Origin of the sequence: uncultured Campylobacter sp. (genome assembly GCF_938039205.1) — a bacterium.
Taxonomy (GTDB): domain Bacteria; phylum Campylobacterota; class Campylobacteria; order Campylobacterales; family Campylobacteraceae; genus Campylobacter_A.
Genome location: NZ_CALHVM010000023.1, coordinates 1 through 57,671, shown reverse-complemented (window position 1 = coordinate 57,671; position 57,671 = coordinate 1). Strand labels below are relative to the sequence as shown.

Annotated in this window: 54 protein-coding genes and 1 pseudogene (1 of these 55 running past the window's edge); 16 read left to right on the top strand and 39 right to left on the bottom strand. The window is 46.7% G+C overall.

Going from position 1 to position 57,671, the window contains the following annotated elements; genetic code table 11:
• Positions 1-741: the 3' portion of an MBOAT family O-acyltransferase gene (locus Q0394_RS03035; protein WP_298945510.1), read on the top strand. Its footprint begins 594 nt before the window's first position; the window shows 741 of its 1,335 coding nt (coding positions 595-1,335); the start codon falls outside the window, past its left edge; its stop codon occupies positions 739-741.
• A complete protein-coding gene (locus Q0394_RS03030) occupies positions 741-1,850 on the top strand; it encodes a DUF459 domain-containing protein (RefSeq protein ID WP_298945509.1) in 1,110 nt (369 codons plus the stop codon). Before Q0394_RS03035 ends, Q0394_RS03030 begins: the two co-directional genes overlap by 1 nt.
• Positions 1,851-2,440: 590 nt before the next feature.
• Here Q0394_RS03030 and Q0394_RS03025 read toward each other — a convergent pair.
• From Q0394_RS03025 to nspC, 7 genes are all read right to left on the bottom strand, one after another.
• On the bottom strand, positions 2,441-3,040 hold the full coding sequence (locus Q0394_RS03025) for an NAD(P)H-dependent oxidoreductase (protein WP_298945508.1): 600 nt from the start codon (positions 3,038-3,040) through the stop codon (positions 2,441-2,443).
• Between the two features lie 132 nt (positions 3,041-3,172).
• Positions 3,173-4,789 (bottom strand): disulfide bond formation protein B, encoded by a 1,617-nt coding sequence (locus Q0394_RS03020; RefSeq protein ID WP_298945507.1) that lies wholly within the window; start codon positions 4,787-4,789, stop codon positions 3,173-3,175.
• On the bottom strand, positions 4,729-4,896 hold the full coding sequence (locus tag Q0394_RS03015) for a hypothetical protein (RefSeq protein ID WP_298945506.1): 168 nt from the start codon (positions 4,894-4,896) through the stop codon (positions 4,729-4,731). Before Q0394_RS03015 ends, Q0394_RS03020 begins: the two co-directional genes overlap by 61 nt.
• Positions 4,897-5,334: 438 nt before the next feature.
• Positions 5,335-6,357, bottom strand: coding sequence for a selenide, water dikinase SelD (gene selD, locus Q0394_RS03010; RefSeq protein ID WP_298945505.1), 1,023 nt, complete (start codon positions 6,355-6,357; stop codon positions 5,335-5,337).
• Positions 6,354-6,953: a sulfurtransferase-like selenium metabolism protein YedF gene (yedF, locus tag Q0394_RS03005; RefSeq protein ID WP_298945504.1), complete on the bottom strand. Its 600-nt coding sequence runs from the start codon at positions 6,951-6,953 to the stop codon at positions 6,354-6,356. The genes selD and yedF overlap by 4 nt, the downstream gene beginning before the upstream one ends.
• A 140-nt stretch (positions 6,954-7,093) precedes the next feature.
• Positions 7,094-8,041 carry a formate dehydrogenase subunit gamma gene (locus tag Q0394_RS03000; RefSeq protein ID WP_004322079.1) on the bottom strand — a complete coding sequence of 316 codons (948 nt, stop codon included), beginning with the start codon at positions 8,039-8,041 and terminating at the stop codon, positions 7,094-7,096.
• A 443-nt stretch (positions 8,042-8,484) separates the two neighbouring features.
• Complete coding sequence (nspC, locus tag Q0394_RS02995; protein WP_298945503.1) at positions 8,485-9,624, bottom strand: carboxynorspermidine decarboxylase; 1,140 nt, start codon at positions 9,622-9,624, stop codon at positions 8,485-8,487.
• 91 nt (positions 9,625-9,715) lie between these two features.
• On the opposite strand from nspC, the gene Q0394_RS02990 reads away from it, so the two are divergent.
• Entirely contained in the window at positions 9,716-9,937 is a 222-nt protein-coding gene (locus Q0394_RS02990) for a MoaD/ThiS family protein (protein WP_298945502.1), read from the top strand.
• A 1-nt stretch (position 9,938) separates the two neighbouring features.
• Positions 9,939-10,373 (top strand): molybdenum cofactor biosynthesis protein MoaE, encoded by a 435-nt coding sequence (locus tag Q0394_RS02985; RefSeq protein ID WP_298945501.1) that lies wholly within the window; start codon positions 9,939-9,941, stop codon positions 10,371-10,373.
• A gap of 360 nt (positions 10,374-10,733) precedes the next feature.
• Here Q0394_RS02985 and yedE read toward each other — a convergent pair whose 3' ends face one another.
• The 4 genes from yedE to Q0394_RS02965 form a co-directional block, all read right to left on the bottom strand.
• A complete protein-coding gene (gene yedE / locus Q0394_RS02980) occupies positions 10,734-11,801 on the bottom strand; it encodes a YedE family putative selenium transporter (protein ID WP_298791286.1) in 1,068 nt (355 codons plus the stop codon).
• 335 nt (positions 11,802-12,136) lie between these two features.
• Entirely contained in the window at positions 12,137-14,092 is a 1,956-nt protein-coding gene (locus Q0394_RS02975; protein WP_298057615.1) for a flotillin domain-containing protein, read from the bottom strand.
• 21 nt (positions 14,093-14,113) lie between these two features.
• Entirely contained in the window at positions 14,114-14,734 is a 621-nt protein-coding gene (locus tag Q0394_RS02970) for an OB-fold-containig protein (RefSeq protein WP_298945500.1), read from the bottom strand.
• A 61-nt stretch (positions 14,735-14,795) separates the two neighbouring features.
• The gene (locus tag Q0394_RS02965) at positions 14,796-15,863 is read right to left on the bottom strand and encodes a toxic anion resistance protein (protein WP_298945499.1); all 1,068 of its coding nucleotides are present in this window, start codon (positions 15,861-15,863) and stop codon (positions 14,796-14,798) included.
• Between the two features lie 264 nt (positions 15,864-16,127).
• Between Q0394_RS02965 and Q0394_RS02960 the strand changes: the two genes are divergently transcribed.
• The gene (locus tag Q0394_RS02960; protein WP_298945498.1) at positions 16,128-17,324 is read left to right on the top strand and encodes a molybdopterin molybdotransferase MoeA; all 1,197 of its coding nucleotides are present in this window, start codon (positions 16,128-16,130) and stop codon (positions 17,322-17,324) included.
• A gap of 428 nt (positions 17,325-17,752) precedes the next feature.
• Here the strand turns inward: Q0394_RS02960 and Q0394_RS02955 are convergent, their stop codons facing one another.
• From Q0394_RS02955 to Q0394_RS02940, 4 genes are all read right to left on the bottom strand, one after another.
• On the bottom strand, positions 17,753-18,340 hold the full coding sequence (locus tag Q0394_RS02955; protein ID WP_298945497.1) for an HAD-IB family hydrolase: 588 nt from the start codon (positions 18,338-18,340) through the stop codon (positions 17,753-17,755).
• An 83-nt stretch (positions 18,341-18,423) separates the two neighbouring features.
• The gene (locus Q0394_RS02950; protein ID WP_298945496.1) at positions 18,424-18,828 is read right to left on the bottom strand and encodes a hypothetical protein; all 405 of its coding nucleotides are present in this window, start codon (positions 18,826-18,828) and stop codon (positions 18,424-18,426) included.
• Between the two features lie 44 nt (positions 18,829-18,872).
• On the bottom strand, positions 18,873-19,025 hold the full coding sequence (locus Q0394_RS02945) for a hypothetical protein (RefSeq protein ID WP_298945495.1): 153 nt from the start codon (positions 19,023-19,025) through the stop codon (positions 18,873-18,875).
• Positions 19,026-19,114: 89 nt separating this feature from the next.
• Positions 19,115-19,768, bottom strand: coding sequence for a non-canonical purine NTP pyrophosphatase (locus tag Q0394_RS02940; RefSeq protein WP_298945494.1), 654 nt, complete (start codon positions 19,766-19,768; stop codon positions 19,115-19,117).
• Between the two features lie 233 nt (positions 19,769-20,001).
• On the opposite strand from Q0394_RS02940, the gene Q0394_RS02935 reads away from it, so the two are divergent.
• From Q0394_RS02935 to Q0394_RS02925, 3 genes are all read left to right on the top strand, one after another.
• Positions 20,002-21,306, top strand: a complete 1,305-nt coding sequence (locus tag Q0394_RS02935; protein WP_298945537.1) for an MFS transporter — start codon at positions 20,002-20,004, stop codon at positions 21,304-21,306.
• 166 nt (positions 21,307-21,472) lie between these two features.
• Complete coding sequence (gene hutX, locus Q0394_RS02930; RefSeq protein ID WP_298945493.1) at positions 21,473-21,967, top strand: heme utilization cystosolic carrier protein HutX; 495 nt, start codon at positions 21,473-21,475, stop codon at positions 21,965-21,967.
• 41 nt (positions 21,968-22,008) lie between these two features.
• Positions 22,009-23,307: an NAD(P)/FAD-dependent oxidoreductase gene (locus Q0394_RS02925; RefSeq protein WP_298945492.1), complete on the top strand. Its 1,299-nt coding sequence runs from the start codon at positions 22,009-22,011 to the stop codon at positions 23,305-23,307.
• A gap of 60 nt (positions 23,308-23,367) precedes the next feature.
• Here the strand turns inward: Q0394_RS02925 and Q0394_RS02920 are convergent, their stop codons facing one another.
• Both Q0394_RS02920 and Q0394_RS02915 read right to left on the bottom strand, forming a co-directional pair.
• Complete coding sequence (locus Q0394_RS02920) at positions 23,368-23,550, bottom strand: hypothetical protein (protein WP_298945491.1); 183 nt, start codon at positions 23,548-23,550, stop codon at positions 23,368-23,370.
• 24 nt (positions 23,551-23,574) lie between these two features.
• Positions 23,575-24,108, bottom strand: a complete 534-nt coding sequence (locus Q0394_RS02915) for a tetratricopeptide repeat protein (RefSeq protein WP_298945490.1) — start codon at positions 24,106-24,108, stop codon at positions 23,575-23,577.
• A gap of 92 nt (positions 24,109-24,200) precedes the next feature.
• Here Q0394_RS02915 and Q0394_RS02910 point away from each other — a divergent pair, with 92 nt between their 5' ends.
• Together Q0394_RS02910 and Q0394_RS02905 are read left to right on the top strand one after the other, a co-directional pair.
• Positions 24,201-25,412, top strand: a complete 1,212-nt coding sequence (locus Q0394_RS02910; RefSeq protein ID WP_298945489.1) for a saccharopine dehydrogenase family protein — start codon at positions 24,201-24,203, stop codon at positions 25,410-25,412.
• Between the two features lie 676 nt (positions 25,413-26,088).
• Complete coding sequence (locus tag Q0394_RS02905) at positions 26,089-26,904, top strand: MFS transporter (protein WP_298945488.1); 816 nt, start codon at positions 26,089-26,091, stop codon at positions 26,902-26,904.
• Positions 26,905-26,985: 81 nt separating this feature from the next.
• Here Q0394_RS02905 and Q0394_RS02900 read toward each other — a convergent pair whose 3' ends face one another.
• Together Q0394_RS02900 and Q0394_RS02895 are read right to left on the bottom strand one after the other, a co-directional pair.
• Positions 26,986-27,471, bottom strand: a complete 486-nt coding sequence (locus Q0394_RS02900; protein ID WP_298945487.1) for a molybdate transport repressor — start codon at positions 27,469-27,471, stop codon at positions 26,986-26,988.
• 130 nt (positions 27,472-27,601) lie between these two features.
• The gene (locus Q0394_RS02895) at positions 27,602-28,147 is read right to left on the bottom strand and encodes a hypothetical protein (protein WP_298945486.1); all 546 of its coding nucleotides are present in this window, start codon (positions 28,145-28,147) and stop codon (positions 27,602-27,604) included.
• 371 nt (positions 28,148-28,518) lie between these two features.
• Here Q0394_RS02895 and Q0394_RS02890 point away from each other — a divergent pair, with 371 nt between their 5' ends.
• The 3 genes from Q0394_RS02890 to Q0394_RS02880 are packed head-to-tail and all read left to right on the top strand — an operon-like array spanning position 28,519 to position 31,810.
• The gene (locus Q0394_RS02890; RefSeq protein WP_298945485.1) at positions 28,519-29,481 is read left to right on the top strand and encodes an HlyD family secretion protein; all 963 of its coding nucleotides are present in this window, start codon (positions 28,519-28,521) and stop codon (positions 29,479-29,481) included.
• Complete coding sequence (locus Q0394_RS02885; protein WP_298945484.1) at positions 29,478-30,677, top strand: ABC transporter ATP-binding protein; 1,200 nt, start codon at positions 29,478-29,480, stop codon at positions 30,675-30,677. Before Q0394_RS02890 ends, Q0394_RS02885 begins: the two co-directional genes overlap by 4 nt.
• 8 nt (positions 30,678-30,685) lie before the next feature.
• Positions 30,686-31,810: an ABC transporter permease gene (locus Q0394_RS02880; protein ID WP_298945483.1), complete on the top strand. Its 1,125-nt coding sequence runs from the start codon at positions 30,686-30,688 to the stop codon at positions 31,808-31,810.
• A 1-nt stretch (position 31,811) separates the two neighbouring features.
• Here Q0394_RS02880 and Q0394_RS02875 read toward each other — a convergent pair whose 3' ends face one another.
• The 5 genes from Q0394_RS02875 to Q0394_RS02855 form a co-directional block, all read right to left on the bottom strand.
• Positions 31,812-32,918, bottom strand: coding sequence for an NnrS family protein (locus Q0394_RS02875; RefSeq protein ID WP_298945482.1), 1,107 nt, complete (start codon positions 32,916-32,918; stop codon positions 31,812-31,814).
• Complete coding sequence (locus tag Q0394_RS02870) at positions 32,911-33,600, bottom strand: ATP-binding cassette domain-containing protein (RefSeq protein ID WP_298945481.1); 690 nt, start codon at positions 33,598-33,600, stop codon at positions 32,911-32,913. Before Q0394_RS02870 ends, Q0394_RS02875 begins: the two co-directional genes overlap by 8 nt.
• Positions 33,601-33,606: 6 nt before the next feature.
• The gene (locus Q0394_RS02865) at positions 33,607-34,404 is read right to left on the bottom strand and encodes an ABC transporter permease subunit (protein WP_298945480.1); all 798 of its coding nucleotides are present in this window, start codon (positions 34,402-34,404) and stop codon (positions 33,607-33,609) included.
• Complete coding sequence (locus Q0394_RS02860) at positions 34,401-35,363, bottom strand: ABC transporter substrate-binding protein (RefSeq protein WP_298945479.1); 963 nt, start codon at positions 35,361-35,363, stop codon at positions 34,401-34,403. The genes Q0394_RS02865 and Q0394_RS02860 overlap by 4 nt, the downstream gene beginning before the upstream one ends.
• A gap of 726 nt (positions 35,364-36,089) precedes the next feature.
• Complete coding sequence (locus tag Q0394_RS02855) at positions 36,090-37,943, bottom strand: TonB-dependent receptor (protein ID WP_298945478.1); 1,854 nt, start codon at positions 37,941-37,943, stop codon at positions 36,090-36,092.
• A 258-nt stretch (positions 37,944-38,201) separates the two neighbouring features.
• Here Q0394_RS02855 and Q0394_RS02850 point away from each other — a divergent pair, with 258 nt between their 5' ends.
• Positions 38,202-38,333, top strand: a complete 132-nt coding sequence (locus tag Q0394_RS02850) for a hypothetical protein (RefSeq protein WP_002948977.1) — start codon at positions 38,202-38,204, stop codon at positions 38,331-38,333.
• A gap of 18 nt (positions 38,334-38,351) precedes the next feature.
• Here the strand turns inward: Q0394_RS02850 and Q0394_RS02845 are convergent, their stop codons facing one another.
• The 15 genes and pseudogenes from Q0394_RS02845 to selA form a co-directional block, all read right to left on the bottom strand.
• Entirely contained in the window at positions 38,352-38,945 is a 594-nt protein-coding gene (locus Q0394_RS02845; protein WP_298945477.1) for a hypothetical protein, read from the bottom strand.
• Between the two features lie 109 nt (positions 38,946-39,054).
• A complete protein-coding gene (locus Q0394_RS02840) occupies positions 39,055-39,552 on the bottom strand; it encodes a TlpA disulfide reductase family protein (protein WP_298945476.1) in 498 nt (165 codons plus the stop codon).
• Between the two features lie 13 nt (positions 39,553-39,565).
• Entirely contained in the window at positions 39,566-40,303 is a 738-nt protein-coding gene (locus Q0394_RS02835) for an ABC transporter ATP-binding protein (RefSeq protein ID WP_298945475.1), read from the bottom strand.
• 1 nt (position 40,304) lies between these two features.
• The gene (locus Q0394_RS02830; RefSeq protein ID WP_002948972.1) at positions 40,305-41,444 is read right to left on the bottom strand and encodes an FtsX-like permease family protein; all 1,140 of its coding nucleotides are present in this window, start codon (positions 41,442-41,444) and stop codon (positions 40,305-40,307) included.
• Positions 41,431-42,711 (bottom strand): ABC transporter permease, encoded by a 1,281-nt coding sequence (locus Q0394_RS02825; protein ID WP_298945474.1) that lies wholly within the window; start codon positions 42,709-42,711, stop codon positions 41,431-41,433. The genes Q0394_RS02830 and Q0394_RS02825 overlap by 14 nt, the downstream gene beginning before the upstream one ends.
• A complete protein-coding gene (locus Q0394_RS02820; protein WP_298945473.1) occupies positions 42,708-44,075 on the bottom strand; it encodes a Fe-S-containing protein in 1,368 nt (455 codons plus the stop codon). Before Q0394_RS02820 ends, Q0394_RS02825 begins: the two co-directional genes overlap by 4 nt.
• Positions 44,076-44,140: 65 nt before the next feature.
• Positions 44,141-44,662, bottom strand: coding sequence for an iron transporter (locus Q0394_RS02815; RefSeq protein WP_122873224.1), 522 nt, complete (start codon positions 44,660-44,662; stop codon positions 44,141-44,143).
• A gap of 74 nt (positions 44,663-44,736) precedes the next feature.
• Entirely contained in the window at positions 44,737-46,701 is a 1,965-nt protein-coding gene (locus tag Q0394_RS02810; RefSeq protein WP_298945472.1) for an FTR1 family protein, read from the bottom strand.
• Between the two features lie 200 nt (positions 46,702-46,901).
• Entirely contained in the window at positions 46,902-47,462 is a 561-nt protein-coding gene (gene fdh3B, locus Q0394_RS02805; RefSeq protein WP_298945471.1) for a formate dehydrogenase FDH3 subunit beta, read from the bottom strand.
• Positions 47,463-47,472: 10 nt separating this feature from the next.
• Positions 47,473-50,139 carry a formate dehydrogenase subunit alpha gene (locus Q0394_RS02800; protein WP_298945536.1) on the bottom strand — a complete coding sequence of 889 codons (2,667 nt, stop codon included), beginning with the start codon at positions 50,137-50,139 and terminating at the stop codon, positions 47,473-47,475.
• A gap of 48 nt (positions 50,140-50,187) precedes the next feature.
• Positions 50,188-50,382 (bottom strand): annotated as a pseudogene (locus tag Q0394_RS02795) (hypothetical protein); the annotation flags it as partial.
• A gap of 77 nt (positions 50,383-50,459) precedes the next feature.
• Positions 50,460-50,669 carry a twin-arginine translocation signal domain-containing protein gene (locus Q0394_RS02790; RefSeq protein ID WP_002948952.1) on the bottom strand — a complete coding sequence of 70 codons (210 nt, stop codon included), beginning with the start codon at positions 50,667-50,669 and terminating at the stop codon, positions 50,460-50,462.
• A 334-nt stretch (positions 50,670-51,003) separates the two neighbouring features.
• Positions 51,004-51,711 carry a thioredoxin domain-containing protein gene (locus Q0394_RS02785; RefSeq protein WP_298792457.1) on the bottom strand — a complete coding sequence of 236 codons (708 nt, stop codon included), beginning with the start codon at positions 51,709-51,711 and terminating at the stop codon, positions 51,004-51,006.
• Between the two features lie 59 nt (positions 51,712-51,770).
• Entirely contained in the window at positions 51,771-53,591 is a 1,821-nt protein-coding gene (gene selB, locus Q0394_RS02780; protein ID WP_298945470.1) for a selenocysteine-specific translation elongation factor, read from the bottom strand.
• Positions 53,588-54,913 carry an L-seryl-tRNA(Sec) selenium transferase gene (selA, locus tag Q0394_RS02775; protein ID WP_298945469.1) on the bottom strand — a complete coding sequence of 442 codons (1,326 nt, stop codon included), beginning with the start codon at positions 54,911-54,913 and terminating at the stop codon, positions 53,588-53,590. Before selA ends, selB begins: the two co-directional genes overlap by 4 nt.
• 161 nt (positions 54,914-55,074) lie before the next feature.
• Between selA and Q0394_RS02770 the strand changes: the two genes are divergently transcribed.
• Both Q0394_RS02770 and Q0394_RS02765 read left to right on the top strand, forming a co-directional pair.
• Positions 55,075-56,745, top strand: a complete 1,671-nt coding sequence (locus Q0394_RS02770) for a 4Fe-4S binding protein (protein WP_298945468.1) — start codon at positions 55,075-55,077, stop codon at positions 56,743-56,745.
• Complete coding sequence (locus tag Q0394_RS02765) at positions 56,738-57,457, top strand: formate dehydrogenase-specific chaperone (protein WP_298945467.1); 720 nt, start codon at positions 56,738-56,740, stop codon at positions 57,455-57,457. Before Q0394_RS02770 ends, Q0394_RS02765 begins: the two co-directional genes overlap by 8 nt.
• The last annotated feature ends 214 nt before the right edge of the window (positions 57,458-57,671 follow it).

The following is a 57,671-nucleotide window of genomic DNA, read 5'->3' as shown; positions in this document are numbered from 1 at the left end:
GTTAATCCCGTTTTTGCCGCGCCCACCCTACCCACCTCGCAGCTTTTAGGCGCACTTTTTGGCTACAGCGTGCTGCTTTACGCCGATTTTAGCGGCTACGTGGACTTCGTGACGGCGCTAGGACTCATGTGCGGCTTTGTTTTGCCGCAAAACTTCAACCGCCCTTTTACGGCGCGAAATTTAAAAATTTTCTGGCAAAATTGGCACATCAGTCTAATGAATTTTTTTAAAGAGTGCGTCTATTTTCCGCTCGGAGGCAGTCGCGGCACGGCGGCACAGACGCAGCTAAACGTGATGCTAGTTTTTGCGATCTCAGGCATCTGGCACGGCGCTGGGCTCAGCTTTTTACTATGGGGGCTTATCCACGGCCTTGGCGTCGTGTTTTTAAATTTAACCGGCGAGCGCAAATGGCTAAACTCGGCGATGCTGGGGCGATATTTTACGTTTATTTTCGTGAGTATGGTTTGGGTATTTTTCACGATGGATTTTGAGGGAGCGGTGCGCTACATCGGAGCTATTTTTAGAAACTCGGGCGGCGAGCTTCTTGCGATTTGCGCGCTATTTGCGGGCGTTCTCGTATTCGTATTTTTATACGCCGTGCTTGATGTTTATCCGCTTTTGGTTAAATTTTTTGAAAATATAAACGCCCTTTTTTCAGCCGTTTTTTTGGCGATTTTTGGGATAATTATTTACTTTTTGATGCCGTCAGGCATGCCTAACTTTATATATCAAGGATTTTAATGAGAGCGTTTTTTGGGGTATTTCTCGCGTTTTTTACGCTGATTGCGCTATTTTTGCGACCGCTGTCAAACTATTACGAAGCCAAATATCAAAAGGATTTTTTCATCACGGACGAGCGCGCGATGGCGCTGAGCGATAAATTTATAAATGCGGCCGAGGATGGCTTGCAGAGCGCAAAATCGGCCATCGATAAACTTACTAGCACTTTTTCGGACGATAAAAAACAGGTCGCAACTAGCGCTAAAACGGAGCAAAATTTAACCGTATCGCAAGCCGAACCGGCAAATTTAAACGCTCAAAATACGCAAAATTTAGCGCCTAGTATCGGCACGGTAAAAGAGGCAAATTTGACGGCGCAAACCGTTCAAATTTCTCCCGCTAAAACCGTTTCAAATTTAGATAAAAACGGCTCGATAGCGTCAAATTTAACGCCGAGCGCTCCAAATAAAACAAACAAATCCGCGACTTTTGATATAGAGCTAAATGAAAATTTAGGCATCATTTTGATAGGCGACTCCATAATGCAAGGCTTTGGCTGGGGCTTTGAAAATGCGCTAAAAACGAGCAAAATCTCAATCAAAAATATGGCAAAAGCAAGCACGGGGCTAACAAATAAGAAATTTTACGACTGGAGCGAGGAGCTAAAAGCGGCGCTAGCCAGCCTCGAGAATCGCCCACAAAATCTGCTGATATTCGCGCTTTTTGGCGCAAACGACGCTTATAGCTATACATTTAACGAGCAGGCGCTGGACTTTGGCACTGACGCGTGGCGCAAGGCGTATGAAGGCAGGATCGCCGAGATCTACGAGATCGCCACAGAGCACGGCGCGCAGGTCGTGTGGCTGGGAGTACCGTGCATGAAGAGCGAGAAATTCGACAAAAAAATGAAGGCGCTAAACCTGATCTATAAGGACTCGGCGCAAAAATACGGCGCGCGCTACATCGATATCAGCGGCGCGATCTGCGATAACGGCAAGTATCTAAAAGAGGGCGCGGACAAAAAGCCGCTGCGCAAGGACGACGGCATGCACATCAGCATGAACGGCGCTAAAAAGATCGCCGTCTACGTCGTGGATAAGCTGCTAAACGGGCAGGGCGATAATTTTTAGCCAAATTTGAATTTGGCTAAATTTGCAGTCTCGGCAAATTGGAGTTTATAAAATCGGCAAATTTGAAGTTGTTCTAAATTTTGCCTCTTAAATTTGAGCAGATCTGCCAAGCCGCTCGCAAAATAAATACTGGTGCGCTTTAATTATCTAATACCAATTTCCATCATGCAGCGCGGTCGAATACTCTCTCGCAAAAGATAAAATATCGCACGGAACAATCGCGTAGGTGTCTTTTTAACACAGATGATTATCCCACCCCTAGCGCCGCCCGCGTTTTACTACAGGCCGGCCCAGATAGCACGGATGGCTTGCCAGACGGCAATTTAGTCGTCAAAATCGCTAAAAAAGCGGACAAACTGTGCTTGGTACTTTCAAGTCGCCGTAGGCGTACGCTTTCTCTACCGACGTAAATTTTATCGGTTCGTTTTCATTTTTGTCGTCTCGGCAAATTTAAATTTGCGTCAAATTTTTAGCAGCAAAAACTCAAATTTAAAACTCGGTCGGCACCAAAATCGCGTAAAGCTCGCGCCGACCGCATTAAATTTGCATAGCTACTAAATTTAATAAACCCACTTCACGACGTCGCTTAGTTAGCGGCGGTATCTTTTTGGCTGCGGTTTTACGCGGTAGCCAAACGGCACCATGAGGCACACGCGCTGCTTGCTCGTGTCAAGGCCTAAAATTTTATTTAAAGCCGCTGCGTCAAAGCCCTCGATAGGGCAGCTGTCGATACCTAGGCTCGCCGCCGCGGTCATCATATTTGCCGCCGCGATGTAGCACTGCTTGCTCGACCAGTGAAAAACTAGCTCGTCATCGCGATGAAAGCGTCCCTCTAAAAAATCGCCGTAAAATTTCTTCCTAGCGGCAATTATCTCTGGCGCCTTGTCCTCGCGGCGATCGATCATTTTTTCCACGTATTCGCCTACGCTTTTTACCTCAGCGACTTTAGCAAGGATAACTAGCAAATGCGAGCAAGAGGTGATTTGCACTTGATTCCACGAGGCTTCGCGGATCTTTTGCCTGAGCTCCTCGTTTTGCACGACCAAAAAATCCCACTGCTCAAGCCCTACAGAGCTAGGACTTAGCCTGCCAGCCTCCAAAATAAAGTCAAATTCGCCCGCGCTGATTTTCTTACTTTCGTCAAAAACTTTGCACGCATGACGAAATTTCATCGATTCTAAAAAATTCATTTTCGCTCCTTTGGTTTTTATGGTTACGCCAAATTATATAAAATTTGACCGAATTTAAGCTTAAAGAGGATTTGGGGTGGAGGCAAACTCGCCCGCGCGAAACGAACGAATTTGCGTTAGTCGGGGTTAAATTTACTCGCCCAAAGGATTATTTAGCTCTACGACATTTACTTTGCCGTCCTTATGAGCTAGAGCGTAGATGCTGCCGCCCTTTATCGCCATACCCGAAATATCGCCGATTTGCGGCATCGCGTAGGCATCCGTTATCTTTGCGTCGGCAAGGTCGATCACGAGCAAGGTGTTATAGTTTTTGGAGTAGGCCAAAAATTTACCGCCTGTGACGTCGCCAGCCGTGACGTAGTAGTCCTTTAGATCGCGTTTATCTTTTAGCGCGAGGGCTGATGTCACGATAGTTTCTCCGCTTAGCATCTTGTCCTTGCTATCGACTTTGATGAGGATCAAGTTCTTGGCGCGCTCGTTTGGCACCGTGATCATATACATATAGGTGCTTTGCGGGTCTTTTGCGAGCGTTAGGACGTATTGTTTTTTCGCTCTTATCGTTAAAAGCGCCGGGCGGTCAAATTTCCACGCAGACTCGAGTCCGCCGCTGTTCTCTCTAAAATATCTCCACTCGTGATACGCGTCCACATTTTGGGCAGGTTTAACGGCGAAGGTTGTTTTGTTAAAGCCTGTAGTCACCAGCATATCGTCGACGAAGGTCGATGCGACGGCCTTTTTGATGTTGCGGCCGTTTGGCTTGTCGATGATAGCGTGAGCGATCTCTTTAAAATTCGCATCCGTAAAATAAACTCCGCCTTCGGTGTTTGAGATGCCAAAAGTATCGTTTTTAGCGTTGTACGCAAGTCCGCTCGTTACGCCTTTGCCAAAAATCCCTTTTGTTTCAAAAGGAAGCGGGAAGCTGTTTTTCACGCTAAGCGCAGGCTTTACGTCAACAAACGCGCCGGCACTTGGATCGGAGTTAAATTTGACACTTATCTCTTTAGGCTCGCCCGCTATAAACGGATCCTCGACGACGTTTGCGCCGACAAATGAAAACGGCTTTTCAAACCTTTTCCAAACGCCTGAGGTCCAAGTATTATTTAGGCTGATACGCTCAGGATCGCCCTTGCCGCTATATGGCGGGATACCTGCCGAAATGAGCGCCTGAAGGGCATTTGATAGGATCACAAAGAGGCTTAATGCGATGACGAATTTAGAATACGCGCTAAGAGACTTGATCCTGGTGCCCGAGCGCGAGATATCGCCCGAGACGACCTTATCTTTGGCAAAAAGCATCATAAGTCCCATCGCTACGACCACGACCCAGTATACCAAAATGCCCCACGTATAGGTATGCGCGCCGAATATATAGCCGCCAAAGCCCATGCCTACGTCTCTATACAAGCTAAAGCTCGCGTGTCTTAGCGTCATAAAAATACCATACGCGGCACCGAAAAGCACGGCAGCTATGTAGCGCGCCTTTAGCCCGTAGCGCAGTATCAAGATACCCGCGACGCCGACTACGACCATGCCGATGCGCTCCCACCAGCAAAGCGTGCAAGGACCCTCGCCGATGACGTAACCAAGATAGATATTTGCGATACCGACCGGGATAGCAAGCACGAGCAAGACCGCGCTAGCCATGATAAAATCGAAATTTTTCTCGTTAAAAAACTCATATAGCCCTCCTAGTACGCCGCGTAAGGCAGCAGGGACGTCCAGCTGGCGATGAAAAACATAATAAAGCAAATCGCCGTCCCCACGGCAAATGCGCCAAACGCTAACCCATCTTTTTCAGGCTTTTTCCAAGCTATAAAAACAGCTATAGCCAGAAAGAGAAACGATAAAAATTCCATTTTATCTCCTTTGTATCATCAAGATTAGATTGTGATTTTAATTTAATTCTTTTATATTTTTGCTTAAAACACGGAATATTTTTGATAATATGTTGCAGATTGCTTTAAAAATTGGGGAGGAGTTTTTTAGAAATTTAGCAGGTTTGGCTCACGAAAAAATAGTAAAATTTGCAGATTTTTATACGCGGGATTACGCGTAAATTTGCTGTTTTATTTTGCTATGATTTTTTATTTTAGTTAAATTTCATTTTTAAGAATTTTAGCTTTTTTTGTATTTTAGACGGCTCAAATTTAACTAAATTTATAGACTCAGGAGCTTTGCCGGTTTATATAAATAAATTTGGCGGGCTTGCCGTTTTAAACTTGATATTTCAAAATTTGACCGAATTTAAACCCGTCAAATTTGATTAAATTTGCGCGTTTAAATTTAAAGCTCGGCTACCGTAAATTTATGCCGTATTCGCCGCGTTTTTTAGCTATACCTACGACTACCGAGCTCTCATAACCCGCCTCTTTTAGACGAGAAAGAGCCAAATTTACCTCACTTTGCGGTACCGCTAGCAGTAATCCGCCCGAAGTCTGCGCATCGTAAAGCAAGATATCGGCCTCGCCGCTAACGAATTTGCACGCAAATTCGCGGTTTTTGTAGCTACCCTCAGGGATGATGCCCATATCGGCAAACTCGCGCGCCGCCGCTATCACAGGCACGTTACTCGCGTAAATTTCAAAGCCGATTTTGTCGTTTAGCATTTCGCTTAGATGTCCTAAAAAGCCAAATCCCGTGACGTCGGTCGCCGCCGTTACTTTGATGTCTTTTAGCGCGTCCACGGCATAAAAATTTAGCTGTCGCATCGTCTCTACCGCCTGCTTTATCTGTGCCGAATTTAGCAGATCGGCCTTTATCGCCGTGCTTAAAACGCCCGTTCCTAGCGGCTTTGTGAGTATGAGCGCGTCGCCCTCGCGCGCGGTGTTGTTTGACCAAAAGGAGCTTGGCGAAACGACGCCCATGACGCTAAGTCCGTAATACATCTGCTGCGTCTCTATCGTGTGTCCGCCTACGATCACGCCGCCGCATTCGGCGACTTTATCTTGCCCGCCGCGCAAAATTTCGCCCAAAATTTTGCCGCTTAGATTACAGCTATCAAAACCGACGATATTTAGCGCGTTTAGTACATTGCCGCCCATCGCAAACACGTCGCTTAGGCTGTTTGCGGCCGCGATCTGACCGAATATAAACGGATCGTCCGCCACCGGCGTGATAAAGTCTAGCGTCTGCACGAGCGCGATGTCGTCTGTGATCTTAAAGACGCTTGCGTCTTCGTTCGTGCCGATGTTTGAGAGCAAATTTGGGTGAGCTAAATTTAAATCGCCGATAGTTTTGTTTAGACCCGACGGGTCAAGCTTGGCCGCTCAACCCGCCGCTTTAACGAATTTCGTAAGACGTTTGTCGTTGTAAATCATAGCTTGATTTGCTCGTGCGTAGTTAAAATTTGCATGATTTCGTAGGCATTTGATATCTCTCCGACGCTTAGATCGCCGACGAGTTTATACGCCTCCAAGCAGCTGCCGCAGCTTAAAATTTTAACGCCCGCAGCCTCTAAATCCTTAAGCGGTTTAAAGCTCGCATGTGCGCGGTTTGTAGTCATTTTAACGGCATTATTTACGCAGATTACGTATTCGGGTTTATTTTCTACCTGCAAAAGCGCGCCTAAAAATTTAGCCAGCAAATTAACGCCTACGTCGCCGCTACCGGCGCGCTCTTCATTTAGATAAACGATAGCTTTTTTGGCTTTCGGCGTAATTTCGCAGACGAATTCGTCAAAATTTGCTAACTCAAGTTTTGATTCGCCCTTAACGGCGGTGATTTTTGTCTCGGCGCCGTTTTGTTCTATGCTAAATTCGACATTTTGATTTTTTAAAAAACGGCTGATATTTTCTTTTGGAGCGATAGAATTTACTAAAATCTCAAGCTTTTCGCCGACTTTTAGGCTCTCAAGCGCATTTTTAGTCCTGATGACGGGTTCTGGACAAGCCAAATTTCTACAATCGATTTGCATTGATTTTTCCTTAAAAATTATTACTCTTCAACCTGAAGTCTAAGGAGAGATTTTATCTAAAAGATTTTAAATTTTGTATAAAAAGGCGGATTTCAGCCTAGGCTTTAAAATAAAAAAGGAGAAAAACTTCTCCTTTTTTATTATTTTAATTTCGCGTAAGTTTTTTCGTATTCAGATACGGGGATTTTATTTTTAGAGATGAGTTCCTGATACCAGTAGTGGTGAAGCACATAAACCTCTTCTTCTTCTTTATATCCCGTTACCATCGACCAGATAGCGCCGTGTATCGCGATAGCAGCCATGTATATGTGTACCAGGAAAAATACGGCGCAAACTATACCGAGAACGTTATGAACTAGCGCAGAAGCTCTTAAGACTTCGATTTGCGGTACGCCTAGCCAAGTAGCGACGTCAGGCGTTTTAAAATCTAAGAAGAACATCGCGGCACCAGTTAGTATCATCACGATACCGCCGGGGATAGCGACCCAGTACCATGCTTTTTGACCGGCGTTAAATTTACCCGCAGGTACCGGTCGCTTAACTTTTGAAAGATACCCGCCTACGATCAGCATCCATCTGATGTCGTAGATCGTCGGTAGCATTCTTTTCGTCCAAGCTATCAGCATCGGTAATACGGATACCGCAAATATAATAGTGGCTAACCCGTGAATATTTTTGCAAAATCTCACGAAAGCCCCGCCGCCAAGCTCCGCGCCCCACATCATGATGATACCGGTCGGTACCAGCACTATCCACGATATCGCGGCTAGCCCGTGAGCGACGCGCTCTATCATATTAAATGCATAGACTTTTTTGCCATCGTGGCTGAAGTGTTTCGGTCCGATGATCAAAAAGTGCAGAACGAACGCGCCGATAACAGCCAAAATAAGCGACAAGGCCGCTATCGCGAAGTAGTCGTTGCCCTGAATGAACGTGAAAATCGGCCCCAAACCGTCTTCGTAAGGCTTAATGTTCTCGATTCTACCCGCAGCCCAGATATTGCTCTGATACTGGTTCGTGCTAGGACTCGCCTCGATAGCGAAGGCCCAACAGGCGAAAACCGAAAGCAAACTAAAAATTCTCGTCATGCTATCTCCCTTTGGTTTTGTTTTCCGCCTTAAAAAGCTCGTCGTGGTCGGCATCCAGCCAAAGGCTAAATTTTGCGGATTTTCATGAAATTATATCAAAAAATAACGTAATGCAAGCTTAGCGTCAAAACAATGCATTTTTAGGCAGTTGTGGCGCTTTTTTATCAAAATCAAGGTCAAATTTATAATCCGCTATATTAATTCATTTATATAAGCTAGATTTTATTTATCTTAAATTTAACTTCGTTTGTGATTAAATTTGCGGCAAATTTGGCGGGCGATAAACCAAATTTCAAAATTTAAATCCGAAAAGCTACGGGTTTAGCGCACGCGCATATCAGGCAGAAACCTGGCGTAAAATTTGATTTAAATTTACAGCCACAAACGGCGCCCTCCCAAACGTCGAATTTGCACCCTAAAGGGCGCAGTTTCAGGAGGCAAATTTAGTTTCGCCTCTCATACTCTTCAAAGCCAAATTCCCGCACGGTTACAAGCTCGCCGTTTTCTTTTAAAAGGAGTAAATCGGGCAGCTTTATACCGTTAAAGGTCGTGTTTTTTACGATCGTATAGTGGATCTGATCCTCAAAGATCACTTTGTCGCCCACGCTTAGCGGCGCGTCAAATTTATACTCCGGCTCGCCCGCGTCAAGCCCCACGATATCGCCTGCTAGACAGGTATTTCCGCCAAAACGGTAGCTAAATTTACCGCCTTTGCTCTCGCCTCGCACCACCGGTCGGTACGGCATCAGCACGGTGTCTGGCATATGCGCCTCGGCCGAGACGTCTAGGATGGCTATAGTTTTTTCATTTTGCACGAAATCAAGTACCGAAGCGGCTAAAAATCCCGTCTGCCAGCCAACCGCTTCGCCGGGCTCGATATAGACCTCGACGCCGTATTTTGCGCGGAAATTTTTGATCAAATTTATGAGCAGATCTACGTCGTAGCCCTCTTTGGTTATGTGATGTCCGCCGCCGAAATTTACCCACTTCATGCGCGGGATAAATTCGCCAAATTTCTCCTCAAACGCCATCAGCACGGTCTCCAAACTCTGCGCGCTCTCCTCGCAAAGTGCGTGAAAATGTAGCCCCGTGATACCATCAAGCGCGTCAGCGTCGAAATTTGCGCGAGTGATGCCTAGGCGGCTATATCTGCCGCACGGGTTATAAGCGTCAGTCGGCGCGACGGATAGCTCTGGATTTACGCGAAGCCCGCAGGTAACGCCCGCAGCCAGAGCTTTTTGCTTAAATTTAGCCCACTGCGCGAATGAGTTAAAAACCACGTGTTTTGAGAGTGAGAGCACCTCATCTATGTCCTCGTCTTTAAATGCCGGCGAATAGGTATGAATCTCGCCGCGAACGTATTTTGCGGCAAATTTAGCCTCATGTAGGCCGCTACACGTCGCGCCGTCTAGATACTTGCCGACAAGCCCCATCACGCCGCTAAATGCAAAGCCTTTTAGAGCGACTAGCACCTTTGCGCCGCTTTCATCCTTGACGCGTTTTAAAATTTCGAGATTTTTGCGCACCTTGGCCTCTTCGCAGACGTAGGCGGGCGTTTTTATTTTGCTTAATATTTCGTTCATTACGGCTCTTTTGTTTAAATTTTCGCGTAAGTATATCTAAATATTTTTTTAAGTAAAATCAAGAAAAAAATTTAATTTCAAAGGCGAATTTATGGTAGAAATCGAGTTTTTGGGCCCGATAAAGATGAATAATTTAAAGCTGGAAGCGGCAAATTTAAGCGAAGTAAAAGAAAAACTAGGCGAATACGCGGAGCTGTCCGAGTGGCTAAAAATCTGCGCCGTCGCCATAAACGACGAGATCGCAAGCTCACTAGACGCGCCACTAAAAGACGGGGATAAAATTTCCATTTTGCCGCCGGTTTGCGGAGGTTAAGATGCAGATATTTGAAGGAAGTCTCGACGCCAAAGCGATCACAAACGCTTGGTACGACGAGTTTAAGGACAAAAACTGCGGCGCGCTCATCACGTTTACCGGCATCGTGCGCGAAGAAGGCGGCATAAGCGCGCTTAGCTTTGACATCTACGAGCCGATCCTGCGCAAATGGCTAGCTGGCTGGGAGCAAAAGGCGAAGGATCTGGGTGCATACGTACTTTTTGCGCATTCTCGCGGAGACGTGCCCGTGCACGAGAGCTCCTATGTCGCAGGCGTCGTGAGCCCGCAAAGAAAGGTCGCCTTGCAGCTGATAAACGAGTTTGTTGAGGACTTTAAGGCTAACGCGCCGATTTGGAAATACGACGTAGTAGGAGGCGAGCGCATCTACGCAAAAGAGCGCAGTCAGGCGATAAAAGGGGCCGGGCTTTTGGGCTAAATTTAATTGACTCGGCTTTGGTTTGGTATACGAGCCGAGCAAATTTGACTACTTTTTAGATAAAAGATTTATTTCTTGCAGGCTAGGTTATGTTTTAGCCTGCTTTTTACTCTTAGCCGCCATCAAATTTGTCAAATTCAAGCTCGCTTTTTATATAAGTTAAATTTACGTCTTTCGCTCGCCGAGACCCGCGCCGCGAAAATGTCAAATTTATAAATTTAGCAAGATATACGACAAATATTCCAGACAGAATAGGCGTAGTTTAACTTTAAAATTTTAACCCGTTAGGGCGCGTATATGAAATACGTAACCGAAACGGGTTTAAAATTTTAAAGCTTGAAATCCTTCGTTTATGGGGAATCAAGCGGCTTTTTTATGGAAAAATCCCACATAAACCGCAAAAACAAACCCCATCGCTACCGCCCACGGAGCCGCTGCCGTTATGGCGCTAGGAGAGCTAGCGAGCAAGAAGTTATGCGCTACGGCCGCACCTGCCGCCATACCGATGACAAATATAACCGAGCTTAGATTGCCCGTGCCCATTTGCACGAGATGCTTGCCCGGGCAGCCTTCGCTCAGGCTAAAGCAAAGCCCTGCTAGCGTCATGCTAAGGAAGTTCCAAACCACGTCGTTGTGCGCGATAGGCTGGCCTTCAAAGCCGAATTTATACTGCCCGAGCGCCAAATTTACAATGCTGGCAAAAACGACGATACTGATGATCCCAGTAAACATCGAGAAATCCCCTTTAAAAAGCCTACCAAACGCCCCTACGCTACAAAATTTGCTTTTGTGCATTAGCGCGCCCACGACGATACTAAATCCAAGCGAGATCAGGATCGGAGCGTGCATGGAGCCGGGGCCCTTTGCAGAGCTAAAAAGCGCGCCGTTTTCGCCGAGCTTTAGCCCAAACGCAAGCGCAGCAAGCAGCAAAATACCGATAACCGTCGGCAAAACGCCTATCGCGGCCTGAGTTTTAGTCTCGTGCGTGAGGCCGTAGCCGAGCTTTTTGAAAAATACGCCCGCACACACGCCCGCAAAAATACCGACGACTCCTGCAATCGCCGTCATATCGCCACCGCCAAGACGCAAAAACGCCCTCCACGGGCAGCCCAAAAACACGAGGCAGCCAATCATCGCGAAAAATCCGAGAAAAAAGCGCACGAAAGGCGACGAACCCGTGGTAGCGCTAAACTCCTTCGTCCAAAGCACGCTAGCTAAAAAGCCGCCCAAAATGAGCCCGATGATCTCCGGGCGCACGTACTGCACGACTCCTGCGCGGTGAAAGCCGAGCGCTCCCGCCGTATCGCGCAAAAAGCAAGCCGCGCAAACCCCCATGTTGCCGGGGTTGCCAAAATACACAAGCAATGCGCCTAAAGCGCCAAGCGCCGTACCTGAGGCGATAAACCATTTTGTGTTTGAAAAATTCATGAAGTGTCCTTTGAAAAGGTAAAATCGACCCGATTTCTTAAGCTGTATTTTACTGATGTTAAAATAAAAAATTAATAAAATTTGCTTGGGATTTAATCAAATTTGAAAGGGAATATAAAATTTAACTTAAGCAGTTAAATTTACATAAATATTAAACGTGTTTAAAATTTGTAGATGTTAAATTTACAGCCGTGCAGACAGCTCAAAATATGCCAAAAACAACCACAAAAAGCAGCTATTGTTTTGATTGTAAAAAAGGACGGCCAAATTTAGCCGGCTTTACCGCGCTAGTGTGCCGCCCCTTTACACAACTTTAATCAAATTTGAGGCTAGATTTACTTTTTCTTGCCGTCTTTTTGTTCGCTTGCAGCATTAAATTTCTCAGTCTCTTTTGCGCTAAAATTTGACGCGTCTTTAGCTTTTTCGCAACCGTCCAGCAGGGGCGAGGCGATATTTTGTATCCCGCCGTTTAGATCGATGCCGACTTGTTTCATTAGATCGTCGATTATCGGTGCATTTACTTTATAGTTTAGAGACGCATTTACGATTTGATCGGAGAGAGATGCTCCAGCGTTGCTAACGCCGCCGTTAGCATTTGAACCCGCACCGCCCTGATTTGCGCCGCCCATGCCCGCCATTTGCACGATTTTGATAGAGTCGATTTTCTCTGCGGGTTTTACGACCTGGGCGATGATTTGCGGCATAAACTCGATCAAGGCGAGCTTAAATCTATTTTCCAAAATCGCCGCCGAGACGATGTTTTCGGCGTTATTTATCTCGGTTTTACCCTTAGCCTCGACCTCGTAGTTTAGCCTGTTGGCTTCAGCCGTTATCTTTATGGCTTCGGCTTCTGCGGTAGCTTTGATCTTTAGCGCTTCGCTTGTGCCCATCGCTTTGATTTTGGCAGCTTCGGCTAGGTTTTCCTCGGCCTCTTTTTCAGCCTTTGCGGCGACGGTTTTTTCGATAGATAGCTGCTCGGCGTCTTGCTGTGCTTCGATTAGAGCTAGCTTTTTGATACGTTCGGCTTGTTCTATTTCGGAGGCGGTTTTGATCTTTTCCAGCGACGCGGCTTCTAGCGCCTTTTTCTCGTTGGCTAGGGTTTTAGCCACGGCTTCTTCTTCGACTTTTTTAGCGATTTCGATATTTTTGCTCTGATTTGCCAGCTCAATGACTTTTTCCTTTTCTATCTCGGCTTCTTTGACAACTCTGGCCTTTTGCACCTCCACCGTTTCTATGGTTTTGGCCTTTTCGATTTCAGCCTGTTCGATGGCTTTGTGAGCGGCGATCCTGACCTCTTCAACTTCTTGATTTTTCTTGGCTATCTCGATGTTTTTGTTTTGAGTGGCGATTTCGAGAGCTTTTTCCTTTTCGATCTCGGTTTCTTTGATAGCCTTTGCTTTGTTTATCTGCGCCTCTTCGATAGCTTTGTTCGCGACGATCTTGGCTTCTTCGGCCTCTTTTCGCCTACTTTCGGCCTCTTTTGCTCTTAGCGCTTCTTGCTCGGCTTGGAAATTCGCTATCTTGGTTTGTTGCGTCGCTTCAGCCTCGGCTTGTTTTCTTTGGATTTCAAATTTCTCCGACTGCGTTTCGTAGTTTTTCTGCGCGATTTGCACCTCGGTCGAGCGCTCGATATCGTTTCGTAGCTTTTTGCGCTCCTCGATAGTTTGGGTTAGGCTTGTTAAACCTTCTGCGTCAAAGGCGTTGTTTTCGTTAAAAAACTCTTTTGCCGTTTGATCAAGCGACGTGAGAGATACGGACTCTAGCTGAAGGCCGTTTTTAGATAGATCGGCTTCGATGGCATTTTTGACCTGAGAGCTAAATTCATCCCTTTTCTCGTGTAGCTCTTTCATCTCCATCGAGCTTGCCACCGAGCGGAGCGTAGCGATGAGCTTGCCTTCTATCAGCCCGGTTAGCTCGCGCAGATCGATTGTTTTTTTACCCAGCGTCTGTGCCGCGCGCGAGATAGACTCTCTATCCTCGCCCACTCTGATATAAAAATCAGCCGTAATATCCACGCGCATTCTATCTTTGGTTATGAAGCTATCGCTTTTAGAGCGAGCTACGGTAACTTTCATCGACTGCATATTTATGTCGATATAATCATGCAGTATCGGCAGTATCAGCGCGCCGCCGTCCACAACGACCTTTTCGCCGCCAAAGCCCGTTCGCACGAACGTAAGCTCCTTTGTCGTCTTTCGGTAAAGCCTTGAAAAGACGATACCCAAAATGATGATAGAAAAGAGTCCTATGCCGACAAATACGGCCAAAGAAGTCATCCCGTCAATGTTCATACTATTCTCCTTAGATTAAATTTACTGTTTTTTCTTGATGTAAAAGTTATTTTTATCGATCCTAACGATGAGCGCGATATCGCCTTTTACAAGCTCTTTTTCATCGGCAGCCCTTGCAAAAACGAAACGTTCTTTTCCGTTTTTATCCGCAACTTTAACGTCGCCGCCTTGCTCTTTGGTTATTTTATAGTCCTTGACTTCGCATTCGCAGCCAAGAAGCTCCTTTTTACTAAAGGCCGACGTTTGCACCTGAGGCAGGTACTTTGCCGCAAGCAAGCTCACCCATCTAGTCCAAGCCAAAGCGGCAAAAAACGAAACCGCGGCGATAACCGCGCTCATATACCACGCAGGCGAGGCTAAGCCGTAAAAAACGCTAACGATAAAAAGCCCGCACGCTCCAAAACTCATAAGCAAAATCCCGTAGAAAACGGTGCTAGGCACGCCGCCTTTGTTCGCCCAAGCTAACAGCTCTGTGCCGGGCGCATCTATGCCGTCCGTTCCATCAAATAGCCCGTTTATCGGCTCAAGCACCGAAAATCCAGTCATCATCAAAATAACCTCAAGCAAGGCGAAAACTACAACGATAACCAGCGGAACGGAAAATATGAGGTTATTGCCGAGAAGCTCTAAAATTTGATCCATCTTTTACCTTTTGTTTTTAAATTTTGCCGCTTGCGAGGTCAAATTTGACCTTTACTCCGCTCTACTCTATGCTATACACGTCGCTTTGCTCGATCTTTTCGAGCTTATTTACCTTGCTTTCTAGCGTCTTACTCATCTGCGATATTTTAGCGATATTTTCTTTCATTTTCGGCAACGCCTCATTTTTGAAATTTTCTATCTTATCTAGCGAATCTATCATCAAATTTATCGCTTTTTCGAGGCTCTCGTTATCTAGCGCGCCTCCTGTGACCTTTGCCATCACGTCCGTTGCCGTGTCGTTTACGTCCTGCGCATTTTTTAGGATGACGTCGCTAGCTAGCTTGTCCATCTCAGAAACCGCTTTTAGCTGCTTTTTGCCCTCCTGCGCTGCACTTGCGATATAGACGTTGGTTTTTAGCGCCGTGATGCTAGTTGTGATCGTGTTTTGCGTGGCAAAACTCAAAAGCGAGTTATTGTGCTTGATAGTAGCGTAGTTTGCGAGGCTTTGCTGCATCACGACTAGCACTTGACGCAAATTTTGTAGATGCATACGGATGTAAAATAGCGCCTCTTCGAGGAGAAATTTTTTCTGCTCTTCGTCTGTTTGATTTGCCGCTAAATTTTCGATGAGCTCGTCTGTTTTGCTTAAAATTTCTATCTTGCCTTTTAGACTTTCTATGATGAGCGAGAGTTCCTTTTGTTTCTCGGAGATTTCGGCGTTTCTAGCTTCTAAAACGTTTATCGAGTGCTTTAAATTTGCCGTGATTTCTTCAAACAAGCTTGACACGCTTTGATATTTGCTAGCCAGTTCGGCGGCTAGGTCTTTGCCAAGTAAGAAATTTATAAATTTCGCCCCCAGTCCGCCCTCCTTCATCTTGTCGCTTGCTTTGATGAGTTCGGCGGAGTATTTTTTGACCGACTTTAACGACTCGCCGACCGAGCTTCCTACGCTTTGACTCATGCTAAGCAAGTCGCCGACTTTCATATCCATATCGCCGTTTAGCTTCTCAAACTCGCCTAGTTCGTCTTTGCCGAACGACACGATAAATTCTTTGGGATCGTTAAATTCTTTCCTTTTTTCTATGAGTAAGGCGACGACGTCTTGAGGCGTTTTAGCGATTTGATTCAAAGCTTGTCCTTTACTTAAATTTGAGAGTTATTATAACTAAATTCGTGCGCTTTTTGCAGACTTAATAATAAACTTCTATGCTTTATTAGCATAATTTACGATTAAATTTAGTAAAATCGGCAGAAATATTCCAGACGGATTGTGTGTGGTTTAAATAGTTTGCGGCGGATACGACGGGAGCGGACTGGTCGTCCGTGACCCGAGTATCCTAGCCGAAAACTATTTAAAATCCAGCCGAGCCGGGGAATCAAAAAAGGACAAAAAATGAAAGAATTTATGAGTTACGAGGCCTCTCTTGAAATTTTACGCTCTACGCTGGCTCCTTGGGACCGCGTAGAAAAGGTCACTCTCACACAAGCACTTGATCGCCGCATCGCCGTAGATATCGTGGCACAGGACAACTACCCCGCCAAGCCAGTCTCTGCGATGGACGGATACGCGTTTGCGTGGCAAGAGGATTTGAGCGAGCTTGAGCTCATCACCGACCTGCCTGCGGGCAGCGATAAAGGGCTAAAGGTGGGGGGCGTAAAATGCGTCAAAACCTTCACCGGCTCGCTAATGAGCGAAGGCACCGACACGCTAATCCCTGTCGAAAACGTCGAGGTATCAGGCGGCAAAATCCTCATCAAAAAACCCGTACCAAAGGGCTTTGCCGTGCGCGAAGTGGGCGAAAGCTACAAAAAAGGCGAAATCCTAATCAAAAAAGGCGCGACGATAGGTTACGCCGAGACTGCGCTGTTAGCCGAGCTTGGGATCTTTAACGTTAGCGTATTTGTGCGGCCCAGAGTCGCAGTACTGGCGACTGGAAGCGAGATAAAAGACCTCGGAGAGCCGCTAGAAAACGCCGCGCAGATCCACAGCTCAAATCACGTAGGCATCGCGGCGATGGTGCGCAAAATGGGCGGCGAACCCGTACTGTGCGAGATAGTACGCGACCGTGCCGAGCTCGTAAAAGACGCCATCGTCCGCGCGCTAAAATCAGCCGACGTGCTCGTCACCACGGGAGGCATCAGCATGGGCGACTACGACTTCGTAAAAGGCGCGCTGGGCGAAAATTTCGACATCATCATAGACGGCGCCGCGATCAAACCGGGCCGCCACATCAAGGTCGCAAAAGCGGGTGAAAAGTATATATTTGCGCTGCCGGGCTTCCCGTACTCGGCGATGGTGATGTGCGTGCTCTACGTGCGCGTGCTACTAAATGCGTGGTTTGGCGCTAGCGAGCCTAAAATCACGGCGATCATGGGCGAGGACTACAAAAAGCGCTCGCCGTTTTTGGAGTTTACGGCGGTAAATTTAGTAAATCGTGACGGTAAAATTTACGTAAATCTTGACGGTAAAAAGCTGGGCAGCTCGGCGATCGTAAACAACCTAACAAACGATGCCGCGCTTTTAATCATCCCGAAAGAGACCGAATTTATCGCAAAGGGCGAGATAGTCGAAGTGCTAAAAATGGTCTAAATTTGGGGCTAAATTTGAGTTTTGGCGTTTGGGGTTGCGGGTAAATTTAACGGTCAAATTTGAGCCGCAAGAATGGCGCATTTTCACAAAGAAAAAAGCTGTAAATTTGACCTAAAATTTAAGCTAAAACAAATAGCGCCGCGTTTGCTATTTTTATTTACGCTAACACGGTTTAAACGCGCACCGGGTCAAATTTATATGAGCTGCATTAAATTTGGAGCCATTACGGCAAGGACGAACAAATTTAAGCTTAACTAAAAAAGCGCCTAGCAAATTTGGTCAAACATTCCGGCGCCAAATTTCAGCCCGTGCGCTCCGATTTACCCCGCGCAAAAGCTCGCTAACCTCTAAATTTTGCCGCGCAAGTGCTCAAATTTAAAGCTTTTAAATTTACGACTAGTTTGCAGTTTTCTTAGTCGCCAGCCCTCTCACTCAAACGCCCTATAGTGAGCCTCGTCGGCAAACTCCAGCATCTCCTTATCGCCTCTACTGTCGCCGTACGCGATCACGCGATCAAAGGCGTCCGTGTCGTACGCCTCGCGCACGCGGCGTACCTTCTCCGCGCCGTAGCAGTTGGCGCCGTCGATCTCACCCGTTATCACGCCGCCCTTTTTCTTGATGCGAGTGCCTAGCAGCTCGAGCCCCTGCGCCCTGCACCACGGAGCCAGCCAGTCCTCGAGCGACGCCGTCACGATCACGACCTTGTCGCCGTTGGCCTTATACTCGGCGATCTTTGCCATCGCAGAAAATTTCACGATATCTTCGATGTGCGTGTTTGAGTATTTTTTGCAAATTTGAGCAAATTTATCCGCGCTCATACCCGCAAAAAAGTACGTCATCAGCCGCCTACGAGCGTAGTTGTTGCTGCAAATTTTTAGCTTATAGCCGATCAAAACGGGCGAAAGCCAAAAAATACCCCGAAAAAATTTCTTAAATCCCACGACGTAAGCGATAAACTCCAGCAGCGAGTCGTCGCGCGTGATCGTCCCGTCAAAGTCGAATAAAACCAGATTCATCTTCGTCTCAAATTTTAAATTTGCGCGATTATACCGTGCTAGCGTTAAGGGACGGCAAATTTATTCTTTAATATTTATTCAGTTTAACTTTTAGATTTCTTTTGTTCTTCTGCCTTTTCTTTTATCGAGTCCTTATTTTGTTTGTAAACTTCTTTTAGGTCTTTAGTCATTGAGTCTATATCTGAATTTTTAATAGTCTCTTCTGCCATTTTTTTCAACTCTTCCTCACTTTTTTCCTCAAAATTGTTATGAGAAACAAATAGTTGATCTAAGATATTAAGATATATCAATCCAGAAGCAATAACAGATACAAAAGTTATTGCGGCTCCACTAATAGAGCTCAAAAATGGAATCATTGAAAAAACTGCATTTAAACCAAAAGATAAAATCATATAAGAAGCTAAATTTGATACTATCCCGGTAGCAATAGATTTTATCATATTTTCTGAAAATTTTACTCCTAATAAATCTCCAATCTCAATAAACATATGCCAAACCGCTGTTACGATGATAGCAGGAGTTGCAAAAGAGCCTACAAATGGAAAAGCCCCCCTACTATAGCCGAAACAGATGCGACTTGAGCATGTGTAACTAAAATATTAGATATTTTAGCTGGCAAATGCTCACCTACAAAACCCTTAACTATTTTTGGTATAGCTTTAGAAACAATATCGTCCAAACTCATTTTTAATCCTTTCTTGTGGTATAAAATTTACTTAAAATATGGAATTGTAGCACAAGTGTTAATATAATATTATTAATTCTTAATTCTATTTATAAAGAATTAATATTAAATTTCTCCTCAAGGCTCTTTAGCACGTATTTTATAAGCTCAAGCCCCTTTGAGCGGTGAGAGATTTTTAGCTTTGTAGCGTCGTCTAGCTCGCCAAGCGTGCGCGTAAAGCCTTTGGGGATAAAAAGACTATCGTAGCCAAAGCCGTTGCTGCCGCGCTCGTCGTTTATTGCCGTGCCGTGCATAAAGCCGTGCGCCGTAAAATCGCCCAAATTTGAGCTAACCGCGATACAAGCAGTATAAAACGCGGGCGAGCTGGTCAAATTTAACGCATTTAGCTCAGTTATCAGCTTTGCGCGGTTGCTAGCATCGGTCGCGCTTTTGCCCGTTATCTGTCCCCGCTCGTTCATATCGCTAAATCTCGCAGAGTAAATCCCTGGCCTGCCGCCAAGAGCCTCCACGCTGATGCCGCTATCGTCGCTTAGCGTGATAAACTCGTCCGCCAAATTTAGCTCGCGTAGCTTAGCGTGCACCGCGCGAGCTTTGATTAGCGCATTTGCGGCGAAAGTCGCGCCGTCCTCGACGATCTCAAAGGGCTCGCAAATTTCACGCAATGCGTAAATTTCGTAATCTTTTAAAAAATCTTTTATTTCGCGTACTTTGTCGGAGTTGGATGTTGCTAAAACTATTTTCAAATTTTTCCTTTTTCTAGCTTGTCTTTTTGGTTCTTTTTACGTAGCTTGCTAAAATTTTACTCGGCAGGCCAAGTGCCTAGCCTACGCAAAATTTCATCTACGCAACCGTAAAAATAATCCAAAAAATACTTCGCTATGCTATTTTTTAATCCTCGCATTTTATCAAATTCGACTTTAATTTACGTATTATCAAAATTCGGGTAAAATCACTCCTTTAAAAAGGAAAATTTATGATAGTAAAAAGCGCTTTACCTTTATCTTTTATCATCGGCAGTAGGTTTTTCGGACTATTTATCATTTTGCCCGTTATCAGCGTCTACGCGCTCGAGCTCGAGGGGGCGACCGAGTTTTTAGTCGGTGTTCTTATCGGCGTTTACGCGATGTCGCAGATCACGTTTCAGGTGGTTTTTGGCTACGTCTCGGACCGCTTCGGGCGCAAAAACTCGATGCTGATTGGACTACTAGTTTTCATCGCGGGAGCTGCGATCTGCGCGGTGGCAACTGATATCTACACGATGATTTTTGGTAGATTTATCCAGGGTGCGGGCGCGATAGGAGCCGTGGCGATCGCGCTAATGAGCGATATGACTAAAGAGGAAGTGCGCGGGCACGCGATGGCGATGATGGGCGCGTTTATCGGCATTAGCTTTACGCTTTCTATGATACTCTCGCCGATACTTAGCGCAAAATACGGCCTTTCAAGCCTCTTTTACCTCTCGATCGCGGTTACGGTCGTTTGTATCGTGCTTTTATATACAGCCGTGGGCGAAGAGCCTAAATTTACGCATTCGCAGGCCAAAACGCCAGCCGTGAAGCTACTCTCAAACAGAAATTTACTACTCATGAACATCAGCAACTTCATGCAAAAAATGCTGATGTCCGCGGCTTTTATCGTGATTCCGATCGCCATCGTGAAGTATTTTGGCATGGATAAAAAAGACCTCAGCGGCATCTACTCTGTAGCGACGGTGTTTGGCTTTATCGCGATGGGCATAGGCGGCGCGATCGGCGAAACGAAACGCATAACAAAGCAAATTTTAGTCATCGGTGTCTCGCTTTTCGTCGTTTGCTACGGACTTTTCGCGCTCTCGCTCGGGCACAAGCCGCTATTTTACGCGGGCGTGATTATATTTTTTATCGGCTTTAACCTGCACGAGCCGATCTTGCAATCCATGGCGTCCAAATTTAGTAAAGTAAGCCAGAAAGGCGCGGTTTTAGGCATCTTTAACGCCTTTGGTTACATGGGAAGCTTTATCGGCGGTATCGGCGGCGGTACTTTGCTTAAATTTTACGGCCTTAGCGCGCTTTCCGCCATCGTGACGGTGCTTTGCGTCGTGTGGCTGATCGCGCTAAAATGGCTAGATAACCCAAATATCTTTAAAAATATCTATCTGCCGTCAAGCACGGATGCCGATCTAGCTGAGATCGAAAAGCAAAAAGGCGTCGTGGAGTGCTACAAAAACGCGCAAAATCTGGTCGTGAAATACAACTCCAAGCTAACAAACGAGGCCGAGATAAAGCAAATTTTAGGCGTTTAACGGGCCTTACGAGCGGTACAAATTTACCGAGTCCGTCCGAGCAAAATGCCGAAACTTCAGCTCGCGCGCCGTTTAATAATGCAACGACGCCGAACGCCTAAATTTAGCCGATTTTTAGCTATTTTTAAATACTATTATCAAAATCTAATCTCAAAAAAGGATAAAAATGAGCGATCTAAAAAAACAAATCGACGAGCTTTTCGAGGACAAAAAGATGTCCGTTTACGATGCAGCCAAACAGCTAAACGTACGCGAATACGAAATCCTGCAATACCGCGGCGATGACGAATTTAAGGAAGTCGGCGCAGAAAATTTGATGAAAATTTTTGAAGAAGTCAGCACTTGGGGCGAGATGCTTTTCATCAAAAATACGCCTGAGTTTATCATCGAGATCAAGGTGAGCGTGCCTATGCCTAAAAAAGCGAGAGGATTTTTAAATTTCACCGATAAAACAGGCTTTTTGGGCGGCCACCTAAAAGAAGAATCAATCTCCAGTATCGGCTTTGTGAGCACTAAATTTATGGGATTTCTCGGGCACAGCCTGCACTTTTACGACGCGGATCACAACGTGATCTTTAAGCTTTTTGTAAATCGCAACGAAAAAATGAAACTAGACGAAGCGCAAGAGCAAAAATTCCTAGCGCTAAAAAATAGCTTTTGATTTTAGATGGCTTTGCCGCGGGTAAATTTTGAGGTTTTATGATGGCTAAAATTTGCAAAATTTACGACGTTTTGATAATCGGAGCGGGCGCGGCAGGGCTATTTTTGGCGGCGAATTTACGCGGTAAAAACGTCGCCATGCTCGAAAAAAATGCAACTCCTGGCAAGAAAATCCTAGCTAGCGGCGGAGGCAGGTGCAACGTCACAAACCGCCGTATCGATGCATCAAACTACCTCGGCGACGCGGATTTTGCCACAAATATCCTAAAAAATCTATGTTTCAAAGATGTTTTAAAATTTTTTGGCGAGCTAAAATTTAACGAGCAAAAGCAAAATCAATTTTTCTGCGAAAGCGGCGCAAAAGACGTTTTGGGCGTACTTTTAAAGCGCGCTAGACAAAGCGGTGCGCATATATTTTGCGGCGTTTGCGTGAAAAGCGCTAGAAAAATTTTGACCGATGAAAACGGCCAAATTTTAGACGTTTCTCCCGCACAAAATTGTGATAAAAATTTGACAGATTTTGAGACGAAATTTGATCAAAACGAGCAAAATTTAAACGAAGTTTTTGAAGTTGTTGCTGAAGACGGAGAAAAATTTTACGCTAAAAATCTCGTCGTAGCTAGCGGTGGACTAAGCTACAAAAGCCTAGGCGCCAGCGATATCGGCTACGAAATAGCGCAGGGCTTTGGTATCTGCGTCATCCCGCCCGCGCCCGCACTCGTAGGATTTACCGTGCAAAAAGACGAGTTTTGGTTTAAAAATTTAAGCGGAGTTTGCTTTCCGGCCCAGATTAGCGTAGCTTGCGCAAACAAAAACGCCGCAAACCGCGAGCCAAAAATGCCGCGCAAATTTGCAGGCGACATACTTTTCACTCACAAAGGCATAAGCGGACCGGCCGTGCTAAATGCTTCGCTTTTTTGGCGAAAGGGCTTAATCGCGATAAATTTTTGCCCGAATTTTAGAATCGAAACCGCGCAAAAAAGCAAAAAACAGCTCAGCACTATCTTGCCGCTACCTAGGCGATTTACGCTCGAGTTTTTGCGCGCGGCGGGGCTTAGCGACAAGCCTTACGGCGAGTACAAGGCGGATGAAATGGCGAAAATCTCGCGGCTATTTGCTTACGAATTTGCGCCTGCTGGCACGTTTGGCTTCGAGCGAGCCGAAGTCACCAAAGGCGGCATAGACACAGACGCGCTAGACGTAAACTGCGGCCGTGGCGGCACTCGCGGGCTTTACTTTATCGGCGAAGTTTTAAACGTGACGGGGATGCTCGGCGGGTACAACCTGCACTTTGCGTTTGCCTGCGCGGCAAATTTGGCAAAGCGGTTAAACGCCGAGTAGCGACGACCGAGTCAAATTTGAGTGGCAAATTTGGCTTCTCTCGAAACCCAATCGCTAATTTTACAGCTCTTTTATCTTTGCTTCCACCTCTGCTTTTAGGCTTTTTGCGTGTTTATCGTTGCTTTTTTCTAAAATTTTATTCGCGATTTTAAGAGCTTTTTCGTAGTTTTGCAGCGCCTCAGTCTTGTTGCCAAGACCCACCAGATCGCCCGCCATCAGCGCATAGTACTTCGCTCGTAGCAAATTTACGCCGTCTGCGCCAAAAACCTATTCGTAAATTCTAAACGCGACGGCGTATTTTACGTATGCGCCGTTAAAATCGCCCGTTTTATAGAGCGTATCGCCTAGCCCCGCGTAACAGCCCATCAGATCTTTTTGCATATTCTCGTCGCCAAGCTCATAGTATCTGATCGCCAAGCCGAAATTCGCTATCGCCTCATCGTATCGCCCCAGCAACGACTGCGCGCTAGCTACGCCGTGATAGGGCTTTGCTAGCGCTTTGTGCTCTTTGCCCAGCCCTTTTTGTAAAATTTTTAGCGAACGCTCATAGGCCTCAAGCGCCTTTTGCAGTTCGTTTGTTAGCATAAAAAACGCGCCTGCGTTATTTAGCGCCATTATAGTGTTTTCATTCTCCTCGCCGTACTCAGCCAGGCAAATTTGAGCGGCTTTTTCGCCCGCTATCGACGTAGCCGCGGCATCGCGATCAGGCTTTATAAACTCATCTATGCTGCGCTGCATCGCCTCCTCGCAACTCATCCCAAACAGCCAAATCGGAAGCAGAAAAATTAAAATTTTGCGCATAAAATTCCTTTAAAATTTCGCGCTATTGTAACTACTAAAAGCAAATTTTATATAAGCTTTGGATAAAATCACTAAAATTTAAAGGAGCCAAAATGTCAAATATCTTAATCATAGGCGCGGGCGGCGTGAGCCAAGTCGCGACCGTAAAATGCGCGATGAACGCGGACGTTTTTACAAAAATCACCCTTGCAAGCCGCACCAAAAGCAAGTGCGACGCGATCGCTAAATTTATAAAAGAGCGCCTTGGCGTAGAGATAAAAACCGCGCAGATCGACGCTGACGATACAGCGGCTGTTGTGGAGCTCATCAAACAAACAAAGGCTGATTTGCTACTAAATGTCGCGCTGCCATATCAAGACCTAACTCTTATGGATGCTTGCGTAAAGGCTGGCATACCTTACATCGACACCGCAAACTACGAGCACCCAGACACGGCGAAATTTGAGTACAAGCTGCAGTGGGCGAAGGATAGTGACTTCAAAAACGCTGGCACCATGGCGCTTCTTGGCTCTGGCTTTGACCCGGGCGTGACAAACGTATTTTGCGCCTACGCGCAGCAAAATCTCTTTGACAAGATCCACGAGATCGATATCCTAGACTGCAACGCGGGCGATCACGGATATCCGTTTGCGACGAATTTCAACCCAGAAATCAACCTGCGCGAAGTGAGCGCAAAAGGCCGCTACTGGGAGCGCGGCGAGTGGAAAGAGACCGAGCCGATGGAAATAATGTTTAAGTGGGACTACCCGAAAGTGGGCGTCAAAGACAGCTACCTGCTCTATCACGAGGAGCTAGAAAGCCTCGTTAAAAACATCAAAGGGCTAAAACGAATCCGATTTTTTATGACCTTTGGGCAGAGCTATCTCACACACATGAAATGCCTAGAAAACGTCGGCATGCTGCGCATCGACGAGGTCGAGCATAACGGCGTAAAAATAATTCCGATCCAATTTTTAAAGACCTTGTTGCCTGATCCTGCGTCGCTCGGTCCTCGCACGAAAGGTAAAACTAACATCGGCTGCGTGATACGTGGCTTAAAAGACGGCAAAGAGCGCCAGGTCTACATCTACAACGTCTGCGATCACGAAGCTTGCTACGCCGAGACGGGCGCGCAGGCTGTTAGCTACACCACAGGCGTACCGGCGATGATCGGCTCGATGATGGTCGCCAAAGGCATCTGGAGCGGCAAGGGCGTCTTTAATATGGAAAATTTCGACGCCAAGCCTTTTATGGATGAGCTAAATAAGCAGGGCTTGCCGTGGGAGATAATCGAAATGAAGCCAGGAGAGAGGTACGAAGTCTAAATTTAGGCTTGTCTTTTTCTACTTATACTTCGTTGAAATTTGATTTTTATGCTCACGTATCAAATATACGCTCCGCTTAAAAATCAAATTTCGCCTCGTCTAAGCGAAAAATACTGCGCCTTGCTCTACTGCATTTAAATTTCTAGTTTAAATTTTGTACCGCTTGCATTCAAATTTTACATCAAATTTAATTTAAGCATCCGCACCGAAAGGCGTTTAAATTTAGCTACAATCGCGCAAAATTTATCAATGCGAATTTGAGTAAATTTAAAGCTCTCAATCTCCAGTCGCGTAAACCCTGCGCCCACTCAAATAACAACAAAAGGAAAATTTTAAACTCCAAAAACTTCGCTATCTTTTTAGTCGTACTAAGCGCGCTCATGGCTTGTACATCGCTATCTACGGACGTATATCTACTGCTATGCCTATAATGGAGCGGCAGTTGCACGGAGACTCGGAGCTTACGATAATGGGCTTTTTGATTGGTTTCGCCATCGCACAGCTCGTCTGCGGCCTATCAGTGATAGGATCGGGCGTAAAATCCCGCTTTTCATCGGTATGGCGCTCTTTGCGATCGGATCAGTAGGATGCGCGATGTCGGACAATATGCTGCGCCCTTTTCTGGTGTGTGTTTCAGGCCGTAGGCGCATGCGTAGGACCGATGCTAAGCAGGGTAATGATTAGCGATCTTTTCGGTAGCTCGCAGGCCGCACAGATGCTCTCTACGCTGGTTATCATCATGGCGATAGCGCCGATAGTGGGTCCGTTATTGGGCGGCGCAATACTGGAATTTGGCTCTTGGCACGGGATATTTTGGCTGATGGCGCTAGCTAGCGCGGTTATGTTTGCGATGATTTTTTCTCTGCCGGAGACCTTGCCGCCGCAAAAGCGCTCCACAAAGCCAATCGCATCGTCTTTTAGAAACTATCTAAGATTATTGCAAGACGCCAAATTTATGCGCTACACTCTTAGCGTGACGTTTTTCTACGTAGCCGCCTATGCCTTTATCACGGGCTCATCGTTTGTATATATCGATTATTTCGGCATTCCTAGCAAATACTACGGATTTTTATTCGGTATAAACATCGTGGGCGTCATGGCGCTAAGTTTCGTAAACAAAAAGCTGGTAAAGCGCTATGCGCTAAACCGCCTACTCATAGTCTCCACGCTCGTCGCCGCGCTTGCTGCCAGCGTACTGTTTGCGTTTGCGTTTTTCAAAACGGGCGGCGTTCTTGGCGTGATAATCCCGATGTTTTTCGTTTTTAGCATGAACGGCATCATCGCTTCTTGCTCCAATGCCGCCGCTCTTGATAGCGTGCCGCAGGAGATGAAGGGTTCGGCCGCTGCGCTCATCGGCTCGCTGCAATACGGCAGCGGCATCCTCTCCTCAGCGATGCTTGCGGCGTTTTCTGCGGGTACGCCGTGGACGATGTCTCGGATAATAGCTCTGTTTGTTTGGCTAAGCGCGCTCGCGGCGTATTTTAATAAATAAATTTAGCCTTGCGGGTTTGACTCAAATTTCGGTCAAACAAAGCCAAAAATCAAATTTGGCACCGGCGGGCCGAGCTAAATTTTACTTTCTCTTATTTTCGCTTTTTTGTGCGTTTAGCGCCTCAAATTTCTGCTTTAAAATTTTAAAAACTTCATGTTTTGAGAGCTCGTATTTGTCGTATATCACGGCATCGTCGTCTCCGATAGGCTGCATGAGGCCATCAGCTGCGTCGCGGTCTAGTTTGCCTCTTTTAAATCTCACGTTTAAAACGTCGATTTTGCGTTTGGCGTCTACCATGCGAACGCCGATCTCTTCGATATCTTTAAAGTAAAATTTAGCGTTTTTGCCGCCCTTTTGCACTAAAAATCCGTCGTCATCGATGCTTAAAAAGCTAACTTGAAATATCTTTTTCACGCAAAAAACGGCGCAGATCACGGCGACGACCACGGTAAAAATGCCGGTCCCGCCTATGCCGTAATAAAAATACCCTGCACATCCCGCCGCAAACAGCGCAATAGCCAAAAATAGCGCGCTTACCGCCCCTTTTTTATTTTCTTTCGTCGTCATTTTTCGCCTTAAATTAAATTTTAAAGCTCATTATATCTTAAGTTATCGATTTTTCGGCATTATAGAATAAAAAACGAGGATAAAGAGGCAAATTCGGCGCAAGCTAACTCGTTCGCGCCGAATTTGAAAGTTATTTTATTTTAGCTTCCATAGAGATTTCTACGTCGGGATAGCTTTTACCGCCGTGAAACGCCTTAGAAGCGGTAGCGAATTTTGCAAAAGTCTCGTCTAGCTTGAAATCAGCCAACAGATCGATGCCTATTTTAGCCTTTAGCTTACCGCTCTCGACCGTGTACTGCGTTTTGTAGGCTTTGGAGTTTCCTTTGACGCTTACTTCGACTTCTATTTCGCCAGCCTTGTCGTCGCCGCTAGCTGATACTATTTTAGCTGAAATTACGTTACCGTCAAAGATTATACCGATACGTTTGTCGCGATCGGGAAGCTTTGTATCGATATTTTTAGGATCGATGTTAAACTCAAAGGTTTTTAGAAAATCGGCAAAATTTGCGTTTTCCGCGCTTTTAAAGCCAAGATCTTTAAACGTACCCTCGACGGCTGTTTTGTTAGCTAACTTATAACCAACGAATTTGACGCTAGGGTTGCCATCTACACTAAAAGCAAATGCCGAAGCAGCCAAAATAGATGTGACAAGCGCACCTGAAATAATTTTTTTCATACACTCTCCTTAAGATTAAGATTAATAACTAATATCATTAGAACAGGAATTATATAACCCCTATCTTCAAAGAATGCTTAAATTGGATATTTTTTATCCTTTTTTATTAGTAATACCGTTTTTGCAGTACTTATAAAACACATCTAAGAAATTTAGAGCGCAAAAAATACTATAATCGCCGCACTAATTTGCTCCAAATTTAAATTGCTCTTTCCTAAAAAGAGATAAAAAACCGCCGCTTCTACCGTGCTATCCGAAGCCTACACGCTGATAATATTTCCTTTTCGGATACCGCTCGGAATCCTAAAATGTAGTCAAATTTAACCAAGCGGGGTATAATGCTAATGAAATAGCGGCTTTAAGGAGGCGAAATGGGTTTAAATTTGAGCAAATTTTACGCGTTTTTTGCCTTTTTTATCCTGATTTTTGCAGGCTGTGCAGACGAGAAGGGGGGCGCGTTTTTTAACGGCTACGTCGAGGGCGATTATCTTTACGTGGCGCCTAGCGTTAGCGGACGAATCGTAAATTTGAGCGTCAAAGAGGGCGCCACTGTTCAAGAGGGCGAGCCGCTTTTTGCGCTTGAGAGCGCCGAAGCGCTGGCAAATTTAGACGCCGCAAAGGCTAACGTAGACGCGCTAGAGGCCGAGCTAGCCGACCTTAGCACGGGCAAGCGCCCCGAGGAGATCGAGCGGATAGGTGCCGAGCTAAAACAAGCCAAGGCCGCGCTTTGGATCGCGGAGGCTAACTACGAGCGCGCGAAGTCGCTGCTGGCCAAACATGCCGTTTCGCAAAAAGATTTCGACGCAGCAAAGGCGGAATTTGACCGCGCAAACGCCCTAGTTAGCGAGCTAAACGCTGCGCTAAAAATCGCAAATTTGCCCGCTAGAAGCGAGCAGATAACAAGCCTAAAAGCAAAAATACAAGCGGCCAAAGCTAACGAGCGCGCCGCGCGGTGCAGGCTAGAGCAAACCGCCGTCCTAGCGCCAAAATCCGGACTCGTCGAAGATATATTTTATAAAACGGGCGAGTTCGTCCAAAGCTCGCAGCCAGTGCTATCTCTGCTACCGCCAAATGAGATAAAGATCAGGTTTTTCGTGCCCGCAGGCGCGCTGCCTAGCCTGCGCGAGGGGCAAAAAGCGCGCATTAGCTGCGAGGGGTGCACGGACTTTAGCGCTCGCATCGTAAAAATCGCGTCCGCTCCCGAGTACGCCCCGCCCGTCATCTACAACCAAACCTCGCAAAGCACGCTGGTCTATCTAGTCGAGGCCGTGCCCGAAAACAACGCAACCGCCCTGCACCCGTCGCTACCGATAAAAGCGAGGCTAGAGCCATGAACGCGCAAAATATTTCCGCTCAAATTCGGCGTTCAAATTTGGACGCAATTTCGCCGGGGCAAAATTTAAACGCACACAGTAGCAAAATTTACGGCGCAAACAAAGCTCCGTCGCAGACCAAAAGAAAATCAAATTTGAGCGGATCAAATTTAGCAAATGAGTTAAAAGCGAAATTTAACAGCGCAAATTTGCCGTCAAATTTGACAAGCGCAGCAAATTTAACCGCAAGCCAAAGCTCAAATTTGACTCCAAATTTGAGCCCGAAACAGCAGAGCGGCGACTACGCCATCGACGTTAGAGGCCTCACCAAAAAATTCGGCAAAAAGATCATCACGGACGGCGTCGATATCAGGGTCAAAAAGGGCAGCGTGTGTGGATTTTTAGGACCAAACGGTAGCGGCAAGACGACAACGATACGCATGCTTTGCGGCCTTTTAAAACCAGACGGCGGTAGCGGCAGCTGTCTGGGGTATGATTTCCGCAGCCAAAGCGAAGCCATACGCCTAAAAACGGGCTATATGACGCAAAAATTCGGCTGGTACGACGACCTTAGCGTGAGGGAAAATTTAGAATTTATCGCTAGGCTTTTTGCGGTCAAAAACCAAAAAGCCACCGTAAATCAAATCCTAGACCGCTTAGACCTAGCCCCACGTCAAAACCATCTAGCGGGCAGTTTATCGGGCGGCTGGAAACAGCGGCTAGCGCTTGCGATGTGCCTCGTGCACGGCCCGAAGCTGCTTTTGCTCGACGAGCCTACGGCGGGCGTAGATCCAAAGGCTAGGCGCGAGTTTTGGGATATCATCCACGAACTAGCCCAGGACGGCATCACGGTGCTAGTCTCCACGCACTACATGGATGAGGCCGAGCGCTGCCACGAGCTCATCTATATCGCCTACGGCAAGATCCTAGCCCGCGGCACGCAATCAGACATCATCGCCGGCTACGATCTAAATGTCTGGCAGCTAAGCGGAGATAGAGCAGGCGAAGCGGCGTCGCTGCTAGCCTCAAACGCCGCGCTTAGCGTTTCGGCTTTTGGTAACGGCTATCACGTCACGGCAAAGGACGAGGCCGCGCTACAAGATGCGGTTAAAGGCCTTGCGATACCGCAGGACGAGCTAAGTCTAATACCGATCAAAGCGAGCCTGGAGGATGTTTTCATCCACCTGTTAGAGCTTTATAAAGACGAGCGATTTTAGGAGCGGCGATGAAATTTATCTCGTTTTCTCGAACCGCGGCGATGATCGTAAAGGAATTTCGTCAAATTTTAAGAGACCGCGCGACGCTAGCTATGATCATCGCGATGCCGCTGATGCTGATGCTGCTTTTTGGTTACGCGATAAACAACAACCCGCGCCACCTGCCCTCAGCCGTAGTGATCGCAGATGGCGGCGGCAAGCTCACCCGCTCGCTAGTTAGTGCGATGAAAAATACGGAGTTTTTCGACGTCAAACACGTCGGTGCGGACGCGGACAGAGCCGAAGCCATGATGCAAAGCGGCGAGGCGCAGTTTATTATATATTTTCCGCCAAATTTAGAACGCGACCTCATGCGAGGCCAAACGCCTAAAATTTTAATCGCCACCGACGCCACCGATCCATCGGCAAACTCGGGCGCCGCGGCCGCACTGCAAATAGCATTTGAGCAAGCTCTAACTAGAGATAAGCCGGGCTACGCGCAGCCTAGAGCCGAATTTGAACTACGCGCGCACTCCCGCTACAACCCGGAGCTACTCACGCGCTATCAGATCATCCCAGGGCTCATGGGTATCTTGCTCACGCTAACGACGATCCTACTAACGAGCATATCGGTAACGAGGGAGTTTGAGCGCGGCACGATGGAAAATCTCCTAGCCGCTCCTCTGCGCCCGGCCGAGGTGATGATAGGCAAAATTTTACCCTACCTACTCATAGCCTATCTGCAAGTAGGCGCGCTTTTGCTTATAGCTAGGCTGCTGTTTGGACTGCCCGCTATCGGCGACTGGGCCGCGCTTTTTACGGCTTGCACTCTGCTAATGCTTGCAAATTTGGGCGTGGGATTTACATTTAGCACGCTAGCTCGCAGCCAACTACAGGCGATGCAGATGACTTATTTTTTCTTTTTGCCTTCGATGCTGCTTTCGGGATTTATGTTTCCTTTTTACGGGATGCCGGCGTGGGCGCGATTTATCGGCGAGTGCTTTCCGCTGACGCATTTTTTGCGTATCATTAGAGGCGTATGGCTAAAAAGCGCCCAACTTAGCGATTTTTACTACGATCTAGCCGCGATTTTCGCATTTTTATGCGTTAGTACGGCCATATCGCTCGCTAGGTATAAAAGGACGCTAGATTAGCCTACTCCGGATCGTCGCTAAACTCGTTATCTCTAAAAATTTTATAAAAGTCGATAAACCAAAGCGCAAAGGCTACGGCGATGAGGGTCGCTGGCAGATGTATATAAAATCCGCTCCAAACGTAAGCCAAAAAGCCTCTGCAAATGCCGGCAACAATAACGAGCACAAAGGCGATCTTGCTCAGGCGTAAAAACTCAAGCTCCTGCCCGCTGTGACGCAGGCCTGCGATGTTAAAGATAAGCATAATGCTAAAAATAATGCCGTTTAGCGCGATAACGTGCAGCATATTTGTCTCTAGCCCCAGCCCCAAAATCCCGCTCGCACCGTAAATGGTATAGCCCGCGGCTAGCAAAAGCTGCATCAGGTAGTAATAAATCACGAAGCTATGGCGCAAAAGCTCCTTGTAGTGCCACTCTTTTAGCTTGGCTAAAATCGCGCTACCGCAGGCTATCGCGGCGAAATTTACAGCCTTGCTGCCCTCAAAAAACACACTTGCTAACAAAAACGCGCAAACGCTAACGATCGCGATGTTTTTATAGACGAAATTTGGCACGAAAGCCGCGTCTTGCATGCCGGGCTCTCGGTTTAGCGCCTCTTTGCCAAGCACCACGCTAACGCGAAAAGATACGAGCAAAATCGCGATAACGTGCAAGTGAATTTGTAAATTTAAAAATTTCTCCTCGCCGCTAAGCAGATAGTAAATCTCAAATCCTAAAATGCCGAGTAAAAATGCTAAAACGCCCAGCTGATCGTCGTTTCTATCAAGCCAGATCATATAAACGCAAAGTCCCGCCAGATACGCCCAAAAAAGCGCCATAAAAAAGTGCGCCGCAAACAGGCTAAAAAACGCGCTAACAAAACTCACCGAAAAAAACGAAAACATAACGTAGGCGTGCTTTTTTAGCCCTCCGCCAAAATTCGTCCAATCGGTTAGCCCCGTTAGCAAAAATCCCGCATACGCAAGGGCTGCAACTAGGTGCAAAAAGATAAATTTGTGCCAGCTAACAAAATCCACGGGCGTAAAAAACACCACACCGCCCAGCACCGCACAAACCGCGCTCGTAAGGAAAAAAATTCTCATCGGATGGGTGAAAAAGTCGTTAATCATAATAAATTTTTCCTTTAAAATTTTCGTCTATCACGCCGCTAGCGTAGGCAAAATCCCGCTGCGAAAAGGCACGGTCAAGCTCTAGCTCGCGCTCGATCACAGCGCCTTTGCTGGCTAAAAAGCAAATTTTACTAGACATGCGTGCGGCCTCCATCCTGTCGTGAGTCACCAGCACTACGCTCATGCCCTCCTCGACGCGGCGCGTGACGATGCCTATCAAAATTTCCTTCATATCATAATCAAGTCCCGAAAAAGGCTCGTCCATCAGCAGTAAATCAGGCTTTGTTACGATCGCCCGCACGAAAGCAACCCTTTGGCGCATGCCGCCGCTTAGCTCGTCAGGGTATTTTAGCGCGTCTTTTTCCGTTAGTCCAAGTCTCGCAAAGAGCTCCAGCACAGCCTTTTCATCGGGTTCGTCCATCACGAGCAGCACGTTTTCGAGCGCATTTTTCCACTCGAGCAGACGATTTTCCTGAAAGAGATAGGTCGTTTTATTAAATTTGTTGATTATTTTTCCCTTGCGCGGATCGATGAGGCCCGAGATCAGGCGCAGGATCGTAGTTTTACCGCAGCCACTCGCGCCAAATAGCGTCACTACTTCGCCCGCGCCGACCCTTAAACTAAAGTCGCGCACGACCTTGTCGCGTAAAATTTCGTATTCTAAATTTTGAAGTTCTAGCATAGCAAACTACCTTTTCCACGGCATTAGCGTGATCTTTAGCGGCTCGATAACCAGGTACTCAAAAAGCATAATGATAGCGATAGTAAGAACGACGTAGGCCATCACCTCGGTAGTATCTAGCATCACGCGCGCGTTTGCGATCTTTGCGCCCATACCGTCGTTCGCGCCTAGCAGCTCGCCCATGATGACGATCTTTACGCCCATGCCTACGGCGACGCTTAGAGAGCTGATGATGTGGCTAGTTAGATGCGGAACGTAAAGGTGGCGAATTTTTTTCCAAACGCCCAGTTTATAGGCGTCAAACATCTCCTTTAGCTCCTCGCTAACGCTCATCATGCCGACCATCGAGCTAGCAAACGTCAGCGGCAAAACCGTGATGATGATCGTAAAGATGGTGCTCGCGTTTCCAAACCCGAACCAAAATATAGCTAAAACGATCCAAATAATAGGCGGCATAGAAAGCAGCGTCGTGATCACGGGCTTTAAAAATGCGGCAAAGCTTTTATACGCGCCCGCAACCAGCCCCAGCGTGATACCGATAGCACAGGCCGTACCGACGCCCACTAGCGAGCGCACGAGAGTGATGTTTATCTCGCTGTTTTTATAATTCGCCAAAAGCTCGTACGCCCGCACGAAAACAACCTGCGGAGCCGGGAGTAAAAACTCCCCTCCCAGCTCGCTGCCGATCTGCCAAAGCGCGATGATAAGCGCTATCGTCGCAAGACCGCTAAAGCCGCCCCAAAGGTAGTCCGCAACCTTTAAGAGCGCGCCGCGGTCTTTTTTGACGTTATCTATAAGTATCATAAAAACAGGCTCTTATCGGGCATTTTACCGCCCAGAAGTTTTGGATTAAACTCGAAAATTTGCTCAAAAAAAGCCATTACGTCGTCTTGCAACTCATGCGCTTTTGTTACGGTCAAATTTGCTTTATCAAAAGCCCCGGCTAGCGCAGGCTCTGGAGCCGGCAGATACTCGGCGCCGATTTTAGCTGCACTTTGCTTGTTTTCTAGGATCCATTTTAGCGCGCTCGTTAGATCGGAGTGCAGCGTCTCAAAAAGCGCGCGATTTGCCTCGTAGTAGTCCACATTGACGATGATACCCGCCATCGGAATGTATGGCTTGGCATTAAAGCTCTCGCCCCAAGTTTTAGGAAAATCAAGCCCGTAATGCACAGCTACGCCCGCTTTTTTACCGCGCAAAATCGTCGCTTCGCTAAGAGGCTGCGGCACGATAAGCACGTCGTAGTCCTTTTGGATAAACAGCCCCACCGCTTCAGGCGGAGTCTGGGTGTACGTGATGTCAAGCTTGCTCGCGTCTATGCCGCGTTTCTTGCAAAGCGCGCGTAGTACGAGATCGGGCATATCGTTTTTAAACGGCATTATGATTTTTTTACCGACGAAGTCCTCTAGCGTCTTGATGCTCTCGTCCTTTATCATCGCGTTCATGACGCCTAGCGTGAGTAAATTTAACATCGCGAAATTTAACCCCTGATTTCGCAGGTTTGCAGCGACGTTTGAGGGCGACATAGTGACTTTGATATCGCCGCTAGCCACGCCCGCGCGCAGGACGTCCGGAGTGTTCCAGATGCGCAGCCTCACGTCGTGTGTCTTAGCTAGCTCGCCTTGTATGCTTGCCACGGCCATTATCACGCTAGGGATCGCAGGCGCGCCCCACATCGTAAAGTTTTCCTTCGCAAAAAGGCTAGGAGCCATCGTCGTAGCGCCCAGCGCCGCGCCGAGTCCTAAAAATCCTCGTCTGTTCATAACTTTCTCCTTGTATTAAGATTTTAAATTTTATTTCGTTTCGCTTTGCGGCTCGCCCCCAGGCGTTAAATTTGATCGTAAAATTTAATAGCTAAATTTGACCCGTCCAGACCCGCACCGCAAAAATGCTAAATTTACTCGAGGCAAATTCGAGCTTACCTCAACTTATTTTTGATAATTATACCCAAGATTTAAATCAAAAATCTTGATCTAAATTTTGATTTTTTGTTGATTTGATTCATTAAATTTGGACAGTAAATTTAAAATTTGATAAAACGACTTTCAACTTTTACTTTCTTGTTATGTGGGAAGGGGCTTGAATTACGCTCTGCTTTGCAGTTGCGAGGCAAAGCTGAAGCAAAAGAGCTCCCTTTTATATCCGCCTTTCTCTTTTCTTTGGGAGAGGAAGGGGTTTCTCTACTTACGGAGCGCGCCCCTTCCTCTCCCAAACCCTCTCCAGCCCCACTGCACGTTAGAGGTGGCGACATTGCTTTGCTGACGCAAAGCGTCGTAAATTTAAATTTGCATTTTCAAGATGCGGGTCTCGGTGGGTAAAATTTGCAAATTTGACCTCAAATTTGAATCAAAAAAAAATAAGGCGAAGTATTTTTGTTCTAGACGAGGCGCTTTTTAAATTTGGCGACGGGAGTTACCATATAGGTAATGACCGAGCCAAATTTAAAAGCAACGAAGTATAGAGCAAAAAGACAAGCCGCCGCTCAAATTTTAAAAACTAGAGTGAAAACTGACAAACACCGCCCTCCCCGGCGCATGCACTACCGGATCGGGATCTAGCGCCCCTACGTGCTCGCCACTGATAAACTCGGCGTAATCTTTATCAAAGATATTCGTCACGCCAAGCCTCAAGCCCCAGCTGTTTTTAAACTCAAATCCGCCGTAAACGTCCATCGTCGTAAAGCTCTTTGCGGCTTCGCGCTTGTCGATACCAAAGCCGGTGGTTTTATCGAAATCTCCCATGTTTTGCTTTGCTACGTAGCGCACCGCAGTGCCGATATTGTAGCTGCCAAAGCTCGCGTAGTCTTTGTAATCAAAGGCTAAATTTGCCTCAAACGGGCGGATCTGATAGAGCGGTCTGCCGTCGGTTTTGTTTTGTCCATAGTTGTAAAATAGCGATGTTTTTAACCCGAAATTTCGCGCGAAGTTATACTCTCCGCGCAAATTTACGCTGTAAATTCTAGCATCGACGTTGCGCGTGATAACGGCGTTTTTATTCATCGGCGCAGCAGCGGCCGAGTGGCGGCGATCGTAGATAACCAGATCCTGTGCGTCGTCTGCGATAAAGTACCCGCCCAGGCTAAAGCTATCCTCGCCCTGGCGCGAACTCATGTATTCTTTATAAAATTCGCTCTTGTAAGTAAAGCCCAAATTTACGCGGTTGTGACGCTCGAGCTTTAGCAGCGGGTTGCTCACCCAGCCGTTATTCATCGGACCGTAAAGCGTGTTAAATCGCTCCATATTGCCGGGTATGCGCTGCAAGCTCTCGAGCGCCGCGTAGTAGCTATCTAGCTCGTTTGGCGTGAAGTCGTATTTTAGGCTGGCGCTTAGGCCGTCTTGCTTGACGCTACCGTCAAAATCGTAGCCGTAAACGCTACGGATAAGCCCCTTGACCGTCCTAAGCGGTGCGGCGGGCGCAAAATATGGCTCGTTTAGTCCACGCAAATTTGACTTCATCCAGTCGTAGTTTAGCGCAAGGCTAAGCTTGTGAGCGTCGCTAAATTTATAGCTTAGCGTATCAAAAATCCTCGTTCGCTTATTTGTCACGTCGGCGAACCTATAGCCGTTAAAAACCCAGCCGCTGGGCTGCCTCTGATACCTTTTGCCCTCATGATTATCGTGCTGATAGCTGATACCTGCGAGATTGTGAAAGTCGCCCAAGTCCGCGTCGTATTTTAGCTCGGCGTCCACGATTTTTCTATCCAGTTCGACCTTGACCGTCTGCGCCGCACTCCTTAGATGATAGTTGTCGGCGTTTCTGCTCACGTCGCGTAGCATTAGCTCGAAATTTAGCGTATTTGATAGATCCTCCGCGCCGATGCGAGCGTTAAATTTACCGACGTATCGCTCGGTTTTAACGGCGTCCATAAGGTGGTGAGGCTGCTTGTCGTCGTCAATATTATCGTGCACGAGCGTAAATCTAAACTCGCTTAGCTCGCTAGGCACGAAACCCACGACCGCGCTTTGCCCCTGCCTGGCGTAGCCGTAGTTCCACTCCCTGCTGCCGCCATCTTTGTAGCGGTTGGCTTTAGAAAAATTTGCGTTTAAAATCGTATAGAAATTTGCGCCGCGGTATTTAAAAAGTCCCGAACCGTAAAACGTCCTGCCGTAAAATCCGCCCGCGACGTGAAATTTATCCATAGAATTATCAAGCAAATCCGTCACGAAAAAATAATCGTCCCTAGGCGCGCGGTCAAATTGATTTTCCGGAAATGCGCTTTGAGCGACGTTTGGCGTATATGGCGGCGGAGGCGTAAAATCCTTTATCGGCTTTATGGCGTCAGGATTTGCGCCATTTGCGAGCAGCGCCGTCGCAGCCGTAGCTAGACTGATAGCTAATCTCATTTAGTATCCTTTATGATAATTTTGATTTTTTGTATCATAATTATATAGAAAAATATTTGAAAAAATCTTGATTTTCGTTTTTGACGCTAGAGAAGTTAAATTTGATAAACGTAAATTTTAGGCAAAGAGTGAATAGTCTGAATCGATGTGTAAAATTTAAAAACTCAAATTTACATTTTCAAGGTGCGGGTCTCGGTGAGTAAAATTTGAAGCCGAAATTGACAAATTTGACTTTAAATTTGAGCGTAAAACGATAAGGTGAAGTATTTTTTCTTTAGACGAGGCGGAAATGAGCCGAGCGAGGGCGCGTATATAAAATACGTAACCGAGCTTCGGCGAAATTTCCTTCTGCTTGCAGTTGCGAGTGCAACGAAGCAAAGCGAAGTATAAAGGAAAAAGACAAGCCGTTTAAGGATAAAAGAAACTAAGTATCTGCGTCGCCGCCTTTTCTTCTATGTATGGGATTATATAACTTGGCGAATAAAGATTTTGGCCGCTTTCGATCTCGAGATTTGTCCTTTGCTCGCTGCCGTTTGCGCGGATCATCACGCTGATATAGGCTCTATAAAGATAATAATCCGTCCTGTCGTAAAAATCATCGTCAAACGGGTCGCCAAAAAGCATGCCAAAGCCCATACTTCGTGCGCGCCCATAGCTGCCAAAGCCATATCCCATATTCATATACACTCGCGGGCGCTCGCGTCGCTCAAGGCGCTGCAAACTCGCAAAATCGCCCATTATCACGACGTCTGCGCTCTTTTGATCCATGCTTTGCGTAAAGCCGTTTTGCAGTAGCTTGTTTCGCACGGTGTTTTCTAGCGTGTTTGCGTAGCCGCAGGAGTTTTTAAAGTAAACATAGACGCTACGCGAGGCTTTTTTCACGTCGCCGTTAGTGATAAAAATAGGCACTGTGCTTCTAGCATAAAGCTCGGGCGTGCGGGGCTCGCCGCAGCCTACGAAAAAAATCGCAAATAGCAAAATAGAGAAAATTTTTAGTTTCATTTTGCGTCTCCTTATTCAAATTTGACCGCCGCAAATTTAACGCGGTCGGGTCAAATTCAGGATCAAATTTAAGCGTATTTTACTACTAAATCTTTACGTTTGAGTAAATTTATAACACGAGCTTGATCTCGTTTTCAAGAGTTGCTTTTGGCGTGAGTCCGATGAAGCGCTTTTTGAGATTGCCCTCGCCGTCAAAGACGAATATCGCGGGCACGCCCATCACGCCGCCGACGGCTTTGCTGAAATAATCGACCGAAACTTTATCGCTAATGACGTCGTAGTCGATATGGTGCTGCCTAACCATGTCGATATCTTTATCAAATCCGAGGCTGGGTCCAAATATCCCGTAAACGCCGAATTTGTCCTTAAATTCGTAGTAAATTTCATTTACGATCGGAGCTTGCGCTACGCAGGCGCCGCAAGAAGTGCCGAAGAAAAATAGCATGTATGGCTTGCCGTCCGTTTTGAGTCGTCTGCCCTCGGGAAAATAGTGCGTATCGACGCCCTTTGGCGAGTTTAGGCTAATGTGGTGTTTATCAAAGCCGCTATTTCCGCAGCCAGCTATCATCGCCGCCGCAAAAACTAAAAGTATATATTTTTTTATCATAACTCTCCCAAATTTAAACCGTAGCAAAGGCGGTTTGACCTTTTGGTTCGCTTGCTAGCCTCTCGCATGCCTCCGCACGCTCGCCGTCGCTCACGTAGTGGATATTTTCCATCTTGCCGTGCCTTAGATAGACGATCTTGTCGCCAAACTGCCCAAGATCGGGGTTGTGCGTGATGAGCAGGATGGTTTTGCCTTCGCTTCGCAGCTTTTGAAATAGCTCCAAAACTACGCGCTCGTTTGCTTCATCTAGGTTGCCCGTCGGCTCGTCGGCTATCAAGATATCAGGATCGTTTATCAGGGCGCGCGCGATGCACAGACGCTGCTGCTCGCCGCCGCTAAGCTGACTCGGACGGTGATCTAGCCTGTGTCCTAGACCCACTCGCTCGAGAGCCTTTTTAGCGTCCTCTTCGTCCACGCTGCTGTGATAGTACTGCGCTATCATCACGTTTTCGACGCAGTTTAGGTAGGGGATGAGGTGAAACTGCTGAAATATCAGCCCGATCTTTTCGCGGCGAAATTTGAGCGTCTCCTCGTCGCTAAGTCTGCTAGCGTCGTCTCCGCCTAGCGTGTACGTACCTGCGGTTGGCACGTCCATCAGCGAGAGGATATTTACCAGCGTACTTTTACCGCTACCGCTTGGGCCCATTATGCTAACCCACTCGCCGGCGTTTACGTCAAAGGTAATGCCCTCCAGCGCCCTTACTTCGCCAAATCTTTTTTCTATCCCGTTTAATCTTATCGCGTATTGCATATCATTCTCCTCTTAAAATATCGGCCATCTTGTTTTCCAGCGCCCGTTTGATCGGATAGATCGAGGCCACGCCCGCAAAAACGAGCGAGATAACCATCGCTATCGGTATGCTCATAAATCTAAAATCGATGCTCGAATCAAAAATCGCGTAGCCTAAAATTTGCGCCAAACCGTAGCCTAAAATAGCACCCGCCAAAGCCGCCGCAAACGCAGTGACGAAGGTCTCGACGCCGAACAAATTTAGCACGTTTTTCTTGCTGGCCCCCAGCGCCCTAAGCAACGCAATCTCCTTTGAGCGCGAGAACAAAATCGCGCTTAGCGTCGTGTTTACGCACATTGAAGTGATAAGCAAGATAACAAAGCTAACTAGCGCCATCAAAAGCTTAATCTTATCCAAAATTAGGCCCTCTGATTTTGAAATTTTAGCCACGGGTTTAACCGAAATTTGCTCGTCGCTAAGGCTCTTGCCAAGCTCGCTGATGTAGTCAAATTTGCCCGTTACTACGGCTTCGGCGTAGTTTAGCGTGTTTGGCTCGTTTGCTATCTTTTGCGCTAGAGGCAGCGAGATGATGAGTAGCGAGTCCTCTTTGTCGCCGTCTTGCACGATGCCACGGATCTTTACTTTTTCGCCCGCGTTCGCGCCGATTTGTCTTACTTCGATCACGTCGCCGACCTTAAAGCCGCTTTGTTTGGCTAGATCGGTGCCGATTAGCGCGTTTCTCTCGTCAAAATCAAGCGTTATGCCCTGCCCCTCTTTAACCTCCAAAAACGGCTTAACCCGCGTTAAATCGCTAAATTTGACGCCCATAGCGATCGCGGTCGTTGGACCTATGTTTACCTGCGTGAAAAGATATCCGCTCTGTCCGATTAGCTTGTCGCTTGGGATTTTGGCGATCTTTTCGTTAAATTTAGCCTCGTTTACCTCGTCGCTAACCGGGTCTGCGGGAGCAAAAACCACGTTTGCGCCGTAGCTTTTTAGCTCCTTCGTTACTTTTGAGTCGATATCAAGATATACGTTTACAAAGGCCGCCGTCACGCACGCGCCAAGCAGGATAGAGACGATGATGACGCCCACTCTAGCCGCGCCAAAGCGCAGGCTTTTAAAGATAACGTTATAAAAAAAGCCCTTATTTGCGATCATATAGCACCTCCGCAGGCAAGAGTTTAACTACGCTTCTCATCGGCACGAGCGAGCCCGCGATCGAGATAAGAAGCGCAAAAGCGATACTAAGCGGAAGCACGATCCACGCTATGCCGATGCCGTAACCAAAGATACTGTAAGCGATTATGTAGCTTAGCGCGTAACCCAAAAACGCTCCCAAAATGCCCGCGAAAAACGCCACGACTAGGCTTTCGCTCGCAAAAAGAGCGTAAATTTCAAAGTTGCTCGCACCTATGGCTTTTAGCAGGCCGATCTCTTTTTTACGCCTGTAAATTTCGCTAGTCATCAGCGATGTAATGCCGATAGAGGAGACCGCAAGCGCGATAACACTAACGATACCCATTAGGCTTTGGATTTTTTTTACGATATTACTCTCAGCGTCGCTTACCTGCATCATCGCTTTTGCCGCGACGCCCGCGTAGTTCTCCTCGATCTGATAGGCTATGGAGCTAACATAGGCCGAGCAGTACCACATATCGTATTCGGCGCTATCTAGGTTGTCTAAATTTCGCCTAGCTTTTACGGAGAGGTCGTTTTCCGGGATCGTCATCGCCGAAACCTCGGCTTTTGAGTACTGTCCGGGCTTATTTAGAAGCTCCTGAGCTAGCTTTAGCGAGGTTACGATCTTATAGCTCTCTTCACCGGCTCCTTTTAGCACGCCTGCGATTTTTACGTTATGTCCGTTTAAATTTAGCTCGCCGCCGACGCTCAAATTTCGCTTCGCGGCTAAATTTTCGCCTACGAGTACGTTTTGCATATCGTCATCTTCTATCCATTTGCCATCGACCGCCCAAAAGCCAAATAGTGTTTTCACGCCCGTTTTAAACTCGGGCTCGTCGGCCACGTTTGCAAATTTATCAAACCAAGTGCCAGTGATTTGGTATTTTTCGCCGCTAGCGTCTTTTACCTCGCCGTTTAAAAACGGAGCAAACGCCACGATGTTATTTCGCCAAAAAATTTCCTTTACCTTATGCAAATCCTCTTCGTTTAGGTAGTTTTGCGATTTTAGCGGGGTGAAATTTTTGCCCTCGATCTCGATAGCTAGCGCTTCGCCCTTTGGCAAGACGACGATGTTTGAGCCGTAGCCTCGCAGCTCACTAGCGATCTGATCGCCGATTTTTAGCGTGATATTTAGCATACAAGCGATCAAAACCGTCGCCAAAAGTATGGTGATAAAGGCCATACCTTTTTGCACCTTTGAGCCGGTGATCGAGCTTTTTATAAGCCTTAGTTGCATATTTTTCATTTTAAAGTCCCGTTTATATCGACGTATTTTTCAGGGTTGGCTTCAAATTCCGCCTGAGTTTTTTCGTTTTCAAAGAAATACGTCCTGTTGTAGTATAAATAAGATTTCGAGCCGATATTGCTTACTTTCTTGCGGCTTACCGGATCTAGCACCATTTTTTCGACGACTTTTGAGAAATAGTTCGCACCGCTTTGGATGGTATCAAGCGTTACGGTTACGAATTTGCCGTCAAATTCAAACGGCATAGGTATCGGGTTGCAGCCGCCCTCTTTGCCGACTGATGGCAAGAAAATGCGTACATTGCACGAGATGCAGATGAGATCGCCGCCCTTTTTGACGTAGCCCATATCGCCACATATCGCGCACGCGTCAAAGACGATGATCGGCGAAGCGCGGTCTGAAAAGCGGTTTAAAAGAAAAAACCTTATCTCCCTGCCTTCGTCGTTTATATAGGCGTAGCGGTGAAGTTCGTTGTCGGCGAGTTTTTCGACGTCAAATTTAAACTCGTTGTTTATGGGCTCAACAATGATAGGGTCTGAGATCTCAGGCGGCTTAGACGCGTGCAGGTCGTAGTAAAGCCCGAAAATAAGAGCCGTAACGACGATAGCTATGCTGCTTTTGGAGTTTGTCGCCATGAAATTTCTAGCCGCGTTGTTAAATCTAAATTTGTTTGAGCCCACGACTGATTTTACGAGCGGAGCCGGACGTTTTTTGAAATTTATAACCGCCAAAATCAAAACCGAAAAGATGAAAAAATACTGCGCAAACGTCGTATAGTAAATGCCTTTAGCCACGAGCGAGAGCGCCCACGGATATGTAGGTATCATACCCGCCCGCATAAACTCAAGCCCCGTGTTTGAAATAGCTTGCACTATCAAAACTGCAAGAAAAAGAAGCGAAAACGTCCATAAGACATGCTTGCACAGGCACTCTTTTAAATTTGAAACGACGAAAAATAAAATCAGTAAAAGCAAAAATGCAAATATCATCAAAAATAAGCTGATGATGGACTGCGTATCGAGTAGCTCGCCTGCAAATACCGGAAAATTCGCGCTAGCGTGAGCATAGGTTAAGCCGTAGCCTGCGCCTAAGGCGAAAAACGTTATCATCTTTGCAGGGTTAAATTTGATAAAAATCCAAAGCGCGCTAACTAGCAAAAATACCAAAGTAGCCGCGTCAAATACCATTTTAACGCCCGCGTCGTGAAGCGTGAGTCTAGCGATCTTAAAAACGACTATGCCTACTGCGATACCCAAAACCGAGGGTAGAAACAGCGCTTTTAGGCTCTTTTTGTCGTTGTTTAACGCTGCAAAAAGGACAAATCCCAGTAACGATGAGATAACTTGGACGAAATATATAGACATGATCAGCCCTGTAATTTGAGAATTTGAATAAAATTTAGAGCGGACTTAGCCGCTCTAAGCCCGAATTATTTAGCAGGCGCTCCGGTATATTGGAATTTATAGGTCGTGGTAAACGGCTCGAACCATTTACCTACGCCCGTTTCTTTGTCTGCGTGACGACCGAAGCCTTGTTTTTCAGGATTTTCTATATGAAATTTTAGCTCGTAGTTGCCAACGCCCGTATCCATTTTTAGGTTAGCGCCGTAGTGAGGGCCGTCTTGAGCAACCATAGGCATAAATGTGCCTTTTTTAACTTTGCCGTTATCTAGGTTTTTTAGCTCGTAATTAACTTTTAGATAAGGGATCCACTCACCGGCTGCAAAGCCGTTTTTATTTCCCTCGATAGCGTGGATGTCGGCCTCTAGGTGGATGTCTGCTTTACTAGGAGCTAGGTCGATGCCTTTTGGCTCCATGTCGATCGGCTCTAGATAAACGGCAGCTATCTCCATACCGTTGATTTCTACCGGATCGCCGATAGGAAACTCGCCTGCTAAGGCTACTGAAGCAGCAAGGCTAAATGCCAAAGCTGTTTTAACAAATTTGTTCATGTTTTCTCCTTTAGATTAGTTTGTAAATTTATTTTAAGCTTCGCGGCAACCCGCGAAAGCTAGAAACGTCAAATTTAAGCCTCTTTGGCTTGCTTTTTTTTCATTATGATCACGCCGATGATTAGCGCTGCTATCATGATAGTCTGCGGTACTAAGCTCTCGTAGTACGGATAAATGCCTAGCCATTCGATAGTCGGGAAGCCTTCGATCTTGGTCGGAACGAAAATTTTACCCTCGACGAACTCCATAAGCCCCTTGCCCACAAACACGATCGACATATAAAAAATGATCGCCGAAGTGACCAAGAAAAACGGCTTAATCGGGATTTTTATAGCAAAAATTTTAAACACGTAGTAAGTAACAAGCAAGACAACTAGCCCCACTACAAATCCCAGCGCGATCATCGAGTAGCCCACGCTATCTTTAGCGTCAAAAATCAGCGCCTGATAGAAAAGCACGGTCTCCGCGCCTTCTCTAAATACCGCTAAAAATACCGTCCACCAAAGCGCCTTAGCAGAGCCTGCGGATATAGACTCGCTGACGTGGCTTTGGATATATTTGCTCCATTTTTTCGCGCCCGCGTTTGAAAGTAGCCAAAAACCGACGTAAAAGAGCAGTCCCACGGCAATAAGCATCACCGCGCCCTCCATCACCTCTCTTTTTTGACCTGCAGCGCCCGCAAATATCAAATTCATAATCCACGCCATAACAAAGCTTAACACGACCGCTACGGCAAGCGAGCTGTAAACGATACTCATGCGCTTTTCGTTGCCGGTTTTTAGTAGATACGCCACGACGGCCGCTACGATGATGAGCGCCTCAAATCCCTCGCGAAGTATGATCGTAAGCGCGTAAACAAATAGCGCCCAAGGCGAACTGCTGCCGCTTGTTTTTTCTAACGCGGCGTCTAAATTTGCGCCTAGATTATCGGCTGCTTGCTGAAGTCTCTCGACGCTCACGCCCGCCTTCATCAGCGCGACTACTTCGCCGAAATTTCCTTCTATCTTGGTTTTTAGACCGACGTCTATCGCGCCTACTTTGTTTTCCATGCCGCTACCTTCGAACTCGTCGAAGTAAATATCCTGAGCATCGCTCATAGCTTTAGCTACGTCTTTTGCGGCGTAAAGTTTGATCGCGTCGGCGATTTTTGCCTTTATGTTTGCAACGACTGGCGCAAAATCAGTAGCCGCGTCATCCTCGGCGCTATCGGGCAAAACCACGTTGGTAGCTAGCGAGCCAGACTCCATAGGCAGCTTGGCTACGTTTTCGTATATCAGCGCGTCAAGCTCGTCCAAATTTGACTTTAGCACGTCGACTGCTACGTCGTTGTTTATCGCTATTATCGCCGAGCCCATTCGCTTTTGGATGTCGCCGTCGATGCCCTGACCGCCGTTTATAAATCTACGGATAGCCTCTTCTAGCTTCGTGTTGCGGTAAAGCTCAAATTTGGCTTTGTTGTTTATCTGCTGTTTTGCTGCGTCTTTATCACCCTTTTCGTAGGCTGCTGCGGCAGCGCTAAGAGCTGTTTTTATATCGTTATAAACCACCTGCCAGTGCGGCTCGATAGTAGCGCTACTTGTAGGCTGCGCCGTAGTTTGGCTAGCCTCAGTAGCCTTAGCGGTCTGCGCGGCGTCTGCGTTTTTAGGATCGGAGTACTCGCCCACTAGCTTGTGACCGGTGTTTATGACGGGCAAAACCTCATCCATCTCTTTGTTTAGCTCGTCCATTATCGCTTGTATCTCTTCTACGGATTTTTTAGCGATGATGGCTTTGCGGATTTTGCCAAATTTAGACTCCATCGAGTAGGCTTTTTTCTGCCCCAAATTTACCCTGATCGCCGCTTCGATGTTTTCGAAATGCCCAAAATACGCATTTTGCGTAGCGGTTTTTGCCTCGTCGATCTTGCCCTCTTTATACTGCTGCATAATGCTTACGAACGAATCTTTTATGCTCTGTATCTCAGGGCCATAGTCGGTATCCGCTGCATTTAGCATAAAAGGGATAAAAAGCGCGAGTATAAATTTTAAAAATTTGCTCATAAAAAACTCCGATAAAATATGTTTTACGCGGCCATTTTACCATTTCAAAACTTTAGCGAAAATAAAAACTGCTATCAAGTATCAATCTTATCAACAAGCTATTTTTTTGATTATCAGATTGATCCGACTTTGAAATTTGGGTAAATTTAAGAGGTAAAATTTGAAAGAAAATTCGGGAGCGAGTCGCCCCCGAATTTGAGTTAGATAGTAGCGCCCGCTTGTCTTAGCATAACGCGTTTGCGATATACGTTTGACACGTCTGCGGCGTCGCCTACTAGTAGCGCGTTGGTGGCGCAAACGGCGGCGCACATAGGGACTTTGCCCTCTGAGATGCGGTTTTGGCCGTACATATGAAGCTCCTCGTGAGAGTTCGTCTCCTCAGGGCCTCCCGCACACATGGTGCACTTATCCATAGCGCCTTTTATACCGAATGCTCCGTCTCTAGGAAACTGCGGCGCGCCGAACGGACATGCGTATAGGCAGTATCCGCAGCCGATGCATTTGTTTTTATCGTGAAGCACGATACCGTCGGCTCTGATGTAAAAACAATCAACCGGACACACCTGCTCGCAAGGAGCGTCGGTGCAGTGTTGGCACGCGATAGTAGTTGAGACCTCTTTACCCTCAATACCATCGTGAAGCGTGATAACCTTTCTTCTATAAATTCCAACTGGAAGCTCGTGAGCAGAAGAGCAGGCGACTTGACATCCAAAGCAGCTGATACATCTATTAGTATCTACAAAAAATTTCATTCTTGCCATTTTTCTCTCCTTACTCTTTACCTAGGGCGTCTCTCTCGCCATACTCGTGATAAAACGATGTTTTAAAGGTGTTCTCTTCAGCTTTTTCTATGCGGCAAAGACCTGCGTTAAATTCTGAAATTTGAGTAACCGGATCAAAGCCGTAGTTTGTTACGGTATTAAAGCTCTCGCCGATCGTATAAGGCTTAGTACCCTCAGGATAGCGGTCTTCTAGGCTCACGCCTTGCATAACGCCCGCGAAGTTATACGGCATACAAATTCTGTCCGGCGTAACCATCTGAGTATGATAGCAACGAACCTTGATCTTAGTGCCTTGCGGAGAGTGGATCCACATCATATCGCGATCTTGGATGCCGTATTTTAGGGCAAGCTCAGGATGGACGTTAGCAAACATCTCAGGCGTGATCGCCGCTAGATACTTGCTCGTTCGCTCTATCATTCCCGCGCCGCTTAAATTTACTACGCGCAATGTGCTAAATACGATAGGGAATTCCTTACTCCAGTCTTTTGCTTGTTGTTCGGACTTAAATTTAGTCTCGACGCGGAAATTTCTAGCCTGATCGTCAAAGGTCGGATATTTCTGAACGAGATCCCAGCGCGGAGAGTGGATAGGCTCACGGTGTTTAGGGATCGGATCTAGGAATTCCCAAACGATCATTCTAGCTCTTGCGTTACCAAACGGCACTACGCCTTTTTCGCGGCATTTTTCTAGGATAAGACCGCTGTGATCGGTGCTCCAAGTGGCTCCCATTAATTTTTTCTCTTCTTCGGTCAAGGTTATGCCTAGGACTTTTTCGATATTTTCTTTAGTTATTTGCGGATAGCCGCCTTTTACGTCTGATCCTACTAAAGTCGTATCTTCGCTAGCTAGCTGACTAACGCCGTTATGTTCTAAGCCGAAACGATTTCTAAAACCGCTACCGCCTTCTGTATAAGGTTTACTCATGTCGTAAAGTATCGGAGTGCCGGGGTGTTTTTCGTCCCATGCCGGCCAAGGTTTGCCGTAATATTCGCCTTTTACGTCGCCGCCGATACCCATTAGCGTATCGGGATCGAAATTTTGCCAGTTAGCCTGATGTCTTCTAAACATTTCGGCGGTTCTACCGGTATAACCGATAGATTTACCCATGCGAGCTATCTCGTCGGTAGCGTCGTCCGGCCATATGAAATCGTCTTTAACTTGTTTTGGCTCATGATCTACGGTCTTCATCTTCATGCCTTTTACGTACTCGTCGTAAAAGCCGAATTTTTTAGCAAATAAGAACATTACTTCGTGATCGCCCTTACTCTCGTAAAGCGGTTCTACTACCTTAGTTCTCCACTGGCCGGAGCGATTCGTAGAGCTTAAATGCCCCTCGTTTTCAAACGCGGTAGCGACCGGCAAGATATAAATTCCGTCTTTTCTATCGCTTAAAATCGTGACCTCGTTGACGAAAGGTTCGGCTACGACTAGTAAGTCTAATTTATCGACGGCTTGTTGAATTTTAGTTAAGTGCGCCATAGAAGTTAGACCGGTTCCTTGTACCCAAAGAACGCGAAGCTTACCGCTAGTATATGTTTTTTCTTCTTTTAAGACGCCCTGCCACCATTTTGACAGCGACCAGCCCTTTTCGTTTCTCCAGTTTCTATCTTCCGGATTTTGCGGATCGTGATAAAAATACTCTTCAAATACGGTATTTTTTACCGGAGCGCCGCCTTGTTTAGGTTCTTTCGTAGAAACCGCGAATCTTTTAATAAATTCGTCGTAATCAACGCCCCAACCTTTGCAATAGTATTTCCAAGAAGTATCCGCTAACCCGTAATACATCGGCAAACTATCCGAGAGATTGCACATATCGGTAGAGCCTTGGACGTTATCGTGACCGCGTAGGATATTACAGCCGCCGCCCGGTTTACCCATGTTGCCTAAAATTAGCTGCATAATAGGTAGAATTCTTGTATTTGACGTGCCTACGGAGTGCTGAGTGATACCTAGCGCCCAGATAACCGTTCCCGGTTTATTGTGAGCCATTATGTGTGCGGCTTGCATTAGTCTATCTATAGGTACTCCCGTAACGTCCGAAGTTACCTCAGGCGTCCAGTGCTCGGCCTCTTTTCTTATTTCGTCTATACCGTAAGTTCTATTTTCTAAAAATTCCTTATCTTCCCAGCCGTTTTTAAGGATGATGTGGATTAATCCGTAGATTAACGCTACGTCCGTTCCCGAACGATGTCTTAGATAAAGGTCTGCTTTTGCCGCAGATTTCGTAAAATTCGGATCCGCAACGATTAGCTTTGCGTTATTTCTATCTTTAGCCTGAAGGGCATGCTTCATACCGCCGACGGGATTTGCTACGGCCGAATTTGCGCCTATCATAAAGATAGCTTTCGAGTTTGCAGCCATATCTCCGCAGTGGTTAGTCATAGCGCCGTAACCCCAAGTATTCGCCACACCGGCGACTGTTGCGCTATGTCAAATGCGTGCTACGTGATCGTTGCTGTTTGTACCCCAAAACGCCGCAAATTTGCGGAAATAATAAGCCTGCTCGTTGTTAAATTTAGCCGAACCCAAGAAAACTACGCTATCAGGACCGTCTTCTTTGCGGATTTGTAGCATCTTGTCGCCGATTTCGTTTACGGCTTGTTCCCAGCTGATGCGCTCCCATTTTCCGTTTACTTTTTTCATCGGAAATTTGATGCGTTGTTTTGATTTCGTAAGGTCGATCTGATCGATTCCCTTAGAGCAGTGCGAACCCTGAGAGATCGGGTGATACATAGCCATATCTTGGCGTACCCATACTCCGTCTTTTACCTCGGCTTCTATACCGCAACCCGCCGAACAAATAGAACAAATCGTTCTAACCTTTTTTGAACCTTCGTAAGGATTTTTTATCTCCTCGTTGGTTGCCTTTCTAAACGTCTCGTTTTCGCCAAATGCCATCGTGCTACCGGCACCAAGAGCGGCAAGCTTCAAAAACGAGCGTCTTCCTATGCGTGAATCACTCATGGTTTTCTCCCTTAGTAAGCGATCTTATAGTAGTATTCCCACTCTTTGCTTTTTTTGTAAAGCACCTCTTTTTTGCTCGACTTGCCGACAACTACGCCGTTGTCGTCAGGAGCAAGCTCGTCGCTGGTCGGTTTTGCGATAGCTGCAGCGGCCAATACAGTCCCGCCTACCGCGCCGACCTTCAGAGATTTTTTGAGGAAATCTCGTCTTGATCCTTGCATGTTTTCTCCTTATTAATCTCAAATTTGAAATTTTTGAGATGTTTTTAGAAAGATATTGTTCAAATTTTGCATATTTCCTAGGCGTAGTGCGCCTTACAGGCGCGTATTTTAGGGCACTTGCATATTTTAAAATATCACTGTGCAAATTTAGCATATTTTGAGAATAAATGAAGTAAAAATATTAGATTAATTATGAAACTTAATAAATAGTTAAGGAAACCTAAAATTTAGCTTAAGTTTTAATACTACATATCAAGTTAAAAATGTATATTTTATGTAACTCTGGGGCTTTTGAGCTAAATTTATCAAATTTAGCTCAAATTTACGTTAGGGATTATTTTTGAAGGTCGCTTAAATTTACTATAAAAGGCACGGAGCGAACGCCGGCGGCGGAGTATTTTTGTCTTAAATTATCCATCGCTTTTACGTCTGCGTCACTGACTGCACCGTCTGCCACCTTATAGTCGTCCGCAAAATATTTTCGTAAAATTTTGATCTTGTCGCTATCGGTTTTCGCGCTTGCTACGTCTTTATATATCAAAAAGCTTTTTTGCAAAGACGATACGTCGTGAACCGGAGTTAAGATTAGCTTTACGTTGCTTTCTTTTAACGTCGCTTCGATCTTTTCAAGCTCTAGGCGGCAGTACGGGCACTCAGGATCGGAAAACATCACGATAGTTGGCTTTTTAGAGTCGTTTCCTAGAGTGATGATATTTTCTTTTTGCTCGTTTTTATAGACTTTTGAAATATTTTTCGCCGCTATTTCCTTTTTTATCTCTTGCAGGTAGGCTTTTTGCGCCTTTAGGTCGATGATATCCGGGAAAAGCAAGTCGCCTTTAGTAAAGATAACCTCATCTTGACTCACTTGACCGTTGCTCAAATTTACCACGACCGCTTCGATTCCGTCGGTTAACGGTTTGCGCTCAGTTACATTTACTTTCACGCCTTCGCCGACCATCTGCGAATAAAAACCGACTACTTGCTCGTTTGACGCAGCAAACATCGCGCAGGCCGCCATTAGCGACAAAACTATTTTTTTCATTTCATTCCTTTTTAAAAATTTGCGCGGATTATATTAGCTTTTTATAAATAGATAAAAAATCACGCTTTTAAAACTCGGTCCGTGCCGTTTTTAACGATATTTGGATCTAGATCGAGTTGCTCTAGGTAGGCGATTATGTATTTTCTACTCAAATTTAACGACTCTTTCGCGTTCGTTACGTTTACGAATCCTTGCGCGGCGATGATAGCTTTTAGCTTCGCAAGCGCCTCGTTTAGGGCCTTTGACGTTACGAAAAGATTATGCGCGAGCCTCACCACGCGCCCGATTCCCGTTAGTTTTTTTAGCGCGTTATCGCCGCTAATGCGGTCTATCTCAAGCTCGTCGTAGATGTTATAAGGCGCCAAGGGAGCTAAATTTCCGCTTTGCAAAATCTCGTAAATTTTCTCCTCGAGCCTGATTTTTAGCTTGCTAATATCCACGCCCGTTTTGGTATAGACGCCGTCGTTTTTAGCGATCATGCCCGCGCTTTCTAGCTCGTCAAGCGCCTTTTGAGCGATATTTTCGCTAGCCCACGAGAGCTTTAGGCTGATGCTCGTAGCCGAAAATACCGCAAATTCGTTCTTTTCTATCATAAATTTGACCGCGCTTTTTATCCGATCGACCGCGCTTAGATCGTAGATATTTAGCGCTTTTTCATCGACGAATACGTTTGGCGTTTGCTTTGCTATATCTACGGCCTCCTCGTGATTTAGCCCGAAACGCTGATAGGCCGAGATGATACCAAAGCCGTTTTTATGCGTATCTTTTAGCATCGCAAAGGCACTTACGAAATCTTTTTTGAGCAGCGAGCTTAAAAACGAAATTTTGCTTGATTTTTTCATCGGCTCGCTTACGGCGTTTAGCACCCTGCCGCCGCCTATGACGCGACCGTTTGCGATGAGCACGAACGGCTCGTCAAATTTTAAAAACATATCCCTTTCAAATTTAAACGTCGCAAATATCCCGCCCTCTTTTTCGCTGAGGACTAGCGCTTTTGCGGGCGCGGCCTTTGCTCCGACGCAAAACGTCACATTCTCGCCGTGCGTTAGCTCGCGAGCAAAAACGATCGCGTCTATCTCGCGAAATCCTCTAAAAAAGCCCTTTTTACTGAGCAATTGTCCTTTTTTTAGATCATTTAGCTCGATTCCCGTCAAATTTAGCGCCACGCGGCTGCTAACTCCCGCGCGCTCAACGAATTTATCGTGGCTTTGCACGCTTCGCACCTGCGCCTCTTTGCCTGCGTCATAGTTAAACAGCTTCTCGTTTTTGCTCACGCTGCCCTCTATCACGGTGCCCGTGACTACGTTTCCGATACCTTTTAGGCTAAAAACGCGGTCGATGTAATATCTAAAAACGCCCTCTTGCTCGCGGCTAGCCGCCTTTAGCGTGAAAAGATAATTTCGCAGCTCATCAATGCTCGCGCTATCTTTAATGCTAACCTGGAAAATCTCTAAAATTTGCAGATTTTTGTAGTTTTGCGCGGCGGCGTAAATTTCGCCTTTTCGCCGTTCTATTAGCTCTGCGCTCGCTAGGTCGCATTTAGTTAGCGCGACGATGAGCGAGCGAACGCCAAGGATATTTAAAACCTCCAAATGCTCCAAAGACTGCGGCATTAGACCGTCGTTTGCCGCCACGACGAATAGGCACGCGTCAAATCCGTATGCGCCGCTGATCATCGTTTTGATCAAATTTTCATGTCCGGGCACGTCGATAAACGCGATATTTTCGCCGTTTTTGCTCAAATTTGAAAAGCTAAGATCGATCGTGATCCCGCGCTTTTGCTCCTCCTCTAGCTTGTCGCCCTCAAAGCCGTTTAGCTCCTTTATCAGCGCCGTTTTGCCGTGGTCGATATGCCCGGCCGTTCCTATTATTAAGCTCATTTTTCATCCGTTTCGTTGATTTTTTCTATTAAATTTTGCACGTCCGCGTCTAGCACGCTGCGAAGATCGAGCAGAAATTTACCCTCCTCTATGCGCCCGATCACGAGATTTTTCCTAAATTTAGCCTCGTTTTCGTTCGCGTTTCCTTTGACGGCTAGCGCGAGGCTAGGTATGCGTTTGTTTGGCATCGTGCCGCCGCCCACATAGGTCGTCGTGCGCACGATTTCAAGCGGAGTTTTTAGCCGCGAGTTTATGAAATTTGCCGTGTTTTCTAGCTCCTCTACGCTTTTATAGAGCTGTTTTACCGTCGTGATAAGCTCAAATTCGCGGTTTGCGTAGGCCTTGACGCTTTCAGCCAGTAGCGAGATGATCACCTTGTCCACGCGCAGCATTCTTAACAGCTGATTTTTCTTTAGCTTTGCGATGAGCCCCTTTTTACCTAGGATTATGCCGCACTGCACGGAGCCAAAGAGCTTATCTCCGCTAAAGCTAACGAGCGAAGCATCTTTTAGATTTTTTAGATTCGGCTCGTTGCGCTCTAGGCCGTAGGGCAGCTCACCGTAAAATCCGCCGCCAAGATCAAAATAATCAATCAAATTTCGCTCTCTTGCTAGCGCACTAAGGTCCTGCATCGCCACGTCCTCGCTAAAGCCCACGATATCAAAATTTGATCTATGCACCTTTAAGATCAGCTTGGAGTTTTCGTTTATCGCCTCCTCGTAGTCGCGCAGATTGGTTTTATTGGTAGTGCCCACTTCGCGCAGGATCGCGCCCGAGTTTGCCATGACTTCTGGCACGCGAAAGCTCCCGCCGATCTCGACTAGCTCACCCCTGCTAATGATAGCTTCGCCGCCTTTTGAGAAGGTATTTAGCACCAAAAATACCGCACTTGCGTTGTTATTTACGATGACGGCGTCCTCAAATCCGAAAAGCTCCGCCAGCAGCCCGCCCACGTAGTCGTAGCGGTTTGAGCGGCCGCCCTTTTCGACGCTGTACTCTAAATTTGAATACCCCGTGATCACGGGCGCGGCTCGGCGTAAAATTTCCGGATCGATCGCGCTGCGGCCGAGGTTAGTGTGGATGATGACGCCGGTTGCGTTTATCAGGCTTCGTAGGCTCAAATTTGACGCTTTTTCGTATCTTGCGAGCGTGCTTTGGACGATGTCGTCAAGCCCCGGGCAGTTTTGCCCGCCTAAAATTTGAGCGCGCAGGCTCTCTAGCTCGCACCTAGCGACTTTAGTTAGCAGGCTCGTGTCAAGCCCGGAAAATCGCTCGTTTTTTATAAATTTATCTATCTGCGGGAGTTTTCGTAGTTCGTTCAAATTCGCTCCTAGTAAATTTGTGTTACCGAGCGCGATTTTAGCATAAATTTGGATAAATCTAATCTTATTAAAAAAAATAAATGTAAAATTTCAGAGCCTATTAATGCCTTTAGTATTAAAATGCGCTCAATTTTGATAACGCGTAGCGCGGGGAGAAAATCATGAAAGAATTCGGTTTTTACAACGATTTTGACGAAAATTTGATGCTAAACGAGCAGATCGAGATAAACGGCGAAGGCGAGTATCTCGTCTCAAATTCGCCCAAACTAAAATCAAGCGTCGTAGCGCCGGAGATAAATTTTTATCTAAAAAACACCGCTGACTCGGTGCTGGATAAGGCTAAAAACACGCTTTTGCTTTATGAGGCTAGAGCCAGCGCCTTTGACCTAGCGCGCGACATCGACTACGAAAAGCAAGTCGGCAAAAACGTCGTGATCGTTAGTAACGGCGGCCGCGAAAATTTGGCGAATTTGCTCAAAGTTAAAGGCTTTAAAACAATCGAGCTGACGCATTTTGAGATCAAATTTATCTACGGAGCCGCAGGCGAACTAAGCGTGCTAGTACTGCGCCCCGACGGCGAGTTTGAGGTGGACTGCGACTTTTTCCTCGTAGAAAACGCACGCGAATACATGCTAAAGCAAAGCGGCTGCTACGAGATCGCGGGCAAAAGCGACGAGGAAATCGCCGCGCAGCTAGAGGCGCAAAGCCCGAAATTTAAATTTAAAAGCCACGTCCACTACGACTCCACGATCTGCCAGTATCACGAGCGCAGACACGAGATCTGCGGCAGGTGCGTAGAGGCCTGCCCTACGGTCGCGATCCTAAAAGAGGACGAGACCAAGCACCTAGTTTTCTCTCACATCGACTGCATAAACTGCGGCGGCTGCGTTAGCGTCTGCCCTAGCGGCGCGCTTGATTACTCAGATATGCCGCGAAATTCGTTTACCGAGATAGCCAAACTATACCGCGGCCGGATCGCGCTAGTCGTGCCTGCAAAGGCGAATTTAGAAAATTTAAGCCTAAATTTACCCGCGAACGTGCTGCCTTTTGCCATTAGCGGTGAGAGATTTTTGAGCGAGACGCATCTGCTTACGTTACTTCAAGAAAGCGGCGCGCAGGTCGTGATCTACGAGCAAAATATCGGCAAAGGCACCAAAGACGCGGTGGATATTTTAAACCAAATTTACGAGCTTAAATTTAACGAAAAAGCCGTCCTAGTCGCGCAGAACGAAGACAAGCTAAAAAGCGCCCTATCTCAGGCTAAATTTATCGACGGCTCGCAGCACTCCATCGCCGAGTACGCCATGCCAAAGCGCGAAATTTTCGCCAAACGCCTAGAGTGGCTAGTCGGAGATCAAAATTTAGGCTCGGTTAGCACCACGGAGCTCATCAGATACGGCCGCGTCGAGATAAATCAAGACACCTGCACGCTGTGCCTAAGCTGCGTGGGAGCCTGCAACGTCGCCGCTCTGGTCGCGGACAAGAAAACAAACTCCATCGTCTTTAACCCTAGCGTCTGCACCGCGTGCGGATACTGCGAGCTTAGCTGCGCGGAAAAAGACACGATATTTTTGCGCCCCGGCAAGATTGATCTGGAGCCCGGATTTTTCGCATTTAGCGAGCTAGCCAGAGACGAGCTTTTCGCCTGTATCGAGTGCGGCAAGGAGTTTGCGACCAAAAAGGCCGTAGAAAAGATCGCCTCGATCATGGCGCCTAAATTTAACGGCGACAAAGCCAAGCTAAAGACGCTGTACTGCTGCTCGGACTGCAAAGCCAAAGTGATGATAAAAGCGCAAATGGATCAAATGAGAGAAGAGGTTTTAAATGGATAATAACTTAACCAAGGCGCGCGCGTATTTTTACGAGTTTTTGGCCTACCCGCTGTTTTTTCACGAGCACGGCGGTAAATTTGACCGCTGGCGCGAGCAGCTAGCCTATCTAGCCACTAGTCCCGTTACACCTGCGAGCGAGGCCGCGTTTGCGAATTTAGCCAAATTTGACTTCGAGAAATTCGCCAGAGAGCAAAACGACGTGCTTTTTGACTTTTCTTACTCAAATATCCCGCTAAACGCCTCATTTTACGAGGACGGACGCGACGACGGCGCGGCTAGGCTGCGCGTGATCGAGTGCCTAAAGCTAAGCCCGTACCGCAGGGACAAAGACGTCTGCAAGGACAGCGAGGACTACGTCGGATTTATATTTTTAGCCACGGCGACCTTTTTACGCGACGAAGCAGCGGGCGCGGCAAATATCAGCAGCAAGCTATTTACGGACGTTACGAATAAATTTATCGACGAATTTATCAAATTTTTATCCGCTCACAAAAATGCAGACTTTTTCGCCTCTTACGCGGTTATCTTGCGCGATTTTATCGATCTTGAGCGTGCGGTACTAGGCGTGGAGGCGCCTCCTGCGCCGATCGGCGACAGCGCGGCGGTAGCCTCGATGAAAAAAGAGCCGTTTCAAAGCAAGATGCCTACGGCCAAAACAAAACTCCGCTGGGAGGAGTTCTCGCCCGTCATCTCGCAAGAGTTCGACGACTGAGGCTTGAGCGCTTAAATTTGCTTGCTAGGCTCGTGCCGGCAGGTAAATTTGACCAGGCGGGATCGCCCGCGCGGCCGTTTCTCGTCAAATTTGCGCTTTAAATTTAGCCAGATAAACCCGTCCGTTTTCGGCGCGATTTTTTAGCCTCTTTAACCCGCCCAAATTTACTCCCGCATTTTTTAAATTTCACTCAAATTTAACCGCCCTTTGGCTA

Bases quoted from the DNA above. Each gene is read 5' to 3' on its own strand.
- Q0394_RS02845 (WP_298945477.1), bottom strand. From the start codon at position 38,945: ATGAAACTAAAAATTTTCTCTATTTTGCTATTTGCGATTTTTTTCGTA.
- Q0394_RS02855 (WP_298945478.1), bottom strand. From the start codon at position 37,943: ATGAGATTAGCTATCAGTCTAGCTACGGCTGCGACGGCGCTGCTCGCA.
- Q0394_RS02890 (WP_298945485.1), top strand. From the start codon at position 28,519: ATGGGTTTAAATTTGAGCAAATTTTACGCGTTTTTTGCCTTTTTTATC.
- Q0394_RS02860 (WP_298945479.1), bottom strand. From the start codon at position 35,363: ATGAACAGACGAGGATTTTTAGGACTCGGCGCGGCGCTGGGCGCTACG.
- Q0394_RS02820 (WP_298945473.1), bottom strand. From the start codon at position 44,075: ATGTCTATATATTTCGTCCAAGTTATCTCATCGTTACTGGGATTTGTC.
- Q0394_RS02925 (WP_298945492.1), top strand. From the start codon at position 22,009: ATGGCTAAAATTTGCAAAATTTACGACGTTTTGATAATCGGAGCGGGC.
- Q0394_RS02815 (WP_122873224.1), bottom strand. From the start codon at position 44,662: ATGAACAAATTTGTTAAAACAGCTTTGGCATTTAGCCTTGCTGCTTCA.
- yedE (WP_298791286.1), bottom strand. From the start codon at position 11,801: ATGAATTTTTCAAACACAAAATGGTTTATCGCCTCAGGTACGGCGCTT.
- Q0394_RS02825 (WP_298945474.1), bottom strand. From the start codon at position 42,711: ATGAAAAATATGCAACTAAGGCTTATAAAAAGCTCGATCACCGGCTCA.
- Q0394_RS02955 (WP_298945497.1), bottom strand. From the start codon at position 18,340: ATGAATCTGGTTTTATTCGACTTTGACGGGACGATCACGCGCGACGAC.
- Q0394_RS02790 (WP_002948952.1), bottom strand. From the start codon at position 50,669: ATGCAAGGATCAAGACGAGATTTCCTCAAAAAATCTCTGAAGGTCGGC.
- Q0394_RS02960 (WP_298945498.1), top strand. From the start codon at position 16,128: ATGAAAGAATTTATGAGTTACGAGGCCTCTCTTGAAATTTTACGCTCT.
- Q0394_RS02875 (WP_298945482.1), bottom strand. From the start codon at position 32,918: ATGATTAACGACTTTTTCACCCATCCGATGAGAATTTTTTTCCTTACG.
- Q0394_RS02910 (WP_298945489.1), top strand. From the start codon at position 24,201: ATGTCAAATATCTTAATCATAGGCGCGGGCGGCGTGAGCCAAGTCGCG.
- Q0394_RS02950 (WP_298945496.1), bottom strand. From the start codon at position 18,828: ATGTTTATTGAGATTGGAGATTTATTAGGAGTAAAATTTTCAGAAAAT.
- selB (WP_298945470.1), bottom strand. From the start codon at position 53,591: ATGAGCTTAATAATAGGAACGGCCGGGCATATCGACCACGGCAAAACG.
- Q0394_RS02885 (WP_298945484.1), top strand. From the start codon at position 29,478: ATGAACGCGCAAAATATTTCCGCTCAAATTCGGCGTTCAAATTTGGAC.
- Q0394_RS02770 (WP_298945468.1), top strand. From the start codon at position 55,075: ATGAAAGAATTCGGTTTTTACAACGATTTTGACGAAAATTTGATGCTA.
- Q0394_RS02895 (WP_298945486.1), bottom strand. From the start codon at position 28,147: ATGAAAAAAATTATTTCAGGTGCGCTTGTCACATCTATTTTGGCTGCT.
- Q0394_RS02900 (WP_298945487.1), bottom strand. From the start codon at position 27,471: ATGACGACGAAAGAAAATAAAAAAGGGGCGGTAAGCGCGCTATTTTTG.
- Q0394_RS02785 (WP_298792457.1), bottom strand. From the start codon at position 51,711: ATGAAAAAAATAGTTTTGTCGCTAATGGCGGCCTGCGCGATGTTTGCT.
- Q0394_RS02975 (WP_298057615.1), bottom strand. From the start codon at position 14,092: ATGAACATTGACGGGATGACTTCTTTGGCCGTATTTGTCGGCATAGGA.
- Q0394_RS02810 (WP_298945472.1), bottom strand. From the start codon at position 46,701: ATGAGCAAATTTTTAAAATTTATACTCGCGCTTTTTATCCCTTTTATG.
- fdh3B (WP_298945471.1), bottom strand. From the start codon at position 47,462: ATGGCAAGAATGAAATTTTTTGTAGATACTAATAGATGTATCAGCTGC.
- nspC (WP_298945503.1), bottom strand. From the start codon at position 9,624: ATGAACGAAATATTAAGCAAAATAAAAACGCCCGCCTACGTCTGCGAA.
- Q0394_RS02945 (WP_298945495.1), bottom strand. From the start codon at position 19,025: ATGAGTTTGGACGATATTGTTTCTAAAGCTATACCAAAAATAGTTAAG.
- Q0394_RS02970 (WP_298945500.1), bottom strand. From the start codon at position 14,734: ATGGATCAAATTTTAGAGCTTCTCGGCAATAACCTCATATTTTCCGTT.
- Q0394_RS02985 (WP_298945501.1), top strand. From the start codon at position 9,939: ATGCAGATATTTGAAGGAAGTCTCGACGCCAAAGCGATCACAAACGCT.
- Q0394_RS02865 (WP_298945480.1), bottom strand. From the start codon at position 34,404: ATGATACTTATAGATAACGTCAAAAAAGACCGCGGCGCGCTCTTAAAG.
- Q0394_RS03015 (WP_298945506.1), bottom strand. From the start codon at position 4,896: ATGGAATTTTTATCGTTTCTCTTTCTGGCTATAGCTGTTTTTATAGCT.
- Q0394_RS03025 (WP_298945508.1), bottom strand. From the start codon at position 3,040: ATGAATTTTTTAGAATCGATGAAATTTCGTCATGCGTGCAAAGTTTTT.
- Q0394_RS02915 (WP_298945490.1), bottom strand. From the start codon at position 24,108: ATGCGCAAAATTTTAATTTTTCTGCTTCCGATTTGGCTGTTTGGGATG.
- Q0394_RS03030 (WP_298945509.1), top strand. From the start codon at position 741: ATGAGAGCGTTTTTTGGGGTATTTCTCGCGTTTTTTACGCTGATTGCG.
- hutX (WP_298945493.1), top strand. From the start codon at position 21,473: ATGAGCGATCTAAAAAAACAAATCGACGAGCTTTTCGAGGACAAAAAG.
- Q0394_RS02830 (WP_002948972.1), bottom strand. From the start codon at position 41,444: ATGATCGCAAATAAGGGCTTTTTTTATAACGTTATCTTTAAAAGCCTG.
- Q0394_RS02880 (WP_298945483.1), top strand. From the start codon at position 30,686: ATGAAATTTATCTCGTTTTCTCGAACCGCGGCGATGATCGTAAAGGAA.
- Q0394_RS02835 (WP_298945475.1), bottom strand. From the start codon at position 40,303: ATGCAATACGCGATAAGATTAAACGGGATAGAAAAAAGATTTGGCGAA.
- Q0394_RS02765 (WP_298945467.1), top strand. From the start codon at position 56,738: ATGGATAATAACTTAACCAAGGCGCGCGCGTATTTTTACGAGTTTTTG.
- Q0394_RS02870 (WP_298945481.1), bottom strand. From the start codon at position 33,600: ATGCTAGAACTTCAAAATTTAGAATACGAAATTTTACGCGACAAGGTC.
- Q0394_RS02990 (WP_298945502.1), top strand. From the start codon at position 9,716: ATGGTAGAAATCGAGTTTTTGGGCCCGATAAAGATGAATAATTTAAAG.
- Q0394_RS02905 (WP_298945488.1), top strand. From the start codon at position 26,089: ATGATTAGCGATCTTTTCGGTAGCTCGCAGGCCGCACAGATGCTCTCT.
- Q0394_RS03000 (WP_004322079.1), bottom strand. From the start codon at position 8,041: ATGACGAGAATTTTTAGTTTGCTTTCGGTTTTCGCCTGTTGGGCCTTC.
- yedF (WP_298945504.1), bottom strand. From the start codon at position 6,953: ATGCAAATCGATTGTAGAAATTTGGCTTGTCCAGAACCCGTCATCAGG.
- Q0394_RS02840 (WP_298945476.1), bottom strand. From the start codon at position 39,552: ATGATAAAAAAATATATACTTTTAGTTTTTGCGGCGGCGATGATAGCT.